A 57,671-nucleotide genomic window follows, 5' to 3' on the forward strand; every position below is an offset into this window, starting at 1 on the left:
CGCCGCAAAGCCGGCGGCCTCTGCCTCCAGCATGATACGGACTTCCAGCTGGTCTTTCAGGCGTGAGCGCGCCACCCGGCGCAGGGACTCTCCGGGGTCCCGGGTGGAACGCACATAGGTGCCGTCGCCCTGGCGGGTTTCCAGCATACCCACATGCACCAGCACACGGACTGCCTCCCGCACGGTGTTGCGGCTGACCCCCAGGGCTTGCGAGAGCTCCGCCTCCACCGGCAGGCGTTCGCCCACAGGCCAGTGCCCCTGCTGAATGGCTGTCCTGAGACTGTCGATTGCTGTGTCCACCAACGAACCGCGCTTTATACGATGGAGTTCTTTCATGCCAGGGCATCCTTAGATTGGTTGACCAATCATCCTATGACCGGATGTATAAATCAAGACCGGGGAAGTGCCGGGTGCTGAACATGGTCTGCCGGGCATGTGCTTGAAACAACAGCTACAATGTTTACAGATACCCATCCATCACCCGACGGAGATACCTGATCCATGGAAAAACCGATTCACGACCTGTCTGAACTTTTCAAACAACTTGGCCTGCCCGACGATCGTGATTCCATCGAGGAATTCATCGCCACGCACCGTCCCATTCCGGAGGGCACCCTCCTGCCGGATGCGGATTTCTGGAACGAGGGCCAGCAAAAGTTCCTCAGCGAAGAGCTGAGCGACGATGCCGATTGGGCCGAACTGGTAGATACCCTGGACAGCCGGCTGAGATAACCGCACGGCACACTAGAAACGGATCCGTCCGGTCAGAATGTCCCGGAACATCACCCAGTCTCCCATCAGGCTGTACAGGGGATACTTGAAGGTTGCCGGGCGATTCTTCTCGAAAATGAAGTGCCCCAGCCAGGCGAAACCGTACCCGATCACTGGCAGGGCAAGCAGCCAGAGCCAGGCGCCGGTGATCAGCACACCCGCGAGCACGGCCAATACCAGAAGGCTGCCGACGAAGTGCAGGCGCCGACAGTTCCTGTCCCGGTGCTCGTCCAGGTAATAGGGGTAGAATTCAGAAAAGGAATGGAACTGCTGATCCGCCATGATGACCTCTGCCAGAGCTGTTGTTATGTTTATAACAGCAGTTTAATAGAGGCAATCAGTCGCACTCAAGCAAAGCCCGCATCCGGTCGGCGGGGTCAGTAACGGAGCAGGGCAGACCCCCAGGTAAAACCACCCCCGAAGGCTTCCAGCAACACCACTTCATTCTTCTTGATGCGACCATCCCGGACTGCCACATCCAGCGCCAGGGGAATGGATGCCGCCGATGTATTGCCATGCCTGTCCACAGTCACAACCACCTGATCCATGGACATGCTCAGCTTTTTGGCCGCGGCCGAGATGATCCGCAGATTGGCCTGGTGAGGAACCAGCCAGTCCACGTCGGATTTGTTCATGCCGCTGGCTGCCAGGGTTTCATCCACGATGCGGCCCAGGGTATTCACCGCCATCTTGAAGACCTCATTGCCCTTCATCTCGATGAACGCCTTGCCGGCCTTTACCTGCTCGTAGTTGGACGAGATACCACAGGGGACATGCAGCAGGTCCTCGTAGCGCCCGTCAGCGTGAATATGGGTGGACAGTATGCCGGTTTCCTCGCTGGCTTCGAGAATGACCGCACCGGCACCATCACCAAACAGCACGCAGGTTCCCCGGTCTTCCCAGTCGACAATTTTTGAAAACACTTCCGAGCCCACCACCAGCACTTTTTTACTGGCACCGGTACGGACGAATTTCTCGGCGGTAGCCAGGGCATAGACAAAGCCACTGCAGACCGCCTGAATATCAAAGGCGGGGCAACCATGGGCGCCGAGCCGGGCCTGCAGGATGCAGGCGGAACTGGGGAAGATCTTGTCCGGCGTGGAGGTGGCGAACACGATCAGGTCAATATCGGCAGAGGCTATGCCAGCAGCCTCGATAGCACGTAGTGAAGCCTGCTCGGCAAGGTCCACCGCGGTCTGGCCCTCGGCGGCAACATGCCTTTGTGCAATCCCGGTCCGTTCCCTGATCCACTGGTCGGTGGTATCCACCATGGTTTCCAGCTCTTTATTGGTAAGAACCTTTTCGGGCAGGTAGGACCCAGTACCGGTAATTCTGGCGTATGGCATGCGTGACGTTTCCCGGGATTGCAAAATGATGTAAAGCCAATGTTATGGCAGCATCCTACACTGTATCAACGATTCGTGGTTATTAGCGATTTGTCAAAGAAGTCGGAATCTCCCGTTTGTGTGACCAATCTGTGAGACAGGGCATGGATGACCGTCTCCGAACTCCCGGAAGCCGAAAAAAACACCACGCCCCTGACCATGCGCGACGATTTTCCGGAACTGGCCAACCAGGGTGGAGAACCGCTCAGATTCCGGGGTAGCTGACATAACCGGCTACCGGTGGCCCCATAGGCGGCTGCCGGTCAACTTTGCTATGGTCTGACTGTGACGATTCCTCCCACTCACCAACATGATCGAAGGTGTGCCAAGATGAGCGATCCTGCGATTCCGGAAACCATGAAAGCGATGGTTCTCACCGGCCACGGTGAGGTGGACAAACTGGTGTACCGGGATGACTTCGTCACACCCGAACCAGGGCCTGGCGAAGTCCTGGTGAAAGTCACGGCGACTGCCAAGAACAATACCGACCGCAAGGCCCGCGAAGGCCTGTACCCGACAAAGGACAAAGGCGATGTCACGTCATTTGCCATGGGCGGAGAGCCAACGCTGACGTTTCCCCGCATCCAGGGTGCCGACATTGTTGGCCGTGTGGTTGCGACAGGTGAGGGCGTGGATGAGGCCCGCATCGGCGAGCGCGGATTGCTGGATTTCAACCTTTACCCCGATGACCGGCGGGACATCAACCTGTCCCCTGATTACTACGGCCATGGCGCCGACGGTGGCTTCGCCGAATACGTTGCCGTGCCTTCCGATCAGTTTCACCACGTGCCCAACCCGGACCTCGCCGATGCGGAACTGGCGGCCATGGGCATGTGCTCCTACCAGACCGCCTATCACATGATGACATCGGCCCGCATCAAGGCGGGTGAACGTGTGCTGGTGACCGGGGCCAGCGGTGGCGTCGGCACAGCCCTGATTCAGCTTTGCCGTATTGTGGGCGCCATACCTTACGCCTTGAGCCAGCGGAGCAAAGCGGACGCCCTGAAAGCTCTGGGAGCTGAAGCGGTACTGGACCGTTCCGACATGGATCAGTTCGAGGAACGGGTAAAAGCGGCTACCGGCGGAGCCCCGATCGATGCCGTTATGGATCTGGCCGGTGGCGAGATGACCGACCGTTTCATCGACACCATGATTTTCGACATGAAATCCCGCGGCGACTATCCCAGGCTCAGCATCGCAGGGGCCAGTGCTGGCAATCTGTCAGAGATCATGTGGACGCGAATCTACCTCTACCAGGTCCAGATATTCGGCGTTTCTCACGGTACTCGCGAAGAGGCGGAGCAGCTTGTCGAGTGGATCCGCAATGGCCAGCTCAAACCGGTGCTTCATGGGGCGTTCAGGCTGTCTGACCTGCATAGCGCGGAGCACTACTTCGTCAATCGTGGCAGCGGCTACCTGGGCAAAATCGTGATCGTGCCGGATTCAGAGTGGGCTGAGCATGGGCAGCCGTTTGAACGGACGCCCTGATTGACCGGAAGCGTTGTCAACGCCGGAGAACCGCGTTTGACGTCACCCCAAGACCCCTGCGCAGGCTGTAGTTATTATGGGCGCATTTAAAACAGGTTTGGCGCAGGGCTGGCATCGTGTTACCCGAAGAATGTCACCGCCGGTCTTTATCGGGTCGGCGCTCTGTGTCATCGCTTTCTGTATTTTTGGCGGACTTTTCACCGCAACGGCGAGCGGTGCCTTTTCCGGCCTGCAACAATCGATCTCCAGCACCTTCAGCTGGTATTACGCCCTGATTGTCACCCTGTTTGTCATCTTTGCCTTCTGGCTGATGGCCAGCCCCTATGGCCGGCTGCGGCTGGGGCCGCCGGATTCACGACCTGAATTCAGCTACCGGGCATGGTTTGCCATGTTGTTCAGTGCCGGAATGGGCACCGGCCTTGTGTTCTGGGGCGTGGCCGAGCCGTTGTATCACCATGCCAACCCGCTGTTCGCACAGGGCGGTACGCCGGAGGCGGCCAAGGAGGCCATGCGCTACACGTTTTTCCATTGGGGCCTGCACCCCTGGGCAATCTATATTCTGTTCGGTGCCTCGATTGCCTATTTTCATTTCCGCCACGACCTTCCACTTGCCCCGAGGTCCATTCTTCACCCTTTGATCGGGCGTCATATCGAGGGACCGATCGGTCACGGTGTCGACATCCTGTGCACAGTGGGAACCCTTCTGGGTGTGTCCACCTCTCTGGGACTGGGCGCCATGCAGATCAACAGCGGCCTTGCCCAGTATATGGATATACCCCTGCAGACCAACGTACAGGTGGGCATTATCGCCCTGATCACGCTGATCGCCACGATATCGGTTGTTTCTGGCATCAAGGCGGGTATTCGCCGGCTGAGCCTTATCAACCTGTCCCTGGCGTTCGGCCTGATGGTGTTCGTTTTCCTTGCCGGTCAAAGCATCTACATTCTGGAAACCCTGGTGGGGTCGCTTGGCATCTATATCCAGAAATTGCCCGAGATGAGCCTATGGGTGGAATACACCAGAAATACCGACTGGCAAGCGACCTGGACCATGTTCTACTGGGGCTGGTGGATATCCTGGTCACCGTTTGTGGGGGTTTTCGTGGCCCGTATTTCCCGGGGCCGCACGCTTCGTGAGTTTGTGCTTTCAGTGATGCTGGTCCCGACACTGGTCACGTTTGTCTGGCTGTCGGTCTTTGGCGGCTCGGCGCTGCATATTGAACTTTTCGGTGCCGGTGGGCTGAACCAGATCGTTCAGGAGGATGTATCGCTGTCACTGCATGCTTTGCTGAGTGAGCTGCCGCTGGCAGGCCTGACCATGATGTGGGCCACTCTGGTTATTGTGATTTTTTTCATTACCTCCTCGGACTCCGGGTCACTGGTGGACGACATGGTCACCTCCGGCGGACATCCGGACCCGCCACGTGCTCAGCGCGTGTTCTGGGCCGTCTCCGAAGGCTCCGTTGCCGCAACCCTGCTGATCGTTGGCGGCCTGCGAGCCATTCAGGATGCATCGATATCCCTTGGTTTCTTCATGTCCTTTCTGCTGGTCGCGATCTGTCTGAGCTTCTACAGGGCATTGAGCTCGGAACGCCATATGACCAAGCCCGGCAGCCATGGGGAGTTCCGTGTCGCTCCCTGGAGCAGGCAGGCCCGGCACAGGATGGTCAGGAGCGAATCCTGAAACACTCCCTGGCATGAAACGGCAGACACGGCCCGGCTTTCTGAACAAGGCACGCCGTCGCTGCGGTGCTGAAAGCCCCGGGTCTTGTGGATCTGCTCAGGCAATCTGAACGTATCGTCCCGAACTGTGACATATCCCTGATTGCGACTAAGCTGAAAATCTGAGCCGCCATCAGTCCCGGCCTCCAGAACAAATGACGATGGGAGAGATCAATGATCAAGCTGACCATAAACGGAGAACAGCACGAGCTGGATATTCCCGATAACATGCCCCTGCTTTGGGCCATTCGAGACATCGTCGGCATGAAAGGCACCAAGTTCGGCTGCGGGATCGGCCAGTGCGGTGCCTGTACCGTGCATATGGATGGTGTGGCCACAAGGTCCTGTTCGACACCGGTGTCTGCCGTCCAGGGTGAAATCACCACCATTGAGGCCATGGCCGACGACCCCGTGGGTCAGAAAGTCCAGCAGGCCTGGCTGGACCTGGGGGTCGCTCAGTGCGGCTACTGCCAGGGCGGCCAGATCATGAACGCCACGGCGCTGCTGAAGAAAACGCCGGCCCCGGAAACCGGGGAAATTGTCGATGCCATGGAAGGCAACCTGTGTCGGTGTGGTACCTACAATCGCATTCTGGCGGCCATTGAACGGGCTGCGGACCAGAAGGAGGCCAACTCATGAGCCGATCAGATAACCTGATGCTTGCCAACGTCAGCCGTCGTGGCCTTCTGAAAGGCCTCGCCGGGGGCTCGGCGCTCATGCTGGCCGCTCGCTGGGATCTGGGCCTGGCCAATGAAAAGGCCCAGTTCGGTGCCGGCGCCATGCCCGGTGGCTGGGTGGACAACCCGAATGTGTTTATCAACATTGGTTCCGACGGCCTGGTTACCATCGTCAACAACCGTGCCGAGATGGGGCAGGGTATCCGCACCAGTCTGGTCATGGTGGCCGCCGATGAACTGGGCGCGGACTGGGATCAGGTCCGGGTGCAGCAGGCGGATGCGAACCAGGAGAAATACGGCAACCAGAATACCGATGGTTCGCGCAGCATGCGCCACTGGTATGACCCCATGCGCCGTGCAGCCGCGGCTGCCAGGCTGATGCTCGAGCAGGCCGCCGCTGATGAATGGGATGTACCGGTGCATGAGGTGCGGGCCGAGGTTCATAAGGTGGTGCATCCGGCCACAGGCCGGGAAGCCGGCTTCGGAGAGCTGGCAAAGGCCGCAAGGGAGCTGGACGTTCCCGGCCGGGATGCGCTGGTTCTTAAATCCGACAGCGAACTGCGCTTCATCGGCAAGGAATCCGGCCTGATCAACGGCGAACTGAAATCCGCCCATCCAAAGGCCATCGATGGTGAGGACATTGTGTCCGGCAAGGCGATATTCGGCGCCGATATCGATCTGGAGGATACCCTCTACGCGGTCGTGGCCCGTCCACCGGTCTATGGCGCCAAAGTAAAAAGTGTCGATGACAGCGACGCGCTGAAAGTCTCCGGCGTAAAGAAGGTGATCCGCATCGAAGGCACGGGCCAGCCGGCAGCCTTCAGCCCGCTGGGTGGCGTTGCCGTGGTGGCGACCAACACCTGGGCCGCCATGGAGGGCCGCAGAGCCCTGAAGATTGACTGGGACAATGGCCCGGCGGGTGATAATGCCAGCTATACCACCGAGGCCTACCGGCAGTCCCTGGAAAAGGCGGCGCAATCCCCCGGCAAGGTCGTCCGCCAGAAGGGCGATGCCGAGGCTGCATTGAAAGAGGCCGACCAGCGGGTCTCTGCAACCTATTACATGCCCCACATGGCGCAATCCCCCATGGAGCCGCCTGTGGCGGTGGTACGGATCAGGGGCGGCAAGGCCGAAGCCTGGGCACCGGTCCAGAACCCCAGGGCCACCCGCGAGGGTATCGCCGGCCTGCTGGAGATGGATCTGGAAAACGTCACGGTTCACCAGACCCTGCTTGGCGGCGGCTTCGGGCGCAAGTCGAAGCCGGATTTTGTGACCGAGGCGGCGCACGTAGCGAAAGAGTTCGAGGGGCAACCCATCAAACTGCAGTGGTCCCGTGAGGATGACATCCAGCACGCCTATTTCCACGCGGTGTCCGTCGACCACCTGGAAGCCGGCCTCGATGCCGATGGCAAGGCGACCAGCTGGCGCCACCGGACGCTGTCGCCCAGCATCGCCTCGCTCTTTGCCCCGGACCCCAAACACAAAGGGGAGTTCGAGCTGGGCATGGGCTTCAATACCATGCCGTTCAGCATTCCCGCTATCCGGCTGGAAAATCCACCCGCCCCGGCCCATGTGCGCATCGGCTGGTTCCGCTCGGTCTACAACCTGCCCCACGCCTGGGCGATCCAGAGCTTTGCCCATGAAATGTCCGTGGCAGCGGGCAAGGACCACCGGGACTATGTGCTGGATTTGCTTGGATCCGACCGGGAAGTTCACAACCTGACCGTCGGCGATGGCTGGAACTACGGCGAGGACCCGGACCTGTACCCCATCGATGTGGCTCGCATGCGGCGTGTTATTGAGCGCGCCACCGAGGAAGCCGGCTGGGGTCGCGAGACAGGGAAGGGGCGTGGCCTGGGCCTGGCCTTCCACCACAGCTTTGTCTCCTACACCGCCATTGTGTTCGACGTGGAAGTGGACGACGACGGTGAACTGACCATTCACCGGGCAGACATTGCCTTCGACTGCGGGCCCCAGGCCAACCCGGAGCGAATCCGCTCACAGATCGAGGGTGCCTGCGTGATGGGCATTGGCATTGCCCTGCAAAGCGAGGTGACCTTCAAGGATGGCGTTGCCCAGCAGGATAACTTCGACAGCTACCTGATTCCGCGAATGCCGGATGCGCCGGAAGTGGTCCGGGTACACCTGATCGACAACCCGGATGATGCCATGGGCGGAGTCGGTGAGCCCGGCCTGCCACCTGTGGCTCCGGCGTTGTGCAATGCGATCCATGCCGCTACCGGGAAACGTATACGTCGCCTGCCCGTCGGTGATCAGCTGAGGGGATAATCAGATGCCGAAAGCATGGTATCTTTGGGCAAGAATCCTTTATCGACGACGATCGCAACACTGACACCAGCGAGTAGATTTTATGAATGTAATTATCATCGGGGCGGGCATCATGGGAACCACCTTTGCCACGCTGGCGAAAGAGCTGGCGCCCGATCTGAATATCACCATTCTGGAGAGACTGGACAGAGCCGGGGCCGGGAACTCATGGGCATTCAACAACGCCGGTACGGGGCATGAAGCCAACTGTGAGCTGAACTACACCCCGGTGGATGAAGAAGTTATTTCAGTTGAAAAGGCCCTGAAGATCCATGCCCAGTTCAATGTGGCCAAGCAGTTCTGGGCTCACCTGATCGAAACGGGTGCTATCAACGACCCCGGCACGTTCATCAACCAGACCAGGCATTGCACCATTGTTTCCGAATCGGCCATTGAGCTGCTGAAATTGCGATTCCGGGAAATGTCGGCTCATCACTTTTTCGAGCACATGCGTTATTCGGAAGACTTCGATGAAATCAAGGACTGGATTCCGTATACCATGGAAGGGCGCCCCCGCCACGAAAAAATGGCCGCTACCGTCATTGAAACAGGCACGGACGTCAATTTTGGTGCCTTGACCGAGCAACTGGCGGCCCACGCAGAAGGGCTGGGCGTCAATATTGAATACGGCACCCATGTGAAGCGGGTCCACCGCAGTGGTGCCGGAAGCTGGCTGATCGAAGCAGAGAAAAACGGAGAGCCGCTTCAGCACAAGGCAGATGTGCTCTTCGTCGGCGCCGGTGGCGGTGCCTTCCCATTGCTGAAAAGAAGCCACTTGCCGTTCCGCAACCGTTTCGCAGGTTTCCCTGTGGGCGGTCGATTCCTGCAGGCCCCGATCAGCGAGGAGCAGGCCAGGGATTACCGGGCGAAAACCTATGGCAAAGCGGCGGTTGGCGCGCCACCCATGTCTGTTCCGCACCTGGATTTGCGGGTGGTGGATGGCAAGCATTACCTGTTGTTTGGTCCTTTCGCGTCGTTCAAGCCAGTTCTTGAAAAAGGTCGGGGCTTTTTCGATTACCTCAGCTCGATTCGTCTGCACGATATCCCCGGCTTGCTGAGTGTGGCTTTTGAGCATTTCCCGCTGGTGAAGTATCTGGTTTCAGAGACCTTCAAGGGCGAAAAGAGCATGTTTGAAGAGCTGGACAGCTTTGCTCCGGGCCTGAGTACAAAGTTCGACTGGAAACCGGTGGAAGCCGGCCAGCGTGTGCAAATCATCAAGGACGGGGATTTGCAGATGGGCACGGAAATCCTGGTATCCGAAGACAAGACCTACGGCACTTTGCTCGGCGCATCGCCGGGGGCGTCGGTTTCCCCCGAGGTCATGTTGCGTTGCCTCGAGCAATTGCTGCCGACCGTTTTCTCCAGCGAGGAAGCCGAGAAAAGGAAGAAAGAGATTTTCCCCGAAGACAATCTGGAGACATTGATCAATAATCCTGACCGATATCGGGAGATTCGCGATGCTGTCAACCAGCGGCTGGGGATAACCCGGTCCGGGGCGTAGGGATCACACCGGTCACGCGTGGCGGGTCGATTGGCTGGCAATCAGCCAGTCATCGAACGGCTCACAGCGCGCCTTGAGGAAGGGCTATGGCAGGGTATTTGCGGGTATCGGTTGGGCAGCACTCGGATGCTGGTGCCAAACCTTCCAATCAGGATTTCCATGGGGTCCGTATTCCCGGATCAGCGGAACTTGAGTCCAAGGGCGTGGCCATGGCACTGGCCGACGGAATCAGCTCAAGTGATGTCGGCCATATCGCCAGTGAGACGGCCGTCAAGAGTTTTCTCCAGGACTACTACTGCACGTCTGCCGCCTGGTCCGTGAAGAAATCCGCGGACCGGGTGATCAATGCCACAAATGCCTGGCTGACTTCCCATACCAACAATAGCTGGGCTCGCTACGATAAAGACCGCGGATACGTCTGCACCTTCACCGGACTGGTCATCAAATCCACCAGGGCTCACTTTTTTCATATCGGCGACTCGCGGGCCTATCAGGTTCACGGCCGCACTCTCGAGCAGCTTACTCGCGATCATCGCCACTGGATTTCGCCTGAAAAGAGCTACCTTGGCCGGGCGCTCGGGGTGAATGACCTGGTCGAAATCGACTATCACACACAGGCGGTGGACGCGGAAGACACCTTTGTGCTGGTAACGGACGGCATCTATGAAGCGCTGAGCCCCACTGACATTGCTGCGGCCATTGCGGATAACCCGGAGGACCTGGACGAAGCCGCACGTACCATTGTCAAAGCGGCCTACGATCAGGGCAGCGACGACAACCTGACCGTGCAGATTCTGCGCGTCGATCAGATTCCCCAGCCCAAACTCCATGAGCTCCAGCAACACGCGACGGAGCTGCCTTTCCCGCCGACGCTCGGTGCACGCAGCCTGATAGACGGTTTCGAGATAGTCCGCGAACTGCACATGAGCAGCCGCAGCTACGTTTATCTTGCCGTGGATACGGCGACTGGCAGGCCTGTTGTCCTCAAGGTGCCGGCGATTGATGTGCGGGAAGATCCGGTCGCCCTGGAGCAGTTTCTGGCCGAGGAATGGGTTGCGCGACGTGTCGACAGTCCCTACGTGCTGCAGCCCTACGAGCGCTCACACTCCCAGAATTACCTTTATGTCGTCACTGAATATATTGAAGGCCAGACCCTGACCCAGTGGATGCGGGACAACCCTGGCGCCGATTTCAACAAAGTCAGGGCGCTCGTGGAGCAGATAGGCAAAGCTCTGCGCGCCTTTCACCGGCAGGACATGATCCACCAGGACGTGCGGCCGGCAAACGTCATGGTCGACAGTGTCGGGACTGCCAAACTGATCGACTTCGGTGCTGTCCAGGTTGCAGGATTAAGCGAGGGCAGGGGGTCCGACAATGAGCCCATTCTGGGCACGCAGCAATACTCGGCGCCGGAGTACTTCATGGGTGAGGGGGGCTCTGTCCGGTCAGATGTTTTTTCCCTCGGTGTGATCACCTACCAGATGCTCACCGGGCGCCTGCCATACGGCCCCGAGGCCGCCCAGGTTCGCAGCCGCGCCGGGCTCAACCGCCTCAAGTACGAACCGGTTTACCACTACAATCGCAGCTGTCCCGCGTGGATCGACGGAGCGTTACGCAAGGCTCTGCACCCTCACCCCGATCGGCGTTACGCCGAGGTTTCGGAATTTATCCACGACCTTTACCATCCCAGGCGCGAGTTCGTGAATGCTGTCCGGCCGCCGTTGATTGAGCGCAACCCGGAAGCCCTCTGGAAGGGGGTCTCGCTGGTGCTTGCGATACTTTTGGCGGGCCAGCTGATCTTGCTCTACCTGTAGCGGACAATGAAATTTTTACTATTTTCGTGCCCATAAAAAACCGGTGCCGGGATCTGACCCGGCACCGGTTTGATTACATGGTTTCGACCGTGTTCAGGAGAAGGTTTTCTTCGCCTGGGTTCTGACGTGGGTTGTGTACAGCACCAGACCAACCAGGGTCAGACCCCCTACCAGGTTACCCAGAACAGTCGGGATTTCATTCCACATTATGTACTGGTACAGGGAGAATTCCGCCCCCATCATCAGCCCGATCGGAAACAGGAACATGTTCACCACGGAATGCTCAAAGCCCAGATAGAAGAACACGATGATAGGCATCCACATGGCCATGATCTTGCCCGAGACGTGCGTGGATATGGTGGCACCAACCACGCCCATGGAAACCATCCAGTTACAGAACACGCCGCGCAGGAAAAGCACCAGCCAACCGGCCGCGCCGGCCTCCTGATAACCCACTGTCCGACTCTCGCCAACTTCCATCATTTTCTGGCCTACGGCACTGATCACCTCAGTGCCGCCCATGGAAAAGTTCAGGTAACCGAAAATCGCGATAAACAGCGCACCACCCAGGTTACCGAGCCCAACAAGGCCCCAGCACTTCAGCATTCGTGGCAGGGTTACCCCGGGCCGCTTGTCCAGCCAGGCGATCGGCACAAGCATGAAAACCCCGGTGAGCAGGTCGTACCCCATGAGATAGAGCATGCAGAAACCGACCGGAAACAGCAGTGCGCCCAAGAGAAAAGAACCGGTCTGAACCGCTATGGTGATGGCGAAGATGACCGCCAGAGCCAGCGTGGCCCCGGCCATGAACGCGCGAATGAGGGTATCCCGCGTTCCCATGTAGATTTTGGCTTCGCCGGCATCCACCAGCTTGGTAACAAACTCGTTGGGTTGAAGATAAGACATATCCGCAGTCCTTTATGAAGTAAAAAAACGAACGCTATTGGCCAGACGCTGATGTTGTTTTGGCAATTCTTAAGCGGTGCTGGAGAGTCATTTAAGGGGGTGTCCGGGGTGCAGTCCCCGCGGGCCCCTTACCATCGCCTGTAGGGAAGGAACTTGCCGTCCATGGTGATCACCACTCGATCGCCCTTGGGGTCTTCTACCTTTTTCACGTACATTTTGTAGTCAATGGCGCTCATGATGCCGTCGCCGAATTTTTCGTGGATAAGCGCTTTCACGCTGGGGCCGTAGATCATGGTCGCTTCGTAGAGGCGATAAATGAGGGGATCCTGGGGTACACTGTCGCCCCAGTGCTTGGAGGGGCAGGTTTGCAATGTGGACGCGATGTCCGCATCCAGGTCAAGCACCTTGCACAGCGCCCTGGCCTGATCCGCAAGCATGGTGTTCATGCCAAAGCAACAGGATGTGGTCCACACCGGGGACATGCCGACGGCTTCGGCAATCTGCTCCCAGGTCATTCCTTTCTCGTTTTTCGCTGTGAGAATGGTGGCCGTCATCATTTCATGATTCATATCCAACCCTCAGTCTGTTGTGCTCGATTGTGGTGCTTGCGCACCATTTCGAGGCCTCACAGGGGAAAATAATCGTGCATACCCGCTAATGACCTCTTACTGTCAAAGCAGTGCAGGTGCCGTGCCAGACACGAAACTACATAGCCCGACATTCAAGCGTGAGCCTGGACAGGACGCTGACGGTTCCGGTTGCCGAGGGAACTTCAGCCAGCGTAAATCGTGCTGTGGGATTGATGGTCAGTCAGGACCGTTCGCGCTCAACCCGTTCCAGGAAAACCCGGATTGCCTCGAAGGCCTCGTTGGCCTCCGGCAGCAAGGGCGTGAACAGGTGCCAGACATGAACCATGTCTGGCCAGGTCTGCAGCTCCACCGTGGAGCCGGCCTGACGAGCCTTCTCCGCATAGCGGCGTGCGTTATCCAGCAGAATTTCAGCTTCACTGACCTGAATCAGGGTAGGGGGAAGGTTATGCAGCGGGCCCCTCAGGGGGGATGCCACCGGGTTGGTGGGCAGTACCCGTAGGCCCGCCAGAGTGCCCCACCAGAGCAGGGGCGAGGGTATTTTTGACAGCCTGGTCACAGTGGGCCCCAGCATCGGGTCAGACTCGATATTGTCCCGGCTGCCCAGCCCCGTGATCATCAGTTCCGTGGACGGGGAGAGCGCCACCGCTGCATCCGGCGCCGGCAGTTGCTGATCCCGTATCCAGGCCAGCAGGCTCAGGGTGTGGCTGCCCCCGGAGGAGTCGCCGGCCACCACCATGAATCGGGCGGGGGCCGGCCCATCGGGGCCGTTCTCCAGCAACCAGCGATAACCCCGGCGGCAATCGGAAACCCCGCTCATGAAAGTGTGCTCAGGCATCAGACGGTAATCGATAGCGAAAACACAGGCCCGCGCCATCACTGACAGGCGGTCAGTGATGGCACGATGGCTTTTCGGGCTGCCGGCGACCCAGGAGCCCCCGTGGATATACAGAATCCTGCGCTCGGGCAGGGCGCCCGGGGCGATCACCCATTCACCTGCCGGCGACGAACCCTTCGAGGGACGAAACTCGGATACCAGGTCCAGGCCATCACTCATGCTGTCCATATAGTCGCGCAGGGCCCTGACCCGGGCCTTGCCTCGTAGTCCTTCGGTGACTCCATGCATGGCTTCGATGCTCTCCAGAACCTGCTGACGGGGATTGTCCGGCGAATACGCCGGCGGCGTGGAACGTCTACGGCGGGAATGGTCACTGCGCCGCCGGAGCAGGAACACCGCCGCAGCCAGAGCCAGCACAAAAAATATCAGCCACATCATGGCAAGCCACAGCGTACCCAACCAGATCATGCTTGCCCCTCAGGCGTCAGTGCCGGAATATCCGCGGGTTCGATCGCAACATTGACATCATCCGGAGCACTGTAGCAATTTTCGTTAATACCCACACGGGCCCGACTGACAACCACGGATGTCAGTCAGCCGGATTCCGTGACCAGCCAGTTCGGGAGGATGCCGTGTGGTTCCCGGCGACAAACTGAAACGCCTTTTCCGTGGCGCCCCTGGAACAATCCATTCATACTCTGTAGCCAAAACCCTGAAAACTGTCTATGTTAATCTCAGGTAATCAATTGGATCTTTTAGAAGGCGAATTCAATGTCTGGGTGGTTCACCAGGAACAAAGCGAAAACGGAAAATAACGAGCGAATTCAGAACACTCCTGAAGAAGTCTCACCATCGGACCGGATCCGGCGTCTGGAGGAGTTTCTGACTGAAGTATCGGAGCCGTTCGTCACACTGGATTCCGATGACAACGTCGTATTAGTGAATGCACCCATGAAAAAGCGCTTCGGCGCGGGCATCGACTCGGTTTCCGGCCGGCCAGTTGCCTCAGTGTTTGGTGCCGATCTTGCCGGGCAGCTGGTTACCGAAGGCGATCACTCCCTGACAGACAAGCAGGGGCGGGAGTGGCCATGTCGGGTGACCCAGCTTCTGAGCAAACTTGACGGTCAGTCTTTCCGCACACTGATCCTGCATGATCTGTCCGGTCGTCCCACGCCTGATCCCGAAGACGAACTATTGGCTGCCGCTGCCCGGGTCACCTCGAATGCCGTTGTTATCACAGACCCCGACGGCAATGCCGTTTACGTAAACCGGGGATTCGAGGACCTGGCAGGATACACCCTCGAGGAAGTGAAAGGCACCAAACCGGGTGACCGTCTCCAGGGGGCGGATACCAGTGAGGAAACCAGACGCCGGATTCGCCAACAGCTGAATGCACGGCAACCTTTCTACGACGAAATCCTCAACTACCACAGGAATGGGGATCCGTACTGGATTTCTCTCGCCATCAATCCGATTTTCAACAAAGCTGGAAAGCTGACCAATTTCGTTGCGCTGGAAGCTGATGTAACCGAAACGAAAGAGAACGGCCTTGCCAATGCCCGCAGATTCGAAGCGATTGGCCGAACTGCGGCGATTGCGGAATGGGATACCAATGGCAAACTGATTTCAGCCAATCACTACCTGGTCGAACGGCTTGGATTCGATAGTGAACAGGATTTGCTGAAAGGTCAGATGACGCTTCCCCAGATTACCAGCGCTGACAACTTCAAGCAGATTCTCGCAGGTCAGGACCAGAAGAACGTGGTAAGGATGGAAACCAAAACACAGGGAGAGCCTGTCTGGTTTGAGCTGTCATCCTGCGCCATCCGGAACTTTGCCAATGAAGTTCGCCTGGTTGTTTCGTTCGGTGTCGATATCACCGACAAACGGCTGGCCGCGCAGGTGACCGACGAGGAAATGAGCCAGGTTCTGGCATCCGGTAAGGAAATCAGCAACATCATCAAGGTTATCAACGCGATCGCCGACCAGACCAATCTACTGGCTTTGAATGCCGCCATTGAGGCAGCAAGGGCCGGTGATTCAGGCAGGGGCTTTGCGGTAGTTGCCGATGAAGTTCGTAAACTGGCCCAGCGTTCCAGTGATTCTGCCGGCGAGATCAGTGAACTGGTTGCGGCTACCAACCAGCGTATAGAACGCCTGTCTGAATCTCTCAAACATTTAAACGACTGATGATTATTGCCAGCCAGAATGCGCCCTGGTGTGGACGACTACAGAAACCTCTGAACTGGCAATACCTAAAAATCAATATCTTAGATTGGTATTTTCGCGCAAAGTGCTAAGCCAGCTAACGTAGATTCGAGAATAGAAGGCCGATTCGATTCTCCACGCAAAGTGCCAAATTCGTCGTACACGCTGTGACGTCTCTCATCAACCTGATGATCAGGGGGCGGCTGGAGCCAGTGAGTGTGAGGTTCCGGGGATAGAAGTTAAGCGTTTATTCCATTACCTTAAAACGACCACATAAAGCACCAAACTGCGACTTATACCAGAATTCGGCTGAAGGATAATCAGAGATGAACCGATCACAGTTTCTCCAGGATTTGATCAAGCAACTCTCGCCAACACTGGACTCGACGACCTATGTCTACTGCACAGTGCCGCACGCAAAGTATGGCGAGCTGGAACACCTGAAACCCATCGTCAGCATTGCCGAACTGGAGGGTCTTACCCTGGTCATTCCCCTGGAGCAAGCCAAAGCTGAGGGCCTGGACTACTACAGGGTCTTCCGCCGCATCACTCTGGAAGGCCACTCCAGTCTTGAAGCCCTGGGGCTCACATCCGTGGTGACAAGCCAGCTTGCCGAGCGTGGTATTACCACCAATGTCATCGCGGGGTTTTATCACGACCACATGTTCGTACCCAGTGACCGGATTGATGAGGCCATGGAAGCGGTGAAGGAACTTGCCAGCAATCCCACTGGTTAAGACGGCCACAGTAAGTACTGAACCCCATTAAACTCGTGGTTTCATCTCCTGATAAAAAAGGACCCCGGCAATGGCCATCGATATCCTGGTAGCCGGACGTTTGCCACCCAATGTCCTCCCCCAGCTGGAAGACCGGTTTCGGCTTCATACGCTGCCAAGAGATGACGATGAGGCCGATGCGATGTTGCAGGAAGTGGGGGGATCCATCCGGGGGTTGCTGACCAATGCCGCCCAGGGGGCGCCGGAAGCCTTACTGGCGGCGCTGCCGAACCTGGAGATTATCTCCTCGTCCGGCGTGGGTACTGATGCGCTCAATGTGGAGATTGCCGAGGGCAGGGGGATCCGGGTTGAAACGACGCCCGGGGTGCTGACCGACGATGTGGCGGACGGCGCCATTGCCCTGATGCTGGCAACCACACGACGACTGATGCAGGCTGAACGCAATGTCCGCGCCGGTCGCTGGCTTAAGGACCTGCCCCTGGGTAACCGGATGACGGGCAAGCGTCTTGGTATCCTGGGCCTGGGCAAGATCGGGCAGGCGCTCGCCCGGCGTGCTGTCGCATTTGATATGCCCATTGCCTACCATCAGCGCAACCGCAACCCGGAAGTTCCCTATACCTATCATGATTCGGTGGTCTCACTGGCCGAGGCCAGCGACTTTCTGGTAGTCATCGTCCCCGGTGGCCCCGCCACGGAAAACATGGTGGACGCGCAGGTGCTGGATGCCCTGGGGCCGGAGGGTATTCTGATCAATGTGGGCCGAGGCAGCACCGTCGACCAGTGCGAACTGATCCGTGCCCTGCAACAGGGCCGCATCCGGGCGGCGGGGCTCGACGTTCTGGCAGATGAGCCTCACGTGCCGGAAGCCTTGCTGGAACTGGACAATGTCGTGCTGACCCCACACTACGCCAGCGGCACCATCGAGACCCGGCTGGCCATGGGGCAACGGGTGGCGGATAACCTTCTGGAGTATTTTGGGGCTGAGTGACGGGTGGGTCCATCAGGCGACGCTCATGTAAAATCAGTTAGTTGGCTCCGAAACTTCATGTAAAGAACTAGTTTGGTCGTACAACATGGAAAAACCCAATAGCTGAGCTGCCTGGAAAGCCCAGTTTTCCGGGTGCAGCTGGTGATACTGCTCTTTCACCTTCCTCTGACCCTTTAAAGCTTAGGCCAGAGCCGGGAAATCGTCATGCATGGTCAGGGGGGCGGTGTTTTCACGGGCCGCCAGGAATTCGGGCCGTGCGGAATTGGCGGCATAGGGCTCTTTCAGCCGGTTGTCGACACTGTTGTAGACAAAGAACAGATTGGCCCTGGGCCAGGGTGAGATATTGCTGTTCGATGCGTGCAGAGTGTTGCTCTCGAACAGCATCAGCGACCCTGCCGGCCCCTTGGGCGCCTGAATGCCGCCGCGATTCGCCATAATGCCGAGTGCTTTCCGATCTGGCACCCCAAGCCGTTGGGACTTGAGGGATTGCTGCCAGTTGAGATCCGGCGTTTCTCCCACACACGGGATGAAGTAGTGATGGGAGCCGGGAATCAGCATCAGCGGTCCATTGAACTCATTGTTGTCCGTGAGCATCAGCGAGGCACTGACCGCCCGCATGCGGGGCATGCCATCCTCGCTGTGCCAGGTCTCGAAGTCCGAGTGCCAGTAAAACCCGTTGCCTTCGAACCCGAGCTTGTCGTTAATCCGCGATTGATGGATGTAGACCTCACTGCCGAGTAGTTGTTGGACCATGCCCAGGATACGGGGGTCCCTGGTCAGGCGGCTGAAGTGTTCGGAAAGCTCATGCATGGCGAACACCGAGCGGATATCACCGGTGGTGGGGTCCTGGATGACCTGGTCCGATGCCAGCATTTCCTTGTCCTGCGCCATCTCGCGAAGTTCCTCGAAGAATGGCGCCATTCGCTCCTGATTAAAGAATCCTTTAAACCACAGGAAACCATCCCGCTCGTATTTTGATAACGCCACTTCATCCAGCGGCCCGTGCCACCGGTATTTGTTACCCGAATGAACCACGGGGTCAGTACGGATAAAGGGCTCGACGTGATCGTCAGTCTCTTTCAGGCGCGAAGGATAGGCATCATTGGTCTGGTTCATGGCAAAATCACTTTAGCTTGAAATGAATGGGAGCTTTAATGGATGAGGATGCCTCTGAACCCGACGTTCGTATGTACGCTAACCGACGTAAAGGTGACGTAACCATTCACCACCGCGTCCAAAACCATCTGGGGCTCGCCATAACGCCACATCCGGGGATAGCATCCCATGCCGTCAGCCGCTTCCATCTGTCTCACAAACCAATACCCTAGTGCGCATAATGTATATTATGTTAAATGCTATAGACTTCTATCCCAAGTTTTTCATCAATGGCCATTGCCTCAAGACCGAGTGAGAATGTCTGATCAATCTGCGCAAACAACGTCTCAGGAATCAGGGCTCAGTCGAGCATCAAACTGGAATTCCACCTCAACGGCCTCTTCGATAACGGCTTCTGCGTCGGGGTGTTCCGGATTAAGGATGAGGTTATATTCTTGTGGCACAACACACGAACGTACCGCCAATGCGAGCGCTTCGCCGTCGATAAGGAAGTCAGTCCCGACCTCTTGAGTGCCTGCCGACACTCTTGTTCCGTTCCAGTCTTTTGGGTAAGCGTCGTCGGCCAGGACCATAACCTGACTGTCGGGTACCTCGACCTGGAACAGCAGATAATTCTGCAAGCTGTCTTCCTCACCCAGATTCACCAGAATTTCCAACTGAGCAAGGGCAATACTCTCGGATAGATACACCGCTGGGTGATTAGGCAGATTCCAACGCCCCCCATATTGGCGCGCACCAAACCCGGAAAACGCGGTGTCCTTGTGTTTTCGTTTTGTGATCCGGTACGCCTTCATGCGTAAACGCCATGCTCAAGCTGCCCGATAAGGTTCCGTACCATGCGAATACCAGCCTCGGTATCCAGCAAATCCATTGGGCACTGGTGCTCCAAGGCTCGCGCCGGACGCTTTAGCCACCGTCGTGCCTTTTCCCGGTCACCTTCAAACAGTTCTACGGCGTCATGCATCACCAGGTGCAAAGTGGCTACCCGATCCAGCTCTGCCTTGTTCACGGTGCCGTCTTCACGCCGGCGCACCAAGGTGCGCGGGGAAATGCCCAACAGAGTGCACAACACAGTGTCGTCGATGTCGTACAGGGCCTTCAGGGCATCCAGCTCCCTGGCCTTTCCACCTCGGCGGATCTTCTTCACGCCCTGAACACCAGAAAACACGTGCTTTCCAGTGGCACCAGAACGAGTTTTCACAGCACCACGCCCCGCGTACACGCCTCGAACGTTCGCCTTACCGGGCCCAAAATGCCCTTTAGGGCTCTGCTTTTTTTCTGTGATCGCTGACATAAAACCTCCCGCCATTTGGCAGAATTATTTTACCACAATGGCGCCAGAATTTCTTGCAGGCTTATTCGGCTCTTTGTGATGCCACGGCGACGAACAAACCGTTTCCTTTATTCTCCTTGTTTCTGCGTTTCGAATTTCCACAACTCCGTACCTGATTTGCTACGGTACCTCTGAACAATCCTGCACGGGCCCTTCCCCGGGGCCTTTATCATCACAAACTGCTGTGATCCGCCATACTGAGTTGCCAACGTCATCGGCTACCAGCAGACCTCCGCGCCCATCCAGTGACACCCCTACAGGCCGACCGCGGGCGTTACCGTCCTCGCTCAGGAAGCCCGACAGCACCACCTGTATTGGGCCGGCCGGGCGACCGTCAGTGAACGGCACAAAAACAACTTCATAGCCATTCAATGGCCGCCGGTTCCAGGAGCCATGCAGGCCGACAAACGCGCCCTCACCCAAACCGGCCACGCCGTCATTGTTGAAAGCCAGACCCAGGGGCGCCACGTGTGCGCCGAGGGCAAAATCAGGCACGACGGCACGAGCGACGAGTTCAGGTTTTTGGGGCTTTACACGGTCATCGACATGCTGACCATAGTAGCTGTAGGGCCAGCCGTAGAAAGCACCTCGTCGGACCGAGGTCAGGTAATCGGGCACCAGATCGCTGCCGAGTTCGTCGCGTTCGTTGACAACCGCCCACAGCGCACCCGTGTGCGGCTCCCAGTCCAGGCCCACGGGGTTGCGCAGGCCTGAAGCGAAGATTCGCGTAGCGCCGGTGGCGGCATCAATCTCAAGTATCGCGGCGCGCATGTGTTCGACCTCCATGCCGTTCTCAGCGACGTTGCTGTTCGATCCGACGCCCACATACAGGTGGGCTCCATCAGCACTGGCAAGCAGACTTTTGGTCCAGTGGTGGTTCAAGTCGTCGCCCTTGCCGGGCAGATCCGTAACCTTGGCGGGAGTTGCGGTTATGGTCGTGTCACCGCTCTCATAAGGCACTTTCAATAATGCATTGGCGTTGGCCACGTAAAATGTGTCCCCGACCAGCGCCATGCCGAACGGTGAATGTAGACCCTGGAGAAATACACTGCGGAATTCGGCCTTGCCGTCGCCGTCTGCATCACGCAACAGAGTAATGCGGTCAGCGCTCGGCACAGCGGCCCCGGCGCGCTTCATAACCCGTTTCATTATCCATCCCTTGATGCCGTCGATTCCGCTCTTCCCCGGAGGCGCGTTGGTCTCGGCGACCAGCACGTCGCCATTTGGCAGGACATACAGCCAACGTGGGTGGTCGAGGCCCTTGGCAAAAGCCGTGACCTCCATATTCGCGGCCGGGGTCGGAGTGGCGCCGTCTGTCCACCCAACCGCCGGCGCAATCTCGACGGTGGGAAACAGGTTGCCAGGTGGCTGGGGCAGCACCGGATCAGCGCCGGTCCCGGCTTGCGGCGGCAATCGCGCATGCCCTCCGCAGGCCGACAAGAGAACAAACAGGGATAGCAATACCAGTGTGAACGGCGACTTCCTTAAGTCTACGTCCTTCGTACTATTCATACCCTGAAGCCCAACTGGTGCGTGCAAGCTCAATGGCGCGGGTAACGTCGGCTTCAGGAGCCATTGCCATGTCCCCCAGTTCCCTCGGGTCGTAATGGAATACGCACAGCCGCGAAGCAAATTCGGCAAACGGTAGCGACACCTCGCCATGACGCTCACCATTGCTCTCGGTCGAGCAATTAACACCCTGGCCCCAGTCCTGACCGCTGTCGTTGTTGGGATTGAAAAAGTAGATACGCATCTCGCCATCGCGATCAAGGTTGACGCGGATAATCGTGATGGCATGGCGACCAACCAGGCGCCCTCCACTGTCGGTGACCGCGATACCTGCGGGCTGCGGATGGATAAGGGGTATATTACCGTTGTAGTAAGGATGATACGAGGCGTAGAAATGACGTATAAATTCCTGATGATTATGGATTTTCCCTGTCTCGCGGCTGAAAATGCTGAGAAAGCCATTGCCTACCCACCAGCCAAACATTTCCGGATTGATCCAGCGGTGCAGGTCGTCGTCGCGCACCCCACACAAACGCCCCATTTCGCTATAGATGCGGTCAAGGTGTGCTATCAACACCAGTGAAACCGGGTCCACATCGGTCGGTGGTTCCTTGACAAGGCCGGCTTCCAGGTGCCGGGAGTAAATATGCTGACCCTCGAAACGCATGATGACATCGTCATCGCGGGCAGCCCAGGCCACCAGCTGCAACAGGAAATCGGCGTCATTGTACGCCCACATGGACAGGCCAATGACCGACTGACAGGTCGGGTTATTGCCCTGCCCCACGCCCAATGGTTGCCCCAGCAGACTCATTACCCCGGCCAGCAAATACACCCTTGGCGGGTGCGTATCACCAAAAACGGCAGTCAGTTTTGCGGATGCCGCCGGACACAACGTCAGTTCGAGCTGGCGCCACAGGCCGGCGGCCACGGCCGGGGTAAACAGCGAGCCGCGCTCAAGAAACATGGCGAGCCCGTAGACAGCCTGGCTGGTTTCCGGATGTACAGCGTCATCGATCAGTGCCAGCACGATCTGGCGGTAGCTTTGCAGCACATCGTTGCCGGTGATGCTCAGGCCCAGCGCCAGGGGTATGAGCTCATCGCGATGCTCCCGCAGGTGCCGTAAAAACATCGGATGATAAGGTGACACCATGCCTGTCTCGTGCATCCCGCTGGCAAAACCTTGTGCCTCTTCCGTCAGCGCGGATTCGTCCATGGCTGCCATGCGTTCACTGTAGACCGCAAAGCCCGGGTCATCGCGGCATCCCCTGGCAGGCCCGAACAAGGCACTGACCAGTCGTGCCGCCTTATGCATGCCCGAGGTTTCAATGGCCGGATCAAACAGGCATTTGGCAATCTGGCTGACCATCTGCTTGATGCTGTCGTTCTGTATGGGTCGCTGGGCCAGCAAACGCCGAACTTCATCCACCAGGCTGTCGAGAATGCTCTCATAGCCCAGCCTGTTGAGGAGGAACTGGTAAAGCGAATTGACGATCTGCCCGAGCCCCTGCGGCCGCTCCCGGTCCGCTTCGCTCATCTGTCCCGACAGCAGATCCAGGTTCAATGCCGTCACCTGGGTCAGAAAGTTCCTGGCCTGCTCCGCTGAAACCCCGGGATGTTGATAATCCCCCATGGCCACGGCAAGCAGGCGAAGCTCACTCAGCGCCTCTATCGTGGTATAGGCCGGCGCTCCCTGGCGTAGTGTTCGCACGGCCAGTGCTGGCCGCAAAATGGCAGGCTGGTCCCAGTCACTATTGGCAAATACGCCCTTGGCTTCCATCGCCGGCACTCGTGCGTATAACGCGTCCAGTCCGCCAGGCGACGCCATAACATCCAGTGCCGCTTCCAGAACCCGGGTATTGGGCGCCAGGGGGTCGCTCCGGTGCGTGAGCGAAAGCTGTTCGAGGGCCGCGTCAAACGTTGCGACAGTGGGGCTGGAATCTGTGTCAGAGCCGGTATCAGCCACAATATTCTCCTTGCCTGGAATCATTCTTAAGTGATCCCTCAACGATGCTCTCAAGGCGTTTCAGACGCAAATGTTTCCGGGGCTTTCGTTTCCATTTGTAACCAGAACGTCTATATTGAGGCTGATGATTAATGCCTAACGGCTCACAGTTTTACCCAACGCGCTCCTGAATTCAGCGCATTTTCTGGGAAAACCAAAAGGAGAACGTCGAATGTCGATGACATCGGAAAAAGAGTTACCCAAAGAGGTAGCAGCATGGCGCGATCCGGAGTTGGATTCGGTCAAGGGTACCGAAACCCCCAAGGACCCGAACAAGGGTTACATTGCCCTGCTCGGCTGGAGTGTTAACGCGATCAAGGCGGCGCAAAAGTTTGACCGTCGCTATGTCGTTGTCGCTCCGGAGTGGGCTGAGGATTTCTGTAAGGCAAATAATATTCCGTTCATTCCCTGGGATTTCATCCGGCTGAACGACCGCTCCATGGAGATTGCCGAAACATTGAAGGCGGAAGGTGTCGATGTCGCCATACCGCTGTTCGAGGAAACGGTCGAGTGGTCAGGGGCGATCAACTCTGTCCTGATGGATAGCCCTCGTATGTACGGTCAATCCATCCTGTTCCGCGACAAGGCTCTGATGAAGCGCCGGGCGCAGCTTGGCGGTATCCGTGTCGGGATTTTCGAGGAAGCCCACGAGAAAGATGACATCGTCCGCTTCATGAAGCGCGTCAACCAGACGCTGCTCAAGCTTGACGGTGACCCGGATGACCCGATCCACGTAAAGGCCTTCGACAAGGCCGGCTGTCTGGGGCACCGGATGATCCGCACCCTGGAAGAGATTGACCTCATTCCGGATGAGGAATATCCCCTGCTGATGGAAAGTCACCTCAGTGGCTGGGAGTTCGCTGTCGAGGCCTGGATCCATGACGGCAAAATCCAGTTCCTCAACATTTCTGAGTATGTGACCCTGGGCTACTCGGTATTCGTTCCCGCTACCAAGGAACTGGAGAGCTGGCGCAGCGCGATTACCAAGCAGATCGAATTGCTGATCAAAACCTTCGATATCAAGTTCGGTCTGATCCATCCTGAGTACTTCGTCACGGCAGACGGCGAAATGTACTTTGGCGAGGTGGCCTATCGCCCGCCCGGTTTCAAGGCGTTCGAGCTTATCGAGATGGCCTACGGGTTCAACGCTTACCAGGCTTCCATGCTGGTGTTTGATCCCAAGAGCACCAAAGAGGAAGTGGAGGCGTTCTTCCCCGAGGAAGTTAGCGGTGCGAAAGGTTACGCGGGCTGCTTCGGGGTGTATCCAAGGCGTCGTGTGGTCAGCAAGCTGGAGATGCCCAAGGAAACCATTGAGCATCCCTATTTCGTGTCACATGAATTGCATGAGCCAACAGAAGAGACTGTTCCCGACCGGTCAGCCTTTGGCACCCACTGGGGCCTGGTGTTCTTCTTCGGCGACGACCCCATTACGATGCGGGATCTGCTGAAAGCTCAGGAAGATCTGGACTTCTACGTCTAGAGTCCGGCTGAAGCCATTCATCTGTAGCAGACGTGATTTCCGTGATCTGGTCATTTTGAGACCAGATCACGGGTAATCTCCGAAACGTCCCCCCTCCCCGTGTGTCAGTCTGCAAGTCTCGAGCGGCTGAACTCAAGTAACTCAGGGAAAAAGGCCAGAAACCTTGCTTCCAGCTCGGCGTCCAGTGGTCGGATTTCTTCGATAATGCCCCCGAACCCATGCCGGAAGCGGATGCGGCTGGCTACCCGGTCCATGGCCCCGCCAACGGTTTCCAGATCCTGGTAGGCATGGAACCAGTCGTAGGCGATCATGCGCCGGGCCACCTGCTCCATGGTGGGTGGCATAAGCTCATAACCAGCCTCAAGATCACGATATAATTCATTGATAAAAGAGACTTTGTCTGTGTGGCCGAACACGTCCCAGTGGCGCAGCAGATAATGGTCAAAAAGGATATCCAGCGCGATCCCCGCAAACCGGCGGCGCTGGCCCGAGAAGTGAGCCTTGCAGGCCAGCACCTCCGGATGGGCATCCGTGAAGGCATCCACCGCCCGGTGGTGTTCCAGTCCTTCCCTCACCTGCTCCGGCAGCGCCCCGGTATCCAGTCCCCGGGCGAAATCCCCCAGCAGGTTACCGACCCGTGATTCGACGGTGGGCCGCGCCAGGAACAGGTGACAGAAATGGTTCACAGGCTCAGGACTTTCCGCAGGAACTCACCGATGGCGTGGATTTCTTCCATGCACACGGCGTGTTCCATGGGGTAGGTCTTGTAGCTGGGCTGATACCCCATGGCTTCCAGCTTCTCCACCGACGCCCGCCCCAGGGACTCCGGCACCATCGGGTCGTGGGTGCCGTGAAATACACTGATGGGAATATTCCGGTTGGCCTCTGCACACTCCACGCTGTCGGCGGTGGCAAAATAGGTAGACAGGGCCAGTATGCCGGCCAGCGGCTGCGGATAGCTCAGGCCCAGTTCATAGGCCACGGCGCCACCCTGGGAGAAACCGGCAATCACGATCCGGTCGGACGCCACCCCGCGCTCGATTTCCTGTTCCACCAGTGCGCTAACCGCGCGCGCGGCATCTATCAGCTGGTCCTTGTCGACGGTGCGTCCCATTTCCAGGGATTTGATGTCATACCAGGCGGGCATGCGAATGCCGCCGTTAATGGTGACCGGCATTTCGGGGGCATGGGGAAAAATAAATCGCACCGAGGCATCCTGGGGTAAGCCCAGCTCCGGCACCACCGGCTCGAAGTCATGGCCATTGGCGCCCAGGCCATGCAGCCAGATGACGGCGGCATCGGGATCGCTCCCGGTATCCAGCTGAATATACTCAAGTTGCTTCATACTACCTCTGTGATCAGTCGGTTAATGGTTCCTGCGCCCGCCGGGCATTGAGTGAACTCAATACCGGGTTGGCATACATGGAAATCAGGTATGGCCGGATTGCCTCGTCACAGGCATCAATGCGCCGCTGCAACTCTTCCTCCGCGGCTTCCAGTTCCGCCGGTGTCCAGCTCTCGGCGGTCACCACCTCTTCGCTGACCTCTTCCGGCGTATCATGGGCGGAAGGGTGAACGCCCTTCATGTTGTACGCCACAAGGTTGGACGCGTGCAGGTGATAATTGGCGTGGATCTCGGAGTCGATCAGTGCCGCCAGGTCTTTCGCATTGTCCGGTGCATCGGCAATCGGCAGGCCAAAATGCACATGCACATGGCCCTTGAACCCGGTCAGACCCTGCACGATCTGTTGCGAATCCTCGTTCTCCGCCTTGGTATAGGTGCCGGTGCGTTCGCGGGTCTCCAGCTCACGGGCCTTGTCCTCGTCGCAGGGATCGTATTCATAGGCAATGGAAACCGGCACGATGCGCATGCGGTTCATGGCCTCGGCAAAGCCCAGGCCTTCCTTTTTGCGGCTCATGTAGAACATCTTGATGATGGCAGGGTCAGTCAGGTCAACCCCGTTCTTGGCCCGCCCTTCCCGCTGGGCAATCCAGATGCTGTGACCATCGTCCAGACTGTGATTGATGAACCCGGACAGGGTCAGGAACACCTGACGCATTTCCCGGGGGCTCTGGATATCCCGTTGCACGACAAAGCTCTTATTCAACCGCATCATCTCGGCAAAAACCGGATTTTTAAGCAGATTGTCACCAATGGCAATGCGAGTGGTGTCAAAGCCATTCAGGTGCAGAAGGTGATTGACCACCATCGGATCGAACACAATGTCACGGTGATTGCAGACGAACAGGTAGGACGTTTCCGGGTCCAGCCGGTCAAGGCCGGATGAGGTCAACTGAGTAGTCGTCCTTCCGACCAGATCGGTCACGTATTCGGCCACCCTTGCCTGGATGTCCCTGACCGTCCGGGCGTTACCGAATTCCCGCTTCAGCCAGGTCTTTACCCGATGGCGAAGCAACCACGGCAACCAACGGGCCAACATGGGTGAGCGGAAACGGCCCACCATTAACAAGAAATCCGGATCATTGGATAACCGCTGCACGGCCCCCACGACCTCGTCATCCCCATAGGGGCGTATGGCTTCAAATTCCTGCATTACAGTCCTGTTTTTATTGAGTTTTATCGATAAATGCGCTCTCCGGCCGTACCGGGCGCGTCGAAAAACCGCGTTATTGTATCGCGACAGCGTCGCGGATGCCTCCTCCCGACAATCGAGGCCGGTTTTGGTATCATCCGCCCTTCATTTGCAAACCTGGCCAGGCCACCCATGGACTCGTACACGGATTTCGACCAGCTCAGCCCTGAAAAACCGGTTACACCCACTGCCAGCCCGGATCAGGTGCTGCACAAGGTGTTCGGCTACGAGTCGTTCCGGCCGCTGCAGGGTGACATCGTCAGCGAACTGGTCAATGGGGGCAATGCCCTGGTGCTGATGCCCACCGGTGGCGGCAAGTCGCTCTGCTATCAGATCCCGGCCATGGTAAGGCCGGGTACCGGCGTGGTTATCTCACCACTGATCGCCCTGATGCAGGACCAGGTAGCCGCACTGCAACAGGTGGGGGTGCGGGCGGCGTTCCTCAACTCCACCATGGGGCCGGAGCAGGCCAGGGACGCCGAAAACGCCCTGCTCCGCGGTGAGCTGGACCTGCTCTACTGCGCCCCGGAACGGCTGCTGCAACCGCGTACCCTCAGCCTGCTGGAAGATGCCTCGCTGTCGTTATTTGCTATTGATGAGGCCCACTGCGTATCCCAGTGGGGCCATGATTTCCGGTCTGACTATCTGGGTCTGAGCATCCTGGCAGAGCGGTTTTCCCAGGTACCACGCATTGCGCTGACCGCCACCGCAGACGAGCGTACCCGCAAGGAAATTGCCGAGCGCCTGTCGCTGACCGGGGCCCGGCATTTCATCAGCGGCTTCGACCGCCCCAACATCCAGTACCGTATCGCCCCGAAGACCAATGCCAACAAACAGCTACTGGACTTTATCGGCGCCGAGCACCCGGGGGACTCGGGCATCGTCTACTGTATGTCCCGTAACAAGGTCGACGCCACGGCCAGGCTTCTGCAACAGAAAGGATACACCGCCCTTCCCTATCACGCCGGGCTGGGCGCGGAGGAACGGGCACGGAATCAGGAAAGCTTCCTGCGCGAGGACGGTGTTATCGTTGTTGCAACCATCGCCTTCGGCATGGGCATCGACAAACCGGATGTGCGTTTCGTGGCCCACCTGGACCTGCCCAAGAGCCTTGAGGCCTACTACCAGGAAACCGGCCGTGCCGGACGTGATGGCAACCCCGCCACGGCCTGGATGGTGTACGGCCTGCAGGACGTGATCAAGTTACGCCAGATGCTGGAAGCCTCACAGGGCAATGACACCTTCAAGCGGGTGGAACGGCAGAAGATGGATGCCATGCTGGGCCTGTGCGAGATCACCACCTGTCGGCGCCAGGCGTTGCTGCGCTATTTCGGCGACCAGCTGGAACAGCCTTGTGGCAACTGCGATACCTGCCTGACGCCCCCGGAAACCTGGGATGGCACCGATGCGGTCCGCAAGGCGCTGTCCTGCGTTTACCGCACCGGGCAACGCTTCGGGGTCAACTATGTGATCGACGTGCTGCGCGGGTCGGATAACGAGCGTATCCGCCAGTCCGGCCATCAGGCCCTGTCCACCTGGGGTATTGGCACCGGGTTGTCCGCCAACCAGTGGAAGTCGGTGTTCCGGCAGCTGGTGGCCAATGGCTACCTTCGCGCCGACCCGGAGGGCTACGGTGCACTGCAGCTTACCGAGATCTGCCGGCCGGTACTTCGTGGTGAAGCTCACCTTGAGCTGCGCAAGGATCCGGAACGCAAGATCACGCGCCGGGCCGGAGGTGGTGACCAGCGTCGCCACCAGACCATTTCTGATCCCCAGGGCTGGGAAGCCCTGCGGCAGAAGCGTAAGGAGCTGGCGGATGAACAGGGCGTACCGCCCTTCGTGATCTTCCACGATACCACCCTGATGGAACTGCTCGAACAGCGCCCGGCCAGCCTGCAGGAAATGTCGGAAATCAGCGGCGTGGGCAGTGCCAAGCTGGAACGTTACGGGGAAACCTTTCTGGCCGTGCTGGACGCGCTGCCACAGCGCCATAACGAGGAGGCGACGCAATAGTTTATCCGGGCGAAATCTGCTGTGTTCCCCGGAAAGCGGCTGCACTTAACTGAGTGGCCGCACAACGGATTGAGCTCGGACTTGAGCGGGCCATATCCGATGGCAGTTTTGCGGTGCATCTTGCCACCTATTACGGGCACGCCGTGGACGTTCTGGACCTGGGTCGACGCACGCTTCTGGTTCTTGATAACCCGCGCCTCAGCAACGACTCGAAACCAATCGGGCGCGAGGCCCTGGAGACCCTCCAGCGCAGGATATCCAGTGGCCTGGCCGAGTGAGGCTCCGCCTGATTTCAGACCCTGAAACGTTTGACCTTGCTGTTAAGCTCGGAGGCCACTGAGTCGATCCGGTTGCTGTGAGAGTCATTGTCGGACGATGCCGCAGCCGCCTCCTGCCCTTTCTCGGCGATACGTGTGATGGAGCTGTTCAGCTCCTCGGACACAGACGTCTGCTCCTCGGAAGCCGTGGCAATCTGGGAAGTCATCTCGTTGATGGAGGTGATTGCCGATGCGATCCGGTCCAGGGCATCCATCGCAAGCTGCGCCTTTTCAGTACTCTCGGAGGAAACCCGAGTGGACGCCTCCATCACTCTGACGGCTTCGTTTGCCCCGGACTGAAGTCGCTCGATCACAGCGCCGACTTCGCCAGTGCTTTGCTGGGTGCGCTGGGCCAGATTGCGCACCTCATCCGCCACCACGGCAAAGCCACGTCCGGCCTCGCCGGCCCGGGCTGCCTCGATGGCGGCATTCAGGGCCAACAGATTGGTCTGCTCGGCCACGCCTTCGATCACTTCGAGTACCGTGGTTATTTCGTTAACATCCTTGCCTAGGCGCTCGATCACCTGAGCCGCGCCACCGATCTCGGCGGACAGCCGTTCCACTGCTTCACGTGATTGGGATACCGTATCCACGGTCTCTCTCGCCTCCGAATCTGCCGTTTGTGAGGCATCGGCGGTCTGCTGGGCGTTACGGGCAATTTCTGAAGCGGCGGCAGACATCTCGTTAATGGCCGTGGCAATCATGTCCACTTCCTGCTGTTGGCCTTCGACACTGTTTCGGCTGGTGCTGGCGGTCTGTCTCAGTGAAACAACAGCTTCATGCAGTTCATCGGTGCCGTGCTGGGCGTCCCGGACAACGTCCTGGATATTGGCCACGAAATCATTGAAGCTGCCGGCCAGGCGTCCGAATTCGTCCCGGGTCTCTACCTTCAGCCGCCGCGTAAGATCTGCTTCGCCGCTGGCAATATCCGCCATGGCACTATTCAGTCGATAAACCGGGCGCATCAGCACACGGATGCCAAGATGAAGGACCAGCAAGACCACCACAAGGCCAATCACCAGAATCAGCAATCCGGTGGTCCTTGCTTCCCGCACCGGGGCATTGATCAGATCCTTGTTGGCGAACATCACCAGTTGCCAGTCGACACCCCGGGCCTGCGCTATCTCGTGGAAACTGACTCGCCAGGGCGTATCGTCAATTACGATGGTCCGGGCCGGGCCTTCAGGTTCCACCTTCTGCCCGAGAAAATCGGCGACCGGCTTCCCCATCAGCTCCGTTTCGGGGTGATAGAGTACCGTGCCTTCACCGTCTACCAGGGCGGCATAACCGGTTTCGGCAAGGTTGACCTCCCGCAGCAGCTGGTCAACCGCGTTGAGTGTGATATCACCACCGGCAACACCCTGGAACTCGCCAGAAGACACCGGTGCCAGGGTCGACAGCACTATTTCACCAGTAGAGGCATCCAGGTAGGGTTTGGTGATGGACGCATGTCCCAGCTCCCGGGCAAGCTTGAACCAGGGGCGGGTCCGGGGGTCATAGTCAGCCGGCAGTGACTGCTGGGCTTTCCGGTTGCGCATCAGCATGTAGCCGTCAGAGCGGCCCACGTAGACATCCTTGAAACCACCCCCCAGATTGGCGGATTCGAGGATTGCCCTCGCCTGCTCGTCGTTTTCCGCCGACTCCAGGGCTTTTGCCACGCCTTCTGTCATCCGCAGGCGGGTATTCAGCCATTCCGCAATGCTGGCCGTTGCCTGACTGGCGGCGTCCTCCGCCATGGCCTCAACATACCGGCTGGTGGTGGACGTCAATCGATAGTCACCGGTTACGGCATAACTGCCAACTACGAGGACAAGCAGGAAACCGAAGGCAATCAAAAGTTTCTGGCCAAAAGAAAGATTCACGGGCGGAGGCCCCCTGAGCAAGAAATGAATTGGAACACCCCCTTTGTTTCGGCCAGAGGGGAGAAGTCTTGAGGGAGGTTTTGTTATCATCATCCACTGGCGGTCTTCATACGTATGAGGTTCCGTTGCCAACTCGCCCTTGGGCGAACATCTACACTGGGTAGATCACACCGACTTTTCAGCAGGAGCCACCCCGAATATGGCACATGAAGAACTACACCTGAGTCTGCGTAACCTTGAAGTGGATGATTACGAGCAGCTCAAGGTGTTGATGGATCGTGTCTACGACGACATCGGTGGCGCCTGGCCCCGGGATACCATCAAGGCACTGATCGAGCAGTTTCCGGACGGCCAGCTCTGCATCGAGGACAGCGGCGAGCTGGTGGCCGTGGCGCTGACCGTGTGCGTCCAGTACGAGCGCTTCAGCAACCCCCACACCTATGATGATCTGATCCTGCGCAACGAGAAGATCTGGCACAATGCCAGTGGCGACTCCCTGTACGGCCTGGACGTGTTCATTCACCCCGACTACCGGGGCTATCGCCTGGGCCGCCGCCTGTATGAGGCGCGCAAGGAGTTGTGTCGCTCCAAGAACCTGCGGGCAATACTCGCAGGTGGACGCATCCCCAACTACCACAAGTACTCAGAGCAGTACACGCCGGCAGAATATATTGAACGGGTCGATCGCAAGGAAATTTACGACCCGATTCTCAGCTTCCAGCTGTCCAATGATTTCCAGGTCACCCGCCTGATGCACAAGTACCTCCCTGAGGACGAGAAATCATTGGGTTACGCCACACTCCTCGAGTGGAACAACATCCTGTATACACCGCCCTCCACCGTGGTGAACACCCGCAGGACCCAGGTCCGGCTGGGGGCGGTGCAGTGGCAGATGCGTGAATTCACCTCGGTGGATGAAGTGCTGCGCCAGGTGGAATACTTCGTTGATGCGCTTTCCGACTACAAGAGTGATATCGCCATCTTCCCGGAGTTCTTCAACGCTCCGCTGATGGGCCTGACAGACCAGATGGACCAGACCCGGGCCGTCCGCTTCCTGGCCGGGTTCACGGAACAGTTCCGTAACGAAATGTCGGAAATGGCAGTCAGTTACAACATCAACATCATCACCGGCTCCATGCCGCTTCTGGACGACGACCGGGTCTACAATGTGTCTTACCTGTGCCACCGGGACGGTCGTGTGGACGAGCAGCGCAAGGTTCACATCACGCCCCACGAGCGCCGGGACTGGGTCATTGAGGGTGGCAATCGTTTCGAAGTATTCGATACCGATGCCGGCCGCGTGGCCATCATGATCTGCTACGACATAGAATTTCCGGAGCTCGGCCGCATGGCTGCCGCCGAGGAAGTGGATATTATTTGCGTGCCCTTCTGGACCGACACCAAGAACGGCTACCTGCGGGTACGCCATTGCGCCCAGGCCCGGGCCATTGAAAACGAGTGTTATGTGGTGATCACTGGCAGCGTGGGCAACCTGCCGAAGGTGGAGAATCTGGACGTTCAGTACGCCCAGTCATCGGTGTTCTCACCGTCCGACTTTGCCTTCCCCCATGATGCCGTCATGGCGGAAACCACCCCCAACACCGAGATGATCATGTTCTCGGATCTGGACCTCGAGAAGCTCAAAGTGGTGCGCAACGAAGGGTCGGTGACCAACCTCAAGGACCGCCGTACAGACCTTTACACACTGCACACCAACGACACGGATCATGATATTGTTGAGGACGAAAACTGAGGGGGCCTGTTACCAGTTTGCCAAACGGGCGCCAACGCACATCAAGAGTACCGGCTACGGCGCTGAAAATATTGTCAAACACCGTTTCCGTGGCTAAGGTTTATCCACTGGAATCGTAACGATTAGCGCACGGAAACCCCGCAACCGGAGCTGGATCGCCACCAGGCCTTGCAGACCGGTTCGCCGCATCGTCGGGTAAAGAACTGTTGTTGGCGGCCATGCCGCCCAGGGAACGCACCATGCAAATGTCAGACAACACTTACCATACCCCGCTGCCAGATCTGGTGGCGCGGTTTACCCTGAGGAAAGGGTTATTCCGCAAGGAGCTGGTGGAAGCCCGTCTGTTTGACCTGAATCAGTTCGGTTGTGTACTGAAAACCGATAAGGTATTCGAACCGGGTGAAACGCTTGGGCTGGAACTGGAAATGCAGATGCCGTTTGAGAACCTGCAGGCATCAGGCCTGACAGGGTTGATCACAGAGAGAAGAAAGTACTGTAGCAACTTCTTCTACTTCGTTGATTTTATTACGAGTGACTACCGCCCAAAGACGGAGCGATCGGAACAGCTGGAGCGCATTCGCGAGGTGCTTGACCGTAAGAAGTCCCTGCTTTCCCGTCGCGAAAATCCCAGCCTGGGCGTCACTGCCTGACCCCTTGCCTGCTCATTTCCGGGCCGGAATCTGGTCAGGTATCACCACAAATTCCGCCGGTCGGGTAATCCGTCCGGCTTCCTTAACGGTATAACCGTTAGCTCGTCACAACCCGTGAACAGGGAGCGACACCATGGCGAAGAGCAATAAACCCAGTAAATCAGAGGACAAGCGTCCTAACGTCGACAAGATCGTCAAAAAGGTCAACAAGGAGTTTGAAAAGACCTCCACCCAGATTGAAGGTCTGGTGGATGACGCCTTCAAGCAGCTTGACTCACTCCAGAACCAGATTCAGGAGCCTGTACGCAAGCTGATGAAGGAGATCGACGAACTCCGGGAACGGGAAATGAAACGCTTCCACGACGAGCTCGACCGTCGTATGGAAGAGTTCCAGAAAATCCAGAGCCAGGTAATGGAGCGACTGGGGATTGCCCAGCGTGAAGCCAAACGGAGCCAGGAGTCGGTAACCAAGTCCATCGGCCAGGAAACCCGGGAAACGGCAAAGACAGCCAAGTCCTCGGGCAAAAAGGCGGCGAAAGCCGGCAAGAAAACTGCGTCCACCGCCAAAACCAATGCCAGCAAGGCTGCCACCGATGCCGGTGCCGGTGCCCGCAAGGCAGGCGCAACGGCCAAGGCAGCCGCCAAGGGTAATGACCTGTCCGATCTCACCAGAATCAAGGGTATCGGTCCGGTTACCGCGCGCAAACTGCAGGGTGCGGGTATTACCTCCATTAACCAGATCGCCAATCCGACCGAAGCCGAGCAGGAGAAGCTGAACCAGCTCTCGAGTACCAAAGGCTTCCGGACCTGGCCCGACGAAGCGAAGAAACTGATCGGATGAAGGAAACTGAACAGCCGGTACTGCGTGACATCGTATTGATTGGTGGTGGCCATAGCCACGTTGGAGTCCTCAAACGCTTTGCGATGAAGCCAGTGCCGGGTGTTCGCCTGACACTGATCTGTCGCGATACACACACACCCTACTCAGGCATGCTGCCCGGGTACGTGGCCGGCCACTACAGCTTTGATGAGTGTCATATCGACCTCAACAATCTGGCCGAATTCGCCGGGGCCCGTTTCTACCGGGACCAGGCCGTGGGTATCGACCGTGCCAGCCGTCGCGTAATCTGCCGTGGGCGCCCTGATGTGCCCTATGACCTGCTGTCCGTCAATATTGGCTCAACGCCACAGGTGACCGACGTGCCCGGCGCCAGTGATCATGCGGTGCCGGTCAAACCCATCAACGGTTTCAACCAGCGCTGGCTGGCGCTGCTTGAGCGCGCGGAGACCCACAGCGGCCCCATGGCCATTGGCGTGGTGGGTGCCGGTGCCGGTGGTGTCGAGCTCACTCTGGCGATGCAGCATCGCCTGCGCAACGAATACCGGGCCCGGGGCAAGGACCCGGACCAACTCTCCTTCCACCTGTTCGACCAGGCCAGCGAGTTGCTGCCGACGCATAATGAACGCGTCAGACAGGCGTTTTCCGACACCCTGAAAAAACGCAACGTACACATCCACCTGGGTAATGCCGTGACCGGCGTCGATGCAGGCCACCTGCGCACGAACAGTGGCCACAGTTTCGATCTGGACGAGGTGCTCTGGGTGACTCGGGCCGGTGGGCCCGAGTGGCTGCGCAACACCGGCCTTGCCCTGGACGATGGCGGGTTTATCCGTTGCCGGAACACCCTGCAGACGGAAACCGACGACGCCATTTTCGCCGCCGGCGATATTGCCAATGTGGTGGACCACCCACGGGAAAAGGCCGGTGTTTTTGCCGTACGCCAGGGGCCCCCGCTGGCCGATAACCTGCGCCGGGCCGCTGTCGGCAAGACACCGAAGTCCTTCACCCCGCAAAAGACCTGGCTGGCGCTGATCAGTACTGGCGACAAGTACGCTATCGCCTCCAAGGGTGATCGCTTTTTCATGCAGGGGCGCTCGGTCTGGCGCTGGAAGGACTGGATCGACCGCCGGTTCATGAAGAAGTTCAACGAGCTGCCGGCCATGGAAGAGTCCTCCGCCCTGCCCGACACCGCCGCCGCCCAGAACCCGGAAGAGGCGTCCCAGGCGATATCCGCGGTAGCCATGCGATGTGGCGGCTGTGGGGCGAAAGTGGGCAGCACGGTGCTGTCCCGGGCCCTTGGCGAACTTCGCCCTATCGAGCGGGACGACATTCTTGTCGGCCTGCATGCCCCGGACGACGCCGCCGTGCTTACCGTTCCGCCGGGCAAGGCCGTGGTGCATACGGTGGATTTCTTCCGCGCCTTTATTGACGACCCCTATATCTTCGGCAAGGTTGCGGCCAATCACAGCCTGGGCGATGTGTTCGCCATGGGTGCCGAGGCCCAGAGTGCCACGGCCGTGGCCACGGTGCCCTACGGTATCGAGTCCAAGGTGGAAGACGTGGTGTTCCAGATGATGACCGGCGCAGTGGAGGTGCTCAACGAGGCCGGCTGCGCGCTGGTCGGCGGCCATACCGGCGAAGGCCGTGAACTGGCGCTGGGCTTTGCGGTGAACGGCCTGATCGACCCGGAACAGGTGATGAGCAAGGGCGGTCTCAAACCCGGCGACAAACTGATCCTGACCAAGGCCATCGGCACCGGCACCCTTTTCGCCGCCCATACCAGGCTTGCCGCCCGGGGACGCTGGATCGACACGGCCCTGGCGTCGATGATCCAGTCCAACCAGGAAGCCGCCCGCTGCCTGTTACGGTATGGTGCCAAGGCCTGCACGGATGTCACCGGCTTTGGTCTTCTCGGTCACCTGGTGGAAATGACCCGGCCCTCGGAAGTGGATGCGACACTCGACCTTTCCGCCATTCCGGTCTTGCCCGGTGCCGAGGAAACCGCCGCCGCTGGTATTCTCAGCTCCCTGCAGCCAGCGAATATCCGGTTGCGCCGGGGTATACAGGATCAGGCCAGGTGGGTGGATCATCCCCGCTACCCGCTGATCTTCGACCCCCAGACCGCAGGTGGCCTGCTGGCCAGCGTACCGGCGGATCAGGCCGAAGCCTGTGTGGCGGAACTGCGATCCCTGGGTTACCCGCTGACGGCGGTTATTGGCGAAGTCACCGAACAGGGCGACGCCATCGAACCGATCACTCTGCGCGACTGAAGGTCAGCGCCCTGTCCAGGGCCTCCGCCAGGGAGGCCCTTTCCTTTTCCGGGGTAAAATCTGCGGCCAACTGATCCGTAATGGTCTTCAGACTGTCGAGCCATTGCGGATCATTTTCCGCCTGCTCCATCAAACTGGCCAGGACGGCCTCGTCACCCACCGGATAAGCCCCGGGGTAGTCCTGACCCAGCAGCCCCAGGTTGCCGGGAATGTCCGAGGCCAATACTGGCAGGCCGGCGCGGCAGGCTTCCGACACCACATTGGCGCCCCCTTCCATCACCGAACTGATCACCATGGCACGGCATTGCCCCATCAGCCGGGCGGTCTGTTCGCGAGGTATCTCGCCGCGCCAATGGTAACGGGGATTACGGGCCATCTCCTCACGGGCAGCCTGCTCCCACTGGGCATCGTGAGCCTTGCCGGCCTGCACCACCCGAATTCTGGAATCAGCCGGTACAAGCCTGACTGCGCGGGCTGCCCGCAGGGGGTCCTTTTCTTCCCGGAGGTGGCCGATCACACAGATATCGAAGGCACCCGTTTCCTCCGGCTCATGGGCGGTATCCGGTTCCGGGGCGGACTGCAGTACCACGGTGATGCGTTCGCGCCAGTCCTCCGGTACCACCTGCCAGGCCAGGTGATGCAGCACGATCAGCGCATCAGCATGCTGCATCGACAAGTGGGTCTGTTGCGGGTGACTGTACTGGTACCGATAGAGATCGGTGCCGGTCAGGGCAACGATCAATGGTTTGCGACCCTGATCGGCGCGCCAGCGTGCCACCGCCTGATGGCTGCGCCAGGCGTGCAGGGCAATCAGCATGTCAGCACCATCGGCCTCGGCGGGGTCATAGTCTGTGCTGACCGCGACCTGGTGCCCCAGATTTTCCAGCAAGCTGGCCCAACGCTCGGCGGTGGCGCGGTTGCCCGCAAGGGATCCCGGCGGGGCGGGCGTCAATAGCAGTAGTTTCATTAAGTTGCTACCATTCAGAATGTGCGCTGTGATTACTACGGTGAGCCGATCCGCTCGGGCTGTCGTAGAGTAACATTACTGCAGGCACATCTGGTGCCCCAACCCTTTGCCTCAAGGAACGACTCCTATGCTCAAAAAATTCATTGGCCTGGCTACTCTAGCCGCCGCCATGCAGAGCTATGCCCTGTCGGCAGCGGCCGACACCTTCGTATTCACTGCCATCCCCGACCAGGACGAAACCCAGCTGGTGGAACGCTTTGGTGCAGTCGAGGCGTACCTGGAAGAGCAGCTGGACGTGGATGTGCGGTATGTTCCGGTGAAATCCTACGCTGCCGCGGTTTCTGCCTTCCGCAATAATCAGGTGCAACTGGCCTGGTTCGGCGGACTGTCCGGCGTTCAGGCCCGTCGCCTGGTGCCCGGCTCCGAAGCCATTGCCCAGGGCGCGGAAGATCCCGAATTCCAGAGTTACGTGATTGCCAATACCAGCACTGGCCTGGAACCCATGGACGAACTGTCCGACGATCTGCGGGACATGACCTTCACCTTCGGCTCCAAGGGTTCCACGTCCGGTCGCCTGATGCCGGAATTCTATCTACGCGAGGCCTATGGCGAGGCACCGGACGAGGTGTTTTCCCGGGTTGGCTTCAGTGGTAACCACACCCGTACCGTTCGTCTGGTGGAAGCCGGCACCTATCAGCTCGGCGCAGTGAACTTCAAGGTCTGGGAATCCGGTGTCGAGGATGGCTCCATCGATACTGACAAGGTTCAGGTGATTTGGGAAACCCCCTATTATCCGGACTACCAGTGGACCATTCGCGGCGATGTGAACGAGCGCTTTGGTGAGGGTTTCAAGGAAAAGGTCACCCAGGCCCTGCTGAATATGGATGACCCGGACCTGCTCGAGCGTTTCCCCCGCTCCGGGTTCATTCCCGCGTCCAACGAGGACTACACCCCCATCGAGGAAACCGCCGAATCCCTGGGCCTGCTGAACTGATGAGGGCACCGCTGGAACTGGATGGACTGTCAGGCTTCTTTGGCGGACAGCGGGTTCTGGGCCCGCTGTCACTCACCATTGCACCCGGCGAGAAGATCGCGCTGGTGGGCAAGAGTGGTGCCGGCAAGTCCACCCTGGTCCGGCTTATCCATGACCGGGTCGGCGACATGGCCGCGCTGGTGCCCCAGGAACTGGGTCTGGTCAACGCCCTGCCGGTGTTCCACAACGTGTTCATGGCCCGTCTGGATCAGCACAACACCCTGTACAACCTGGTCACTCTGCTGCGCCCCTTCCGGGCTGACCGTGACGCCATCACCGGTATCCTTGAACAGCTGGACATGGCAGACAAGCTCTGGAGCTCAGCCGCACGCCTGTCCGGTGGTCAGCGTCAGCGTACCGCCATCGCCCGGGCCCTGTTCCGGGAGGCGGATCTTCTGCTCGCCGACGAGCCGGTATCCGCCCTGGATGGCCCCCTGGCCCACGCGGTCATGGGGTTGCTCAGGGAACGATTCGACACCTTTGTGGTGGCCTTGCACGATGTGGAACTGGCGCTGACCTACAGCACCCGGGTCGTGGGCATCCAGGGCGGGGAAATCGCCCTTGATGCTGCCAGCGACAGCCTGACCGCGGCGGACATCCGCCCCCTGTACGATTGACGGTGGTATTGTGATGCGAGGTTGGGCCAGCCTGCCGCTCAGCCGTTCACGAACGGCCCGGACCAGTATCTTCTTCGTGGTGCTGGCATTGGTGTGCCTGGCCTTTTCGGACATTGCCGTCACCACGGCGAACCCCTGGCAGGACCTGATGCGGTTCTTCTGGGGCATAGTGACCCCGGATTTCTTCTCCAGTGCCGGGCTGGCCACCGCCGTGCTGCGCACCCTGGCGTTCGCCTTCGTGGGCGTTACCATTGGCAGTATTGCCGGTTTCCTGCTGGCGCTGGTGTACCGGTTCCGGATCGTACGCACCTTCAGCGCCTTTATCCGGGCCATCCATGAGATTTTCTGGGCGCTGATCTTCCTGCAGTTTTTCGGTTTTCACCCGCTCACCGGGGTACTGGCCATTGCCATCCCATACTCGGGTATTTTTGCCAAGGTGTACTCTGAAATCCTGGACGAGGTAGACCCGGAACCCCGCAACCTGCTGCATTCCCGCGTCGGTGCCCTGTCGGCTTTTGCCTACGCCCGGATTCCCGATTGCTGGGAGCAGCTGCGCACCTATACCTCCTACCGTCTTGAGTGCGGGTTTCGTTCCAGTGCCATCCTGGGATTCGTGGGGCTGCCGACCCTGGGCTTTTACCTGGAATCGGCGTTCTCCCAGGGGCATTATTCCGAGGCGGGCGCGGTACTTCTGTTGTTCTATGCGCTGATCGCCACCATTCCCCTGTGGGTCCGGCCGCGGATGCTGCCCTTTTACGTTTTGGCCGCTCCCTTCTTTCTGGGCGACGGGATGCCGATCGTCTGGGGCAATGTAAAACGATTCTTCACCGAAGACATTGTGCCCGCACCGCTACGCGAGGGTGCGACCGGGGAATCCTTCTGGCCGTGGCTTTCCGAATTGCTGGTTGACCAGGCCCTGCCGGGCATCTGGAACACCCTGCTGCTGACCCAGATGGCGCTGGTGGCAACCGGGGTTCTGGCCCTGCTGGCGTTCCCGTTGATTTCCCGCCACTTCGGCAACCGGCTGTCCCGCACAGGCGGGCATGTGCTGCTGGTGGTGGCACGCTCCACGCCGGAGTACATTCTGGCGTATATTCTGTTGCAGCTCTGGGGGCCGTCCATGCTGCCGGCGGTGGTGGCGCTGGCCCTGCACAATGGCGGCATTATCGGCCACCTGATCGGGCGTCAGTCCAGCTTTATTACCCTGCGGCCCGACGCCCCCCGGGGGATTACCCGCTATGGCTATGAACTGGTTCCCAGGGTATACCCGTCATTCCTGGCGTTCCTGTTCTACCGCTGGGAAATCATCATGCGGGAGACCGCGATACTGGGGATTCTGGGTATCTATACCCTGGGTTTCTACGTCGACAGCGCCATACAGAACATCCAGTTCGACAAGGCCATGATCCTGATTCTGGTGACCGCATTGCTCAATATCGGTATCGACATCCTGTCCCGGCGAATCCGCAAAAGGCTGGCCCTGCAGACCATGCCCACCTGCTAGGCTCCAGTGTGGCGGAACACCAGCCGCACCGGCAGGGGGAGCGCTTCCGTGCCCACACGCAGGTTCACCCGCCAGACCATGTCGTCGCCGGTGGAACAGAATGGCGGTACAAAGCGCGCCCGGAAATGGTCCTGATCATCCGTCTTCTCCATTCTCAGGGGGTATTCCCCCATGTACATGGATTCGCCGGTGAGTATTGCGATTACCGGGTCAGAGACGCCCGACAGGGTGAGGTCCATCTGTAACTCGTCGCCCTCCAGGGCAGCCATCGACACGCTTGCCTCCCCTGCCGGCGTCTGCCAGCGGCAGGTCTCCCGCAACGGATAGCATACCGCTGTCGCTGCCAGGTCCTCGCCCTGGCTACCCTGCCCCGTAGTCATCCAGCGATAACCCGGGACTGCTACAGCCACCAGTACGACCAGCACGGCAACAACCAAAAGAGTGCGTCTCATCTGCCTGTCCTGTCCCAATAATTTTCCCGAACTTTTCCCGAACTTTTCCCGAACTTTACCCAAACTCCGTGCCAGGAACGGGCACGCCCGGCGCATTATGCGCTTCCAGCCCCGGAACAATAAACCCGCCGGCTGATCGATCTGGTAGCAAGCAACCGTATAAGGGGGGATACGGGGTGCCCTGCGACCCCCTAACGTGCCAAAATACCCGACTTTTACCAACCTGCTGACGGAGTACCCGCTGTGCAACCGGAACTATCGGTTCAGAACCTCAGCAAGACCTACGACGATGGGTTCCAGGCCCTGAAGAATGTCAGCCTGGATATTGACAAGGGTGAAATCTTCGCCCTGCTCGGCCCCAACGGCGCCGGCAAAACCACCCTGATCAGCATTATCTGTGGCCTGGTCAACCCCTCCAGCGGCAGAGTGACTGCCGCAGGCCATGATATCCAGCGGGATTTCCGGGCGGCGCGGGAAGCGATCGGCCTGGTCCCCCAGGAACTGAGCACGGATTCCTTCGAGAAAGTCTGGAAGACGGTCAGCTTCAGCCGGGGCCTGTTCGGAAAGCCCCCCAACCCCGCCCACATCGAGAAGGTGCTGCGTGATCTTTCCCTGTGGGACAAGCGCAACAACCGGGTGATGTCGCTTTCAGGTGGCATGAAACGGCGGGTAATGATCGCCAAGGCCCTGTCCCATGAACCCGACATCCTGTTTCTGGACGAACCCACGGCCGGGGTGGATGTGGAGCTTCGCCGGGACATGTGGGAAATGGTGCGCAAACTGCGGGAAAGTGGTGTCACCATCATTCTCACCACTCATTACATCGAGGAAGCGGAGGAAATGGCCGACCGTATCGGCGTCATCCGCAACGGCGAACTCATACTGGTGGAAGACAAGTCCACGCTGATGTCAAAACTCGGTCGCAAAGAGCTGCGCCTGCACCTTCATACGCCAATGGAGAAGATGCCCCCGGAGCTTGCAGACCAGCCGATCGAGTTATCCGACGATGGCTACGAACTGATCTATACCTTCAACAGCCAGCAGGAACAGGCGAACGTCGCCCTGCTGCTGCGAACCCTCGGGGAACTGGGTGTAGAATACCGCGACCTGCAGACCCGGGAGAGTTCCCTGGAAGAAATCTTCGTTGGCCTGGTGCACCACGACTGAGCCTGCATCCGAGACAAACTGGAGAGAGTCTATGAACCTGTATGGCGCCCTCGCCATCTACAAGTTTGAAATGTCCCGTATGTGGCGAACCCTTATGCAGAGTGTCGCCTCGCCGGTGATCTCCACGTCCCTGTACTTCGTGGTGTTCGGCTCGGCTATCGGCTCCCGCATGGGAGATATCGACGGTATCAGCTACGGCGCCTACATCATCCCCGGGCTGATCATGCTGACACTTCTGATGCAGAGCATCTCCAACGCCAGTTTCGGCATCTATATGCCGCGGTTCTCCGGCACCATCTATGAAGTGCTGTCGGCGCCGGTGTCCTATGTGGAAGTGGTCATCGGCTATGTCGGGGCGGCCGCCACCAAGTCGGTCATCCTGGGGCTGATCATTCTGGCCACGGCCAGGCTGTTCGTTGACTACAGCGTGCTGCACCCGTTCTGGATGCTGTCTTTCCTGGTGCTGACCGCAGTCACCTTCAGCCTGTTCGGCTTCATTATCGGCATCTGGGCAGACGGCTTCGAAAAACTGCAGATTGTGCCGTTGATGATTGTCACCCCGCTGGTCTTTCTCGGTGGCACCTTCTACTCCATCGACATGCTGCCGGAGATCTGGCAGACCATCACCCTGTTCAACCCGGTGGTCTACCTGATCTCCGGCTTCCGCTGGGCCTTCTACGGCGTATCAGATATACACGTGGGCATCAGTGTGGGCATGATTGTGTTGTTCCTTACCCTGTGTATGGTGCTGGTCAGCTGGATCTTCCGCACCGGTTACCGGCTCAAGCCCTGAGGACATCGATTGATGAACCGGTGTACGGCTATTGCGCTTGTTCTGCTCCCGGTGCTGTTTATCGGCGGGCCGGCGCTCGCCGGGTCGTCGGCCCCGCCCCAGACCCTCGAGTCCTACCAGGCCTGCCTGGTAACCGGGTCTGACGCGATACCGGTACAGCTGGAGCAGGCCACCAGCCCGGTGGAACACCGTTACGGCCTGATGGAGCGCGAATCCCTGCCGGAAGATGCCGGCATGTTGTTTGTCTACCCCGCCGAACGTGACGCCAACGCCGGCTTCTGGATGTACCGGACGCGCATCCCCCTGGACATTGCCTGGCTTGATGATGACGGTGTCATACTGGCCATGGACACCATGACTCCCTGCAAGACCGAATCCGCCAGAAATTGCCCGAGCTGGGCTCCCGGTGTCCGTCACCGGCACGTGCTGGAAATGAATGCGGGCTTCTTTGCCGACCATTCTGTTGCCGTTGGCGACAGATTAGTTGCAAACCTGAACGACAATATTACTTGCCCCTCTGTCGATTAGGTTACCCATTTCGCTTTCCGCCTTGACTGATCTCACAAGCGTCACTTCCTGCACTGTCTTCCTGTTTGCATAAATCCTTATACTGCCCATGGCTATTGCTGGTCAGACGTAAGTAACTGTCGCCAATGAATAAAATTTCATTTATGTGACCGCGATTGGCACCCCGGAAATGGACGTACCGGGGCCAGGAATGCAACTCAAGGATGTGACGCCATGGAACTGCCACCGATTGAAACACTGAAAACCCTGTTTATCGCTGGCCACCTGATCGGTCTCGCCTTTGGTGTCGGCGGCGCCCTGACCCTCGACATCATCGCCTTCCGCTATTTCTACCTCGAACGCATTACCCATGAAAAGCTGGTGCTGTTCCACTTTATTGCGCGACTGGTCACGCTGGGGCTGATCATTCTCTGGGGCACCGGCCTGGCCTTCCTCTGGATCTACTGGCAATCACAGCCCGAACTGCTGGGCAACCCGAAAGTGTGGGCCAAGGTTGTCATCGTGATCGTGCTGACCGTTAACGGTTACTTCCTGCACCACAAGGTGTTCCCCGTACTCGACCGCAACCTGGGCCACCACATGTTTCACCGGGTGACCGTCGACGAGAAAGCTATGATGTTCACCCTGTCCAGCATCTCCATCATTTCCTGGGGCTTCCCCCTGGTACTGGGCATAGCCAGCTCCCTGAATTTCACCACCGGGATGGAGAACATCCTGGCGTTCTATTTCCTCATGCTCAGCAGCACCTGCCTGCTGATGCTGCTGATATTCAAGTTATTCCTCGAGCCCTTCAAACGGTTCGTTATTGACCGGCCTGTCCGCCGTCCGACAGCGAGGTCATAGCGTGGGCTTCCCCGCATACCCGGGTTCCGCAGTATCCAGTGAAAGCAGTACCCCGAGATTTTCACGACCGATGTCAGCAGTACGGTCCACCGCTTGCTACCCGCCCCCGGGCGGTAGTCGTGTTTAACCATCAGGTACAGGATTAAAAACGTGTGCTATGAAGACTAAATCCAGACTGGCACTGCTGTTGTGCAGTACGGCGCTGTCCGGTACAGCAGCCGCTGATTCGCTCTGTGACGTCGATTACAGGATCCAGCACAGCTGGCAGACCGGCGCTGTCCACCGGGTCCAGATGACCTACAACGGCCCCGAGGTCAGCGGCTGGGAGCTGAGCTGGAAATTTCCCGGCCAGGACACCATTGACTCCATCTTCAATGTCAGCCACAGCCAGGAGGGCCAGAACGTAACGGTTGAAAACCTGCTGTGGAATGCCCGCCTGAGTGAGGGACGGGAAATCAAATTCGGTTTCAACGTGCGTAATCCCTCGGGGGAAATACCCGAGGAGTTCTACCTCAACGGCGAGCCCTGCGGCGAACCGGCCGATTCGCCTGAAGATCCGGTAGATCCGGACGAGCCCGATACTCCGGGCGACAATCCGCAAACCCCGGACACCCCGTCAACCTGGTCACTGGACGCCGATGATTCCTATCTCGGTTTCGTCACCACCAAGAATACCAACAAGGTGGAGAGCCATCGCTTTGGCACCCTTTCCGGAGCGGTTTCCGATGACGGTATCGCCACCCTGGACATCGACCTCAACACAGTCGAGACCGGCATTGATATCCGCAATCAGCGCCTGAAAGAGATGCTGTTCCACACCGGCCAGACGCCCACCGCCACCGTGGCCATCGAGCTGGGCGAAAACCTTTCGCAGGTACAGGGCCTGGGTGCCGGCGAAGTCATGACCCTGGACATTCCCGCGCAGGTTCAGATCAGCGGCGAAACCCGCGAACTCAACAGTCAGCTTCGGGTACAGCATCTGGGCGACCAGCGGTTCCTCGTCAGCAGTGCCCAACCGCTGATCATCACGGCGGACCAGTTCGGCCTTCAGGGCGGTGTTGAAGTCCTGCGGGAAGTGGCCGGCCTGAACTCCATCAGCATTGCCGTCCCCGTGGACTTCGCCCTGTTCTTCGAAGCCAACGGGCCCACGACACCGTGACGCGCTCCTGACACCGCATGAGAGAGGCTTTTATGAAACCCTTATTAAAAAACCTGCTGTCACTGACCGCGGGGGTCATGGTCGGCAATGCTGCCCTGGCCAACGAGCTCTGTACCGTGGACTACCAGGAAACCAATAACTGGGGCATGGGCGCCACCCACCAGGTGAGCGTTCAGTACAATGGCCCCGGGCTGGAACAATGGGACCTTTCCTGGACCTTCCCTGGCAACGAAAAGATCTCCAACCTCTGGAAAGGTCATTTCGAACAGCAAGGCAAGCAGGTCGGCGTGATCGATGCCGGCTACAACGGCACTGTTGCCAGCGGCAGCCAGTTCGACTTCGGCTTCAACATCGAGAACCCCTCCGGCAGCCTGCCCACCGAATTTTTCCTTAACGGGGAAAGCTGTGGCAGCCCGGTGGATGATGGCGGATCCGATCCCGGTGATGACTCGCCCGGCGACGACGCCCCCGACAGCGGTACACCGGATGAGCCGGTCATGGGCTGGTCCCTGAACGGTGCCGAGTCGGACTTCTCGTTCATCACCGTCAAGAACACCAACGTGGCGGAAGCCCAGAGCTTCCAGAACCTGCAGGCCTTTGTGGACACCAGTGGCAAGGCTACCCTGGCCATCGACCTGAACACGGTCGACACAGGTATCGGCATACGGGACGAGCGAATCCGTGACTACCTGTTCGCCAGTGGCCTGCTGCCCACCCTGTACTTTACCACCTACGTGGACATAGCGACCGTGACCGCACAGGAACCGGGCGAAGCCGAAATGATGACCCTGGACGGTCGTCTCAGCCTGAACGGCGTCAGCCAGGACACCACCGCGGACGTGATGGTTATCCGCACCGCCGACGACCGTGTCGCGGTACGTACCGCACGGCCGGTGATGATCCAGGGCGGCGACTTCGAGCTGACCGGTGGTATTGAAACCCTGCGTAGCCTGGCCGGGCTGTCCGCCATTGGCCAGACCGTGCCGGTATACTTCAACCTCAGCTTCACGGCAATCACTGGGGATAATGCCGATAACCTGATGCCTGTGGAAGCCGGCACTGCACCGGCGGCGCCATCCATCGTGGATGCAGCCTATACCGCAGCCAACAGCACGGTGACCGTAAGCTGGCAGGATCTCAGCAGCAACGAGACCAGCTTCGTGATCAAGCGTCAAATGGGCGATGGTTACTGGGAGACCCGCGCGGCCGTTGACGCCAATCAGACCCAGTGGATGGAGCAGCTGGAGGCCGAGGGCAACTACACCTACCGGGTGATTGCGGTCAACGACAGCGTACCCTCCATGTCCTCAGGCAATGTGATCGTTAACGCCCAGCCGGGTGACGACATGCCTGGTGATGACGGTGGTGATGACCCGGGGACCGATCCCGGTGAAGACCCCGGCAGTGATGACGGCGGTAACGACAATGGCGGCACACCGGATGATGGTGGTGATTCCGACAACGACAACGGCGGCGATGGCGACGACGGTGAAAACCCCGTAGAAGAACTGGACGGTGCTGAGATCTATGCCACCCAGTGTGCCTCGTGCCACGGCGCAGACGGCTCCGGCGGCGCAGTTGGCGTTTCCCTGACCCAGGCATCCGAGCTCAGCTCACTGGTCAGCTACATCGACGCCACCATGCCACTGGGCAACGCCGGCCGCTGCGTCGATGACTGTGCCCAGACCGTTGGCGAGCACATCGCCGACAACTTCTGGAGCGAACAGGGCGGCGACCCGGTCAGCCTGGAAGACGAGACCGCCGGCCCGCGTCAACTCAACCTGCTGACCCGGTACCAGTATGAAAACGCGGTCACTGACCTGCTGGGCGTGAATGCCGACAACATCACCACCAACTTCCCCACGGAAGCGCGGGTGAAGGGTTTCAGCAACAACGCCGCCAAGAACTACGTGACCGCCCGTCACTTCGACGAGTACATGCGTGCCGCCGCGCAGTTGGCCGGTGATGCTGTCAGCCAGCAGAAAGGCGCCCTGCTCTCCTGTGACGAAAACACCAACGGCTGCGCTCAGCAGTTCGTGGAGAACTTCGGCCTGAAGGCATTCCGTCGTCCGCTGACCAATGAGGAACGCAGTGGCTATGTATCGCTGTTCAAGGACCAGGGTGATTTCAACAGTGGCATGACCGCGGTTATCGAGGCCATGCTGGTCTCCCCCAACTTTCTCTATATCAGCGAGCTGGGCGAAGCCCAGGGCAACGGCGTCTACGAGCTGACGCCCTACGAGCTGGCCTCTCAGCTGTCCTTTATCTTCCAGGGCACCATCCCGGATGACGCCCTGCTGGCCGCCGCAGGCAGCAACCAGCTGGAGACTCCGGAACAACTGGCCAGCCAGGCCCGTCGACTGCTGCAGACCGAGCAGGCCCGCATCCACATGGGTCACTTCGTCGAGCAGTGGCTTGAAGCGGACCCCGCTTCCATGGGCAGCAAGGATCCGCACATCTACCCGCGCTTTAACGGCGACGTTCGCGATGCCATGCACAAGGAGCTGCGGGCGTTCTTCACCCACGTGATGTATGACTCCACCGGCCGATTCCAGGAGCTGCTGAACGCCGACTATGTGTTCGTCAACCAGGCCCTGGCCAACTACTACAACCTGCCGGGCGTGAGTGGTGACAATATCCGCATGGTCACCGATACCACCGGCACCCGCGGCGGCATCCTTGCCACCGGTGCGGTCATGGCCGCCCACGGTCATGCCAACGAATCCGCTCCGATTCCCCGGGGCAACTTCGTGCGCCGTCGTCTGATGTGCCAGGACCTGCCACCACCCCCGGAAGAGCTGGATACCAGCTTCCCGGATCCCGATCCGAACTACACCACCCGTGAGCGGTTTGAAGAGAAAACCGGCGACCCTGACTGCCAGACCTGTCACCTGTACATCAACGGCGTTGGCTTCGGCTTCGCGGCCTTTGACGGTGCCGGTGGCTACCGCACCACCGACAACGGCAAACAGGTCAACACCTACGGTGAAATCTACGGCCTGGAAAGCCTGCTGGACGACTCCAGCGCGGCCTACGACGGGGTTCGCCAGATGCAACAGGTACTGTCGCAGACAGACAGCAGCAAGAGCTGTCTGGCGACCCAGTTCTACCGGTTTGCCCGTGGCTATATCGAAACGTCATCGGATGAAAACACCATCGACAACCTGACCCAGCTGTTCGCAGCCAGCGACTACAACCTGCAAGAGCTGATGGTGGGCATCACTCAGCTGCAGACGTTCACTCTGCGCAGAGATCAATAAGGAGATCGTCATGAATCCCAACAGACGTCAGTTTCTCAAAGGCCTCGGTGGCAGCGCACTCGCGCTGCCCCTGGCGACGATGCCCTGGGCCCGGGTTGCAACAGCGCAGGGTGCTACCGCCAAGCGCGCTATCTTCATGTACATTCCGGACGGGTGTATCCCCCAGCGGTTCCACCCCACCGGCGGTGAGTTTGACTTCCAGCTCAACGAGATGACCAGTCCGCTGGAAGCGGTGCGCCAGCACTGCCTGTTCGCCAGTGGCCTGAACATGTATGAAGGTGGCCACACGCACGAAGGCGGCGTTGCCAAGGTACTCACCGGCAACAACACTGAATCGCTGGATTATTTCCTGGCCCAGCGGCTCGGCTCCGCCACGCCGTTCAAATCCATGAACCTGGGGGTGGCCGCGACCTTCCAGAATGGCGCGGGCAACGTCTTCAACTTCAGTTCCGGGAATGTACCCATCACCCCGAACGACAACCCCATCAACGCCTTCGACACCATGTTCGGTGCGGGCGGCAATGGCGGTGATGAGCCCCTGGCAGACAGGCGCAAGCGCAGCATCCTTGACCGGGTGCTCGCCGACCTGAATGCCATGAACAGCAAACTCGGCCAGAATGAGCGGGAAAAACTGGAGTTCCACACCCAGAGCCTGCGGGAGGTTGAGTCGCGGATCCTGGATGCAGGGGCCGAAGCCGGAGTCTGTAATACCGGCGGCTTCAACAGCGACAACTTCACCGTACCCGAAGGCTGGAACGGCTACCCACCCAAGATCCACCTGGACGAGCACTACCAGACCATCGGGCGGCTGCAGATGGACGTGATTACCGAAGCCTTCTCCTGTGACATGACCCGGGTGGCCTCACTGATGTGGTCCCATCCCGTCAGCCCGCTGCGGCTGGAAGGCATCGACCAGGGTCACCATGACACCTCCCACTATGGCGCCAGAGACAGCGAGACCGCGGACAAATTCGTGCAGTACAAGCAGTACCACATGCGCCAGTTCCGCTACCTGATCGAAAACCTGGCAAGCCGTACCGACACCGACGGCAACAGCCTGCTGCACAACACGGTCATCTTCCTGTGTTCGGAACTGGGTGACAGCAATGCCCACGATCACCGGAACATGCCGTTTATCCTTGCAGGCAACGCCGGCGGCGCCCTGCAAACCGGCCGTTATGTCGACTTCGGCGGCGATGCCCACAGCAAGCTGCTGGTATCCATCGCCAATATGATGGACGTCAACATCGACAGCTTCGGCTACACCGGCCACGGCACCGGCGGCCTGCCCGGCCTGCTCGCCTGATCCAGCGACCCGCCACAGGGAAGTGGCGTCACTGCAGGCAATAACAAGAAACTCGGTCTGAAAAAATTCAGCCCCGCTCTGACGGGGCTTTTTTGTGCGCGCTCACTCAGCCCGGTTTCGGGAGTTAGCAGGCCCTCAGTTGATTCTCCCTGAGGGCATCATGCAAGTCCTTGCTCAACCACGTTTGCTCTGATTCGCGCGGCGCCATCGACGACTCGTAAACCTGAACCCGTTGGCCTCCATGGGCTTTGGCGGCGTACATGGCCTGATCGGCATCGTCCATCAGCGTGTCGACATCCTGGCCATCATTGGGGAAAAGCGCCAGGCCGATGCTGCCGGAAATGTGTATCCGTTGGGAATCAACCTCAAAGCCCTGTTTGAGACTGGTCAGAACTTTCCTGGCGGCTTCCTTCGCACCATTCCTGTTGGTCTCTTGCAGGATCAGGGTGAATTCGTCTCCTCCGAGGCGGGCCAGGGTATCCATGGTCCGGACCCTGGTGCTTATCCGCTCGGCCACCTGCGCCAGAAGCCGATCAGCGGCCTTATGGCCGAGCTGGTCGTTAGTTTGCTTGAAGCCGTCCAGTCCTATGAATAGCAGGGCAAAGGAGCTGCCCTCCCGCTGGGCCTCGAGCAGAACCCGCTCGAGCCGATCAATAAACAATAACCGGTTGGGGAGACCAGTGAGTGGATCGAAATTGACGCTTCGCCAGGCCTGATAGTCAGTTTGCCTGCGCTCAGAGATGTCCCGCGACGTCTTCACGACAGCTTCAATTTCGTTTTGGCCGTTAAAAACCGGGACGAACTGGCAGTCAAAATAGGAGGGTAAACAGAGATGAAACTCCCTGCGCTGAGACTGACCGGTGGTAACGGTTTTACTGATCGCGTCGTGCAGCTCTGTGGCCAGCTCCAGAACCAGATCAAGCGGGGTTTTTCTGTCAATGTCCCGAAGCGGCGCGCTGACGAGATGCTCCATCGAATGAGAATGTTCTTTCAGGGCGCGGCTGTCTTCGCCACGACATTCGGGGCCAGTTTCCTGCAGGTCTTCAAGCAGTTGCATCATTTCGGTCTGAACGAATCGGGCAAGTTTCATAGCAAGGAGTCTCCTCCATCATCTATTGGTGGATACCAACGTATTTCACACACCGCTGAGATCTGCCGCCCGCGTAGCCCTTTAAACATGGTTTCAGAAAGCCATGTCGGGTATACCAGTCAAAGTACTCAATGAAGATCTTCAAGGGGAAGCCCCCGTAAATCTCTCCAGCCTCTACAGGAAAAAGGAAAATCAGCGCTTCCAGACACTAATTTTTCCGTCGATGCCAATCTCGCGTGGGAGATGCAGGAGAGAGCTTACATAAAGCCCACCCCAATGCCCGAGTTTCAAAATAAGTGTCCGTTAATTCAAAAATTATCAGTAACAGCCCACTCGCCTCTGTTCGGTAACAAACAGTCGAGGTTATTGTTCTGCGGAATCGGAAGCTTCCGTCAGCCGATCGCGATAAAGACGATTGTTCCAGTCCTGAACAATGATCTGCGACCTGAAAAGTTCCCAGAACTCCCGGGCGTAGACAACCAGGAGCAGGAAGACGGCAGGCCAGATCGAGCCGGACAGGAACAGGCCAATCGAAATAATCAGTGCGAAAAGAACAATGAGTCCCCTCACCCATCGCCTCAGATAGAAGTGATGCAGCCCCACCATGAAAAACCAGTTTAACGTGGCGTATGTGTCAGGGTCCTTCACCTCTTTTCGGACCATGTCGAAAAACTGTCTCTTCTGCTCGTCGGGCAGTTCCCGAATCGCTTGACGGAGTGACTCCTCCTCCGCTTCAACATCAGCCTGCCTCAACATGATCTGTGTCCTTCAACACCGGCTCGATACACTTGCAGATAGCGTCGGGCCTGTTGCACCGGCGCAGTCGATTCAACGTCAGCTTTAATCCGTGGCGGAACCCGAAATGCCCGATCGCCTCTTCAGCATAGGCAGAACAGCTGGGTTCGAAATTACAGTCGACTCCGAACCACCTTGCTCCGCCACCGGTCTTCCGATAAAAACGGATCAGTCCCAGTGCCGGCCCTTTCAGCATCCTTTACCGCCCCTCAAATCCATGCTTACTACCGGCCCAGGGTAACGATGACCGCTTCGCGCTGCCAGAACAGCCAGAAACGCTTCATCTCCAGCACCTGGAAAACAACCTGCCAGCCCTCAGCGGCATAACGGTTGAGCTCGGCCTCAATCTTTCTGAGCGGCAGCCCGGAGGACCCAAGCAGCAGCGTACCGCAACCACCCTCTGCAATATGAACCATCTTGTATTCCGAAAAACCGCCCGTTGCCATAAAACCTCCTCAGTAAAACCCATTGGATAACCAGTACTTGCGTGACCGGTTGCGCGTGTGACCAGACCGGACTCTAAACCATAAGAGCGGGGAAGCCGGCTCCGTTTTACAAAAAACTGCAATTCAGTGCTAGTGTCCCGTTGGTAAGGTCTCAAAAGAACGACCCGGTCCCCTATCAACATTTCCCGATCACAAGGAGCCAGGACACATGGCAGAGCAACTCCCGGTCATACTCGTAACCGGCGGCGCCCAGGGCATCGGCAAGGGCATTGCTGCCAGTTTCCTGGACAAGGGCTGGCGAGTGGTGGTTGTCGATCAGGATGCAGACGCCATCCAGGCATGCAGACAGGGTTTCGGCAATCCGGACAACCTGCTCATGATCGAAACGGATGTTTCCCGCGAGTCCGAGGTGGTCGCCGCCGTGGCCGCGGCCGTGGAATGGGGTGAGCGGCTTGACGCCGTGGTCAATAATGCGGGACTGGCGGATCCGGACACCGGGCCTGTTGAGACGCTTGAGCTTGCCCAGTGGCAGCGGCGAATCGACGTCAACCTGACCGGGGCCTTCCTGATGGCAAAGCACACGGTGCCGCACCTCCGCAAAACCGGGGGCAGCATCGTCAACATGGCCTCCACCCGCGCGCTTCAGTCCGAGCCGGATAGCGAGGCCTACGCGGCCAGCAAGGGCGGCCTGCTCGCCCTGACCCACGCTCTGGCTGTGAGCCTGGGCCCGGATGTCCGGGCTAACAGCATCAGCCCCGGCTGGATCGATGTCCGTGCCTGGCAGGCCAATGCGCCCTCCGAGCCCGCCCCCCTGTCGGCCTCCGATCATCAGCAGCACCCCAGTGGCCGCGTGGGCACACCCGGCGACGTAGCGGCCATGGTCGCCTACCTGGTCTCGCCTGAGGCCCGGTTCGTGACCGGTCAGAACTTCGTGATCGATGGCGGCATGACCCGCAAGATGATTTACGAGGACTAGTCCGCCAATCCGCATCACCGGCGAGGCCGTAATGCAAAATGACAATAATTGAGGAGAGAGCGTATGAGCAATCCAGTCATTGCAGATAACAAGCCCGCAAAAGTCACGTTGGAGAAAGGCAAAAAGTACGTGTTCTGCGCCTGCGGGCGTTCGGCCAACCAACCCTTCTGCGACGGCTCCCACTCAGGCACGGGCATCACCCCCAAACCCTTCGTGGCGGAAGAAGACGGCCATGCGTTCCTCTGCCAGTGCAAACACACTGGCGATGCCCCCTACTGTGACGGCACCCACGCTCAATTCGACAAGGATCAGGTTGGCACGGAAGGCCCCGGCTAGGAGCCAACCGCGGACAGCATCAGAGGTTGAAGTTTACCGAGAGATAATCCGTCAAAGCGGCCTCAACATTTTCCCTGACCTGGCTGGAAATAAACTCCATGCTCTGGCCATAGCCAATACTTCCATAAGGCTTGTCATAAATAACCGCAGGCCGGGGATTGTAACGTCCGAAGCCCACATCAACGGTGTACGCCACAAACGAGTCGTCACTGGACCTCAGGCAGGTCAGTATCACATTCAGATAGAGCGGATCTGACAGTGAAGCCACTGGCTTGATCCGGGACCGGATGAAAATACCCTCGATCAATTCATTAAGGTGATCCTCTTCGGCTCCGAAGCATTCATTGTCCGTGAACGTATAATAGGCCAGCGTATTCGGATCATCCTGCGTGAGCACCTTTTCGTACCAGGGTTCAAGATCAGACGAATAAGCGTTGCCGGCAAGCAAAGCCAAAAAAGCACACAGAATGAGCGATAGACGGGGCATGGTTAAATCCTGACTTCTTGGTTGGTTTTTGACGGGAAGCGCGGAAATATAGCACAGGGGTGGGTGTCAGTCTCTTTTGACCGTGTCACCACTTCCGACAGGTGCGGCCTCGGCCCTATTCGGCCAGCGGATCAGGCACTGCAGAGGATAACGTCGTCTGGCCTGTCGCCTCAGCCACTGTTCTTGCGGTTCGCTCCAATGTCAGTGCCAGCCGTTCAAACATGCCTTCGATGATCACCGTTTTCTGATCCGGGTTCCGTTGGCCATGAATCGCCTCAAGCAGCCTGGCATTCGCCTTCCGGAACGCTGGATTCGTGGCCCCCCGGGCACTCAACAGGTAGGTTTCGGCCAGGGTCTGCTGCCACTCCTTCAGAAGCGTATCAACCGTGGGACTGCGATGGTCCTGAATCAGCCTGCGCAGACGAATGGACACATGCCCGAGATTGAGCCCGGTAAATCCCAGGTCCGTCATGTAGCGATCGCTGCTTCCGGAACTCTGGTCATAATTGGCCAGCCGCAACAGGCGCTCCCCCATACGACCATTGAACCAGTTTTCCGCCTGTTCGTGATCGTCAATAACGACCAGATCACGGGCCGTTGATCTCAGCAGGCGACGCTGCATAAACCGACTGTCCGGTGGAGTAATGAGTTTGAATACCCAATAGAGAATACTGATTCCCACAAACAGCCCCAAAGCAATATTCACCGCGCTTTCGGCATTGAATGTCATGCTGTTGCTTGGCTGCGTGATGATGGTGAACGAAATACAGAAGCCCAGGCCGTAAGGCAGCGTAGGACGATCGGCAAGGGCCAGCAGGCCAAAGAAATAAGGTCCGGCCAAAACCAGAACCAGGAGCTCAAAATTGCCGCTGACCCTGGATAACAGGCCCAGCCCGAAGAACAGTGCGAAAGGGATAGCCACCGTTGCGCCAAGCAGCACCCGACGCAGAATAGGCGTCAGCTCAGCCAGCGAAAAACGGGCGAACATCACGGAAAATACCACGGGCATGATCATGATCATCAAGGCTGCCGAGCTTGCCGTCTGGATCCAGATAACCGCCCCGATGACAAATATCATGGCTGTGCGAAACCCGTTGATCAGTCCGACCAGCGGATCCCGATGGGTTTCCAGCATGGGTGCCTTGAGCAACGTCCGGTCACGGCTTTCCAGCGCGTTGTAGGCCCGCAATACCACCACCAGATCACTCACCAGCTCCAGTGCCGTCCTGGTCAGGCGCGTGACGATGGCGGACTCATTCCTGAACCCGGTTTGTTGCTCCAGCAAGGATCGCCGCAGCTCGTGGGCAAGCACGTAGCTTTTCTGATAGGTGTCTGCTTCCGCGATTTCCCCGAAGTAACGGCGCATCTGGCTGAGCACCTCACTGAACGCGGGTGACACCAGGTCGCCATGATTCCGGTGGAAGCGCCCCAAAATCTGGGTGACCGCCAGCAGGGACATTACCTTGTTGCACAACAAATGGGCTGCCCTGCTCCGGCCGGAGCCTTCCGGGCCTTCGTAGGTAACAGCGCTGGAATCGTCATTGAGTGCCACCAGGGTTTCGAGAATTTCGTCCGCGTGTTGGTGACGCTGCTCGTGGGAGCTTCCTGGCTCCAGCTCCAGCGTGAGATAGGCCAGCGTTTTGTTAATCACGTTGCGGGCATTCACACGCAGGCCATCTTTCACGGTCACTGGCCATAACAGCTGGCTGACCAGCATGGCACACACGGCGCCAGTGGCGATCTCGCTGATCCGGGCCTGGGCGATGGCAAAAACCGCCTGGCTGTTGGTGGTGCTGGCATCCGCCATCACCAGGATAACCACCAGCCCGGCCGTCATCCCCGCCATCGCGAAAGCATAGATATAGTTGGTGTTGTGCACCATGGAGGAGGCTGCCGAATTCAGACCAATCCACAGAGTTAGCAGGCCCAATGCCAGAAGTGGATACGGTGTCAGGAAGGCAAGCACCACAACGCCAAAGCCGCCGCCAACCGCCGAACCACCGATCAGGCAAAGCGCCTTCTCGATTACCAGTCCACTCTCCGGCCGGATCTGGAGAAAGACCGCCGCGACCATCGCCCAGTAAGGACGGTCCAGTTGCAGGGCCATCGACACAAACAACGCCAACGCCATGGCGACCACACCCTTGATGGCAAAAATCACGGCGTATCGGTTCGGGGTCAGGAGTTGCGTGAGTAGCGGATGGAGAGACATACGCACC

At 58.7% G+C, this 57,671-nt stretch carries 52 protein-coding genes (1 of these 52 running past the window's edge); 29 read left to right on the forward strand and 23 right to left on the reverse strand.

Features of this window, described 5'->3' with window-relative positions:
- Positions 1 to 336 carry the beginning of a FadR/GntR family transcriptional regulator gene (locus IE079_RS06340; protein WP_189574421.1) on the reverse strand. 348 nt of this gene lie to the left of the window's left edge, so 336 of the gene's 684 nt are visible here — the first part of the coding sequence; the start codon lies at positions 334 to 336; the stop codon falls past the left edge of the window.
- 165 nt (positions 337 to 501) lie between these two features.
- Here IE079_RS06340 and IE079_RS06345 point away from each other — a divergent pair, with 165 nt between their 5' ends.
- Entirely contained in the window at positions 502 to 732 is a 231-nt protein-coding gene (locus IE079_RS06345; RefSeq protein WP_189574424.1) for a DUF2789 domain-containing protein, read from the forward strand.
- A gap of 12 nt (positions 733 to 744) precedes the next feature.
- Here IE079_RS06345 and IE079_RS06350 read toward each other — a convergent pair whose 3' ends face one another.
- Together IE079_RS06350 and IE079_RS06355 are read right to left on the reverse strand one after the other, a co-directional pair.
- A complete protein-coding gene (locus IE079_RS06350; protein WP_189574426.1) occupies positions 745 to 1,053 on the reverse strand; it encodes an Mpo1-like protein in 309 nt (102 codons plus the stop codon).
- 95 nt (positions 1,054 to 1,148) lie between these two features.
- Positions 1,149 to 2,117: a beta-ketoacyl-ACP synthase III gene (locus IE079_RS06355; protein ID WP_189574430.1), complete on the reverse strand. Its 969-nt coding sequence runs from the start codon at positions 2,115 to 2,117 to the stop codon at positions 1,149 to 1,151.
- Positions 2,118 to 2,486: 369 nt separating this feature from the next.
- On the opposite strand from IE079_RS06355, the gene IE079_RS06360 reads away from it, so the two are divergent.
- From IE079_RS06360 to IE079_RS06385, 6 genes are all read left to right on the forward strand, one after another.
- On the forward strand, positions 2,487 to 3,644 hold the full coding sequence (locus IE079_RS06360; protein ID WP_189574433.1) for a zinc-binding dehydrogenase: 1,158 nt from the start codon (positions 2,487 to 2,489) through the stop codon (positions 3,642 to 3,644).
- Between the two features lie 76 nt (positions 3,645 to 3,720).
- Positions 3,721 to 5,328 (forward strand): BCCT family transporter, encoded by a 1,608-nt coding sequence (locus IE079_RS06365; protein WP_227712347.1) that lies wholly within the window; start codon positions 3,721 to 3,723, stop codon positions 5,326 to 5,328.
- Between the two features lie 212 nt (positions 5,329 to 5,540).
- Complete coding sequence (locus tag IE079_RS06370; protein WP_189574435.1) at positions 5,541 to 6,005, forward strand: (2Fe-2S)-binding protein; 465 nt, start codon at positions 5,541 to 5,543, stop codon at positions 6,003 to 6,005.
- A complete protein-coding gene (locus IE079_RS06375; RefSeq protein WP_189574438.1) occupies positions 6,002 to 8,332 on the forward strand; it encodes a xanthine dehydrogenase family protein molybdopterin-binding subunit in 2,331 nt (776 codons plus the stop codon). Before IE079_RS06370 ends, IE079_RS06375 begins: the two co-directional genes overlap by 4 nt.
- Positions 8,333 to 8,414: 82 nt before the next feature.
- Positions 8,415 to 9,872, forward strand: a complete 1,458-nt coding sequence (locus tag IE079_RS06380) for a malate:quinone oxidoreductase (RefSeq protein WP_189574441.1) — start codon at positions 8,415 to 8,417, stop codon at positions 9,870 to 9,872.
- A gap of 86 nt (positions 9,873 to 9,958) precedes the next feature.
- A complete protein-coding gene (locus IE079_RS06385; RefSeq protein ID WP_189574444.1) occupies positions 9,959 to 11,686 on the forward strand; it encodes a bifunctional protein-serine/threonine kinase/phosphatase in 1,728 nt (575 codons plus the stop codon).
- A 93-nt stretch (positions 11,687 to 11,779) separates the two neighbouring features.
- On the opposite strand, the gene IE079_RS06390 is transcribed toward IE079_RS06385, so the two are convergent.
- The 3 genes from IE079_RS06390 to IE079_RS06400 form a co-directional block, all read right to left on the reverse strand.
- A complete protein-coding gene (locus IE079_RS06390) occupies positions 11,780 to 12,592 on the reverse strand; it encodes a formate/nitrite transporter family protein (RefSeq protein WP_189574447.1) in 813 nt (270 codons plus the stop codon).
- A gap of 128 nt (positions 12,593 to 12,720) precedes the next feature.
- Positions 12,721 to 13,161: a cyanase gene (gene cynS / locus IE079_RS06395; RefSeq protein WP_189574450.1), complete on the reverse strand. Its 441-nt coding sequence runs from the start codon at positions 13,159 to 13,161 to the stop codon at positions 12,721 to 12,723.
- A 241-nt stretch (positions 13,162 to 13,402) separates the two neighbouring features.
- On the reverse strand, positions 13,403 to 14,485 hold the full coding sequence (locus IE079_RS06400) for an alpha/beta hydrolase (protein ID WP_227712348.1): 1,083 nt from the start codon (positions 14,483 to 14,485) through the stop codon (positions 13,403 to 13,405).
- Positions 14,486 to 14,788: 303 nt separating this feature from the next.
- Here IE079_RS06400 and IE079_RS06405 point away from each other — a divergent pair, with 303 nt between their 5' ends.
- From IE079_RS06405 to IE079_RS06415, 3 genes are all read left to right on the forward strand, one after another.
- Positions 14,789 to 16,207 carry a methyl-accepting chemotaxis protein gene (locus IE079_RS06405; RefSeq protein ID WP_189574453.1) on the forward strand — a complete coding sequence of 473 codons (1,419 nt, stop codon included), beginning with the start codon at positions 14,789 to 14,791 and terminating at the stop codon, positions 16,205 to 16,207.
- A 344-nt stretch (positions 16,208 to 16,551) separates the two neighbouring features.
- Complete coding sequence (locus IE079_RS06410; RefSeq protein ID WP_189574456.1) at positions 16,552 to 16,962, forward strand: ACT domain-containing protein; 411 nt, start codon at positions 16,552 to 16,554, stop codon at positions 16,960 to 16,962.
- 70 nt (positions 16,963 to 17,032) lie between these two features.
- Positions 17,033 to 17,950, forward strand: a complete 918-nt coding sequence (locus IE079_RS06415) for a 2-hydroxyacid dehydrogenase (RefSeq protein WP_189574459.1) — start codon at positions 17,033 to 17,035, stop codon at positions 17,948 to 17,950.
- A gap of 180 nt (positions 17,951 to 18,130) precedes the next feature.
- Here the strand turns inward: IE079_RS06415 and thpD are convergent, their stop codons facing one another.
- From thpD to IE079_RS06440, 5 genes are all read right to left on the reverse strand, one after another.
- On the reverse strand, positions 18,131 to 19,066 hold the full coding sequence (thpD, locus tag IE079_RS06420) for an ectoine hydroxylase (RefSeq protein ID WP_189574462.1): 936 nt from the start codon (positions 19,064 to 19,066) through the stop codon (positions 18,131 to 18,133).
- Between the two features lie 326 nt (positions 19,067 to 19,392).
- Entirely contained in the window at positions 19,393 to 19,860 is a 468-nt protein-coding gene (locus tag IE079_RS06425) for an RES family NAD+ phosphorylase (protein WP_189574465.1), read from the reverse strand.
- Entirely contained in the window at positions 19,857 to 20,234 is a 378-nt protein-coding gene (locus IE079_RS06430; protein ID WP_189574468.1) for an Xre family toxin-antitoxin system antitoxin, read from the reverse strand. Before IE079_RS06430 ends, IE079_RS06425 begins: the two co-directional genes overlap by 4 nt.
- A 285-nt stretch (positions 20,235 to 20,519) precedes the next feature.
- Positions 20,520 to 21,911: a PQQ-dependent sugar dehydrogenase gene (locus IE079_RS06435; RefSeq protein ID WP_189574470.1), complete on the reverse strand. Its 1,392-nt coding sequence runs from the start codon at positions 21,909 to 21,911 to the stop codon at positions 20,520 to 20,522.
- Positions 21,904 to 23,898 (reverse strand): hypothetical protein, encoded by a 1,995-nt coding sequence (locus IE079_RS06440; RefSeq protein ID WP_373296181.1) that lies wholly within the window; start codon positions 23,896 to 23,898, stop codon positions 21,904 to 21,906. Before IE079_RS06440 ends, IE079_RS06435 begins: the two co-directional genes overlap by 8 nt.
- Before the next feature lie 187 nt (positions 23,899 to 24,085).
- Between IE079_RS06440 and IE079_RS06445 the strand changes: the two genes are divergently transcribed.
- Positions 24,086 to 25,393 (forward strand): ATP-grasp domain-containing protein, encoded by a 1,308-nt coding sequence (locus tag IE079_RS06445; protein WP_189574476.1) that lies wholly within the window; start codon positions 24,086 to 24,088, stop codon positions 25,391 to 25,393.
- Positions 25,394 to 25,497: 104 nt separating this feature from the next.
- Here IE079_RS06445 and IE079_RS06450 read toward each other — a convergent pair whose 3' ends face one another.
- From IE079_RS06450 to IE079_RS06460, 3 genes are read right to left on the reverse strand one after another with little or no spacing between them, the layout of a single operon-like run.
- The gene (locus IE079_RS06450; protein ID WP_189574479.1) at positions 25,498 to 26,079 is read right to left on the reverse strand and encodes an acyl carrier protein phosphodiesterase; all 582 of its coding nucleotides are present in this window, start codon (positions 26,077 to 26,079) and stop codon (positions 25,498 to 25,500) included.
- A complete protein-coding gene (locus IE079_RS06455; protein WP_189574482.1) occupies positions 26,076 to 26,738 on the reverse strand; it encodes an alpha/beta hydrolase in 663 nt (220 codons plus the stop codon). Before IE079_RS06455 ends, IE079_RS06450 begins: the two co-directional genes overlap by 4 nt.
- Before the next feature lie 13 nt (positions 26,739 to 26,751).
- On the reverse strand, positions 26,752 to 27,948 hold the full coding sequence (locus tag IE079_RS06460; RefSeq protein WP_189574485.1) for a 1-acyl-sn-glycerol-3-phosphate acyltransferase: 1,197 nt from the start codon (positions 27,946 to 27,948) through the stop codon (positions 26,752 to 26,754).
- 171 nt (positions 27,949 to 28,119) lie between these two features.
- On the opposite strand from IE079_RS06460, the gene recQ reads away from it, so the two are divergent.
- The gene (recQ, locus tag IE079_RS06465; RefSeq protein WP_189574488.1) at positions 28,120 to 30,000 is read left to right on the forward strand and encodes a DNA helicase RecQ; all 1,881 of its coding nucleotides are present in this window, start codon (positions 28,120 to 28,122) and stop codon (positions 29,998 to 30,000) included.
- Between the two features lie 53 nt (positions 30,001 to 30,053).
- The gene (locus IE079_RS06470) at positions 30,054 to 30,278 is read left to right on the forward strand and encodes a hypothetical protein (protein ID WP_189574491.1); all 225 of its coding nucleotides are present in this window, start codon (positions 30,054 to 30,056) and stop codon (positions 30,276 to 30,278) included.
- A gap of 14 nt (positions 30,279 to 30,292) precedes the next feature.
- Here the strand turns inward: IE079_RS06470 and IE079_RS06475 are convergent, their stop codons facing one another.
- On the reverse strand, positions 30,293 to 32,179 hold the full coding sequence (locus tag IE079_RS06475; RefSeq protein WP_189574495.1) for a methyl-accepting chemotaxis protein: 1,887 nt from the start codon (positions 32,177 to 32,179) through the stop codon (positions 30,293 to 30,295).
- A 199-nt stretch (positions 32,180 to 32,378) separates the two neighbouring features.
- Between IE079_RS06475 and IE079_RS06480 the strand changes: the two genes are divergently transcribed.
- The 4 genes from IE079_RS06480 (at position 32,379) to IE079_RS06495 (ending at position 37,693) form a co-directional block, all read left to right on the forward strand.
- Positions 32,379 to 33,932 (forward strand): bifunctional GNAT family N-acetyltransferase/carbon-nitrogen hydrolase family protein, encoded by a 1,554-nt coding sequence (locus tag IE079_RS06480; protein WP_189574500.1) that lies wholly within the window; start codon positions 32,379 to 32,381, stop codon positions 33,930 to 33,932.
- Positions 33,933 to 34,171: 239 nt separating this feature from the next.
- Positions 34,172 to 34,582: a hypothetical protein gene (locus IE079_RS06485; RefSeq protein WP_227712349.1), complete on the forward strand. Its 411-nt coding sequence runs from the start codon at positions 34,172 to 34,174 to the stop codon at positions 34,580 to 34,582.
- Between the two features lie 133 nt (positions 34,583 to 34,715).
- Positions 34,716 to 35,423 (forward strand): helix-hairpin-helix domain-containing protein, encoded by a 708-nt coding sequence (locus IE079_RS06490; protein WP_189574504.1) that lies wholly within the window; start codon positions 34,716 to 34,718, stop codon positions 35,421 to 35,423.
- Complete coding sequence (locus IE079_RS06495) at positions 35,420 to 37,693, forward strand: selenide, water dikinase SelD (protein WP_189574508.1); 2,274 nt, start codon at positions 35,420 to 35,422, stop codon at positions 37,691 to 37,693. Before IE079_RS06490 ends, IE079_RS06495 begins: the two co-directional genes overlap by 4 nt.
- On the opposite strand, the gene senB is transcribed toward IE079_RS06495, so the two are convergent.
- On the reverse strand, positions 37,677 to 38,660 hold the full coding sequence (gene senB / locus IE079_RS06500; RefSeq protein WP_189574512.1) for a selenoneine biosynthesis selenosugar synthase SenB: 984 nt from the start codon (positions 38,658 to 38,660) through the stop codon (positions 37,677 to 37,679). The two genes, IE079_RS06495 and senB, sit on opposite strands and share 17 nt — an antisense overlap.
- Before the next feature lie 127 nt (positions 38,661 to 38,787).
- On the opposite strand from senB, the gene IE079_RS06505 reads away from it, so the two are divergent.
- From IE079_RS06505 to IE079_RS06515, 3 genes are read left to right on the forward strand one after another with little or no spacing between them, the layout of a single operon-like run.
- Complete coding sequence (locus IE079_RS06505; protein ID WP_189574515.1) at positions 38,788 to 39,654, forward strand: putative selenate ABC transporter substrate-binding protein; 867 nt, start codon at positions 38,788 to 38,790, stop codon at positions 39,652 to 39,654.
- Positions 39,654 to 40,310, forward strand: coding sequence for an ATP-binding cassette domain-containing protein (locus IE079_RS06510; protein ID WP_189574519.1), 657 nt, complete (start codon positions 39,654 to 39,656; stop codon positions 40,308 to 40,310). Before IE079_RS06505 ends, IE079_RS06510 begins: the two co-directional genes overlap by 1 nt.
- 13 nt (positions 40,311 to 40,323) lie before the next feature.
- The gene (locus IE079_RS06515) at positions 40,324 to 41,814 is read left to right on the forward strand and encodes a PhnE/PtxC family ABC transporter permease (protein WP_189574522.1); all 1,491 of its coding nucleotides are present in this window, start codon (positions 40,324 to 40,326) and stop codon (positions 41,812 to 41,814) included.
- Here IE079_RS06515 and IE079_RS06520 read toward each other — a convergent pair.
- Positions 41,811 to 42,266: a hypothetical protein gene (locus IE079_RS06520; protein WP_189574525.1), complete on the reverse strand. Its 456-nt coding sequence runs from the start codon at positions 42,264 to 42,266 to the stop codon at positions 41,811 to 41,813. The genes IE079_RS06515 and IE079_RS06520 overlap by 4 nt on opposite strands.
- A 243-nt stretch (positions 42,267 to 42,509) precedes the next feature.
- On the opposite strand from IE079_RS06520, the gene IE079_RS06525 reads away from it, so the two are divergent.
- The 7 genes from IE079_RS06525 (at position 42,510) to IE079_RS06555 (ending at position 51,322) form a co-directional block, all read left to right on the forward strand.
- Positions 42,510 to 43,433: an ABC transporter ATP-binding protein gene (locus IE079_RS06525; RefSeq protein ID WP_189574529.1), complete on the forward strand. Its 924-nt coding sequence runs from the start codon at positions 42,510 to 42,512 to the stop codon at positions 43,431 to 43,433.
- Between the two features lie 31 nt (positions 43,434 to 43,464).
- Entirely contained in the window at positions 43,465 to 44,226 is a 762-nt protein-coding gene (locus IE079_RS06530) for an ABC transporter permease (RefSeq protein WP_189574532.1), read from the forward strand.
- 12 nt (positions 44,227 to 44,238) lie between these two features.
- The gene (locus IE079_RS06535) at positions 44,239 to 44,754 is read left to right on the forward strand and encodes a DUF192 domain-containing protein (protein ID WP_189574535.1); all 516 of its coding nucleotides are present in this window, start codon (positions 44,239 to 44,241) and stop codon (positions 44,752 to 44,754) included.
- 213 nt (positions 44,755 to 44,967) lie between these two features.
- Positions 44,968 to 45,597 (forward strand): hypothetical protein, encoded by a 630-nt coding sequence (locus IE079_RS06540; RefSeq protein ID WP_189574538.1) that lies wholly within the window; start codon positions 44,968 to 44,970, stop codon positions 45,595 to 45,597.
- Between the two features lie 157 nt (positions 45,598 to 45,754).
- The gene (locus tag IE079_RS06545; protein WP_189574541.1) at positions 45,755 to 46,756 is read left to right on the forward strand and encodes a cellulose binding domain-containing protein; all 1,002 of its coding nucleotides are present in this window, start codon (positions 45,755 to 45,757) and stop codon (positions 46,754 to 46,756) included.
- Positions 46,757 to 46,788: 32 nt separating this feature from the next.
- Positions 46,789 to 50,016 (forward strand): DUF1592 domain-containing protein, encoded by a 3,228-nt coding sequence (locus IE079_RS06550; protein WP_189574545.1) that lies wholly within the window; start codon positions 46,789 to 46,791, stop codon positions 50,014 to 50,016.
- 10 nt (positions 50,017 to 50,026) lie between these two features.
- The gene (locus IE079_RS06555; protein WP_189574548.1) at positions 50,027 to 51,322 is read left to right on the forward strand and encodes a DUF1552 domain-containing protein; all 1,296 of its coding nucleotides are present in this window, start codon (positions 50,027 to 50,029) and stop codon (positions 51,320 to 51,322) included.
- A 124-nt stretch (positions 51,323 to 51,446) separates the two neighbouring features.
- Here the strand turns inward: IE079_RS06555 and IE079_RS06560 are convergent, their stop codons facing one another.
- The 4 genes from IE079_RS06560 to IE079_RS06575 form a co-directional block, all read right to left on the reverse strand.
- Positions 51,447 to 52,412: a sensor domain-containing diguanylate cyclase gene (locus tag IE079_RS06560; RefSeq protein WP_189574567.1), complete on the reverse strand. Its 966-nt coding sequence runs from the start codon at positions 52,410 to 52,412 to the stop codon at positions 51,447 to 51,449.
- Between the two features lie 363 nt (positions 52,413 to 52,775).
- Positions 52,776 to 53,168: a TM2 domain-containing protein gene (locus tag IE079_RS06565; protein ID WP_189574570.1), complete on the reverse strand. Its 393-nt coding sequence runs from the start codon at positions 53,166 to 53,168 to the stop codon at positions 52,776 to 52,778.
- Entirely contained in the window at positions 53,152 to 53,403 is a 252-nt protein-coding gene (gene yidD / locus IE079_RS19085) for a membrane protein insertion efficiency factor YidD (RefSeq protein WP_227712350.1), read from the reverse strand. The genes IE079_RS06565 and yidD overlap by 17 nt, the downstream gene beginning before the upstream one ends.
- Positions 53,404 to 53,431: 28 nt before the next feature.
- The gene (locus IE079_RS06575) at positions 53,432 to 53,653 is read right to left on the reverse strand and encodes a DUF4177 domain-containing protein (RefSeq protein ID WP_189574573.1); all 222 of its coding nucleotides are present in this window, start codon (positions 53,651 to 53,653) and stop codon (positions 53,432 to 53,434) included.
- A gap of 208 nt (positions 53,654 to 53,861) precedes the next feature.
- Between IE079_RS06575 and IE079_RS06580 the strand changes: the two genes are divergently transcribed.
- Positions 53,862 to 54,629: an SDR family oxidoreductase gene (locus IE079_RS06580; RefSeq protein WP_189574576.1), complete on the forward strand. Its 768-nt coding sequence runs from the start codon at positions 53,862 to 53,864 to the stop codon at positions 54,627 to 54,629.
- A 63-nt stretch (positions 54,630 to 54,692) separates the two neighbouring features.
- Positions 54,693 to 54,965: a CDGSH iron-sulfur domain-containing protein gene (locus tag IE079_RS06585; protein ID WP_189574579.1), complete on the forward strand. Its 273-nt coding sequence runs from the start codon at positions 54,693 to 54,695 to the stop codon at positions 54,963 to 54,965.
- Positions 54,966 to 54,984: 19 nt separating this feature from the next.
- Here IE079_RS06585 and IE079_RS06590 read toward each other — a convergent pair whose 3' ends face one another.
- Complete coding sequence (locus IE079_RS06590) at positions 54,985 to 55,452, reverse strand: hypothetical protein (RefSeq protein ID WP_189574582.1); 468 nt, start codon at positions 55,450 to 55,452, stop codon at positions 54,985 to 54,987.
- Between the two features lie 115 nt (positions 55,453 to 55,567).
- Positions 55,568 to 57,664: an FUSC family protein gene (locus IE079_RS06595; RefSeq protein ID WP_189574585.1), complete on the reverse strand. Its 2,097-nt coding sequence runs from the start codon at positions 57,662 to 57,664 to the stop codon at positions 55,568 to 55,570.
- Positions 57,665 to 57,671 lie beyond the last annotated feature (7 nt).

This window comes from Marinobacter zhanjiangensis (assembly GCF_014651935.1).
Classification (GTDB): Bacteria; Pseudomonadota; Gammaproteobacteria; order Pseudomonadales; family Oleiphilaceae; genus Marinobacter; species Marinobacter zhanjiangensis.

Excerpts from the sequence above, each read along its gene's own strand:
- IE079_RS06345 (WP_189574424.1), top strand. The coding sequence starts at position 502 with ATGGAAAAACCGATTCACGACCTGTCTGAACTTTTCAAACAACTTGGC.
- IE079_RS06350 (WP_189574426.1), bottom strand. The coding sequence starts at position 1,053 with ATGGCGGATCAGCAGTTCCATTCCTTTTCTGAATTCTACCCCTATTAC.
- IE079_RS06355 (WP_189574430.1), bottom strand. The coding sequence starts at position 2,117 with ATGCCATACGCCAGAATTACCGGTACTGGGTCCTACCTGCCCGAAAAG.
- IE079_RS06360 (WP_189574433.1), top strand. The coding sequence starts at position 2,487 with ATGAGCGATCCTGCGATTCCGGAAACCATGAAAGCGATGGTTCTCACC.
- IE079_RS06365 (WP_227712347.1), top strand. The coding sequence starts at position 3,721 with ATGGGCGCATTTAAAACAGGTTTGGCGCAGGGCTGGCATCGTGTTACC.
- IE079_RS06370 (WP_189574435.1), top strand. The coding sequence starts at position 5,541 with ATGATCAAGCTGACCATAAACGGAGAACAGCACGAGCTGGATATTCCC.
- IE079_RS06375 (WP_189574438.1), top strand. The coding sequence starts at position 6,002 with ATGAGCCGATCAGATAACCTGATGCTTGCCAACGTCAGCCGTCGTGGC.
- IE079_RS06380 (WP_189574441.1), top strand. The coding sequence starts at position 8,415 with ATGAATGTAATTATCATCGGGGCGGGCATCATGGGAACCACCTTTGCC.
- IE079_RS06385 (WP_189574444.1), top strand. The coding sequence starts at position 9,959 with ATGGCAGGGTATTTGCGGGTATCGGTTGGGCAGCACTCGGATGCTGGT.
- IE079_RS06390 (WP_189574447.1), bottom strand. The coding sequence starts at position 12,592 with ATGTCTTATCTTCAACCCAACGAGTTTGTTACCAAGCTGGTGGATGCC.
- cynS (WP_189574450.1), bottom strand. The coding sequence starts at position 13,161 with ATGAATCATGAAATGATGACGGCCACCATTCTCACAGCGAAAAACGAG.
- IE079_RS06400 (WP_227712348.1), bottom strand. The coding sequence starts at position 14,485 with ATGATCTGGTTGGGTACGCTGTGGCTTGCCATGATGTGGCTGATATTT.
- IE079_RS06405 (WP_189574453.1), top strand. The coding sequence starts at position 14,789 with ATGTCTGGGTGGTTCACCAGGAACAAAGCGAAAACGGAAAATAACGAG.
- IE079_RS06410 (WP_189574456.1), top strand. The coding sequence starts at position 16,552 with ATGAACCGATCACAGTTTCTCCAGGATTTGATCAAGCAACTCTCGCCA.
- IE079_RS06415 (WP_189574459.1), top strand. The coding sequence starts at position 17,033 with ATGGCCATCGATATCCTGGTAGCCGGACGTTTGCCACCCAATGTCCTC.
- thpD (WP_189574462.1), bottom strand. The coding sequence starts at position 19,066 with ATGAACCAGACCAATGATGCCTATCCTTCGCGCCTGAAAGAGACTGAC.
- IE079_RS06425 (WP_189574465.1), bottom strand. The coding sequence starts at position 19,860 with ATGAAGGCGTACCGGATCACAAAACGAAAACACAAGGACACCGCGTTT.
- IE079_RS06435 (WP_189574470.1), bottom strand. The coding sequence starts at position 21,911 with ATGAATAGTACGAAGGACGTAGACTTAAGGAAGTCGCCGTTCACACTG.
- IE079_RS06440 (WP_373296181.1), bottom strand. The coding sequence starts at position 23,898 with ATGATTCCAGGCAAGGAGAATATTGTGGCTGATACCGGCTCTGACACA.
- IE079_RS06445 (WP_189574476.1), top strand. The coding sequence starts at position 24,086 with ATGTCGATGACATCGGAAAAAGAGTTACCCAAAGAGGTAGCAGCATGG.
- IE079_RS06455 (WP_189574482.1), bottom strand. The coding sequence starts at position 26,738 with ATGAAGCAACTTGAGTATATTCAGCTGGATACCGGGAGCGATCCCGAT.
- IE079_RS06460 (WP_189574485.1), bottom strand. The coding sequence starts at position 27,948 with ATGCAGGAATTTGAAGCCATACGCCCCTATGGGGATGACGAGGTCGTG.
- recQ (WP_189574488.1), top strand. The coding sequence starts at position 28,120 with ATGGACTCGTACACGGATTTCGACCAGCTCAGCCCTGAAAAACCGGTT.
- IE079_RS06480 (WP_189574500.1), top strand. The coding sequence starts at position 32,379 with ATGGCACATGAAGAACTACACCTGAGTCTGCGTAACCTTGAAGTGGAT.
- IE079_RS06485 (WP_227712349.1), top strand. The coding sequence starts at position 34,172 with ATGCAAATGTCAGACAACACTTACCATACCCCGCTGCCAGATCTGGTG.
- IE079_RS06490 (WP_189574504.1), top strand. The coding sequence starts at position 34,716 with ATGGCGAAGAGCAATAAACCCAGTAAATCAGAGGACAAGCGTCCTAAC.
- IE079_RS06495 (WP_189574508.1), top strand. The coding sequence starts at position 35,420 with ATGAAGGAAACTGAACAGCCGGTACTGCGTGACATCGTATTGATTGGT.
- senB (WP_189574512.1), bottom strand. The coding sequence starts at position 38,660 with ATGAAACTACTGCTATTGACGCCCGCCCCGCCGGGATCCCTTGCGGGC.
- IE079_RS06505 (WP_189574515.1), top strand. The coding sequence starts at position 38,788 with ATGCTCAAAAAATTCATTGGCCTGGCTACTCTAGCCGCCGCCATGCAG.
- IE079_RS06510 (WP_189574519.1), top strand. The coding sequence starts at position 39,654 with ATGAGGGCACCGCTGGAACTGGATGGACTGTCAGGCTTCTTTGGCGGA.
- IE079_RS06515 (WP_189574522.1), top strand. The coding sequence starts at position 40,324 with ATGCGAGGTTGGGCCAGCCTGCCGCTCAGCCGTTCACGAACGGCCCGG.
- IE079_RS06520 (WP_189574525.1), bottom strand. The coding sequence starts at position 42,266 with ATGAGACGCACTCTTTTGGTTGTTGCCGTGCTGGTCGTACTGGTGGCT.
- IE079_RS06530 (WP_189574532.1), top strand. The coding sequence starts at position 43,465 with ATGAACCTGTATGGCGCCCTCGCCATCTACAAGTTTGAAATGTCCCGT.
- IE079_RS06535 (WP_189574535.1), top strand. The coding sequence starts at position 44,239 with ATGAACCGGTGTACGGCTATTGCGCTTGTTCTGCTCCCGGTGCTGTTT.
- IE079_RS06540 (WP_189574538.1), top strand. The coding sequence starts at position 44,968 with ATGGAACTGCCACCGATTGAAACACTGAAAACCCTGTTTATCGCTGGC.
- IE079_RS06545 (WP_189574541.1), top strand. The coding sequence starts at position 45,755 with ATGAAGACTAAATCCAGACTGGCACTGCTGTTGTGCAGTACGGCGCTG.
- IE079_RS06550 (WP_189574545.1), top strand. The coding sequence starts at position 46,789 with ATGAAACCCTTATTAAAAAACCTGCTGTCACTGACCGCGGGGGTCATG.
- IE079_RS06555 (WP_189574548.1), top strand. The coding sequence starts at position 50,027 with ATGAATCCCAACAGACGTCAGTTTCTCAAAGGCCTCGGTGGCAGCGCA.
- IE079_RS06560 (WP_189574567.1), bottom strand. The coding sequence starts at position 52,412 with ATGAAACTTGCCCGATTCGTTCAGACCGAAATGATGCAACTGCTTGAA.
- IE079_RS06565 (WP_189574570.1), bottom strand. The coding sequence starts at position 53,168 with ATGTTGAGGCAGGCTGATGTTGAAGCGGAGGAGGAGTCACTCCGTCAA.
- yidD (WP_227712350.1), bottom strand. The coding sequence starts at position 53,403 with ATGCTGAAAGGGCCGGCACTGGGACTGATCCGTTTTTATCGGAAGACC.
- IE079_RS06575 (WP_189574573.1), bottom strand. The coding sequence starts at position 53,653 with ATGGCAACGGGCGGTTTTTCGGAATACAAGATGGTTCATATTGCAGAG.
- IE079_RS06580 (WP_189574576.1), top strand. The coding sequence starts at position 53,862 with ATGGCAGAGCAACTCCCGGTCATACTCGTAACCGGCGGCGCCCAGGGC.
- IE079_RS06585 (WP_189574579.1), top strand. The coding sequence starts at position 54,693 with ATGAGCAATCCAGTCATTGCAGATAACAAGCCCGCAAAAGTCACGTTG.
- IE079_RS06590 (WP_189574582.1), bottom strand. The coding sequence starts at position 55,452 with ATGCCCCGTCTATCGCTCATTCTGTGTGCTTTTTTGGCTTTGCTTGCC.
- IE079_RS06595 (WP_189574585.1), bottom strand. The coding sequence starts at position 57,664 with ATGTCTCTCCATCCGCTACTCACGCAACTCCTGACCCCGAACCGATAC.